The organism is Belnapia rosea, from assembly GCF_900101615.1.
GTDB lineage: Bacteria > Pseudomonadota > Alphaproteobacteria > Acetobacterales > Acetobacteraceae > Belnapia > Belnapia rosea.
This window is the reverse complement of sequence record NZ_FMZX01000002.1, coordinates 220,601-275,269: the sequence shown is the minus strand read 5'-3', so window position 1 is coordinate 275,269 and position 54,669 is coordinate 220,601. Positions and strand designations below refer to the sequence as shown.

Genomic DNA, 54,669 nt, shown 5'->3' with positions numbered 1-54,669 from the left:
CTTGGCGGATCCTGTCCGACCCGGCCGCGGCAATCGCATTCGGCCCTCCCCTCCCGCCCCGGGAGCAGGCGAGGGCCGAGATCAGGGACGATGAGGCATGGCCGATAGCATGGCGCAACCGGCGCCGCAGGATGGCGAGACCCGCCGGGATTTCCTGCAACTCGTGGCGGGTTCCTTCGCGGCGGTCGGCGTCGGCGCGATCGCCTGGCCCTTCATCAGCTCGATGAACCCAGCGCGCGACACGCTGGCGGTCTCCACCACCGATATCGACCTGAAGCCGATCGCGGCCGGCTCCGCCATCACGGTGGTCTGGCGCGGCAAGCCGGTCTTCGTGCGGAGCCGCACCGAGGAGGAGATCAAGTCCGCCCGAGCCACGCCGCTCTCCGAGCTGCGTGATCCGCAGGCGGATCAGGAGCGGGTCAAGAAGGACCAGTGGCTGGTCGTGATCGGCATTTGCACCCATCTGGGATGCATCCCGCTCGGGCAAAAACCCACCGATGAGCGCGGCCCCTTCGGCGGCTGGTTCTGCCCGTGCCACGGCAGCGCCTACGACACCTCGGGCCGCATCCGGCAAGGGCCGGCGCCGACCAACCTGCCTGTCCCGAGTTACGCCTTCACCTCCGATACGCAGATCCGGATCGGCTGAGGAGCCCACCCATGGCCACTGGCCTTCACAAGAGCGACTTCCAGAACCCGGTCATCCGCTGGGTCGATGCCCGCCTGCCCGTCTTCACCATGATGCAGAAGGAGTACGGGACGTTCCCCACGCCCCGTAACTTCAACTACTTCTGGAATTTCGGCGCGCTGGCCATGGTCAACCTCGTGATCATGATCGCCACCGGCATCTTCCTGGCGATGAACTACACGGCGCATACCGGCATGGCCTTCGACAGCGTCGAACGCATCATGCGGGACGTGAATTACGGCTGGCTGCTGCGCTACGCGCATGCCAACGGCGCCTCGATGTTCTTCATCGTCGTCTACATCCACATCTTCCGCGGGCTCTACTACGGCTCCTATAAGGCGCCGCGCGAGCTGCTGTGGATGATCGGGGTGGTCATCTTCCTGCTGATGATGGCGACGGCCTTCATGGGTTACGTGCTGCCCTGGGGCCAGATGTCCTTCTGGGGCGCGACCGTCATCACCAACCTGTTCAGCGCCTTCCCGCTGGTCGGCGAGAGCATCGTGACCTGGCTCTGGGGCGGGTTCAGCGTCGACAACCCGACGCTCAACCGCTTCTTCAGCCTGCACTACCTGATGCCCTTCGTGATCTTCGGCGTCGTCTTCCTGCATGTGGCAGCGCTGCACATCACCGGCTCGAACAACCCGCTCGGGATCGACCCGAAGGGTCCGCAGGACACCGTTCCGTTCCACCCCTACTACACGGCGAAGGACAGCGTCGGCCTCGTCGTCTACTTCATCGTCTTCGCGGTGCTGGTGTTCTTCTTCCCGAACCTTCTGGGCCATGCGGACAACTACATCCCCGCCAACCCGCTGGTGACGCCGCCCCATATCGTGCCGGAATGGTACTTCCTGCCCTTCTACGCGATCCTGCGCGCGGTGCCGGACAAGCTCGGCGGCGTGCTGCTGATGTTCGGCTCGATCGCCATCCTCTTCGTGCTGCCCTGGCTCGACACCTCTCCGGTGCGTTCCATGCGGTTCCGTCCGCTGGCGCGGCCCTTCTTCGCGGTGTGGTGCCTCTGCTTCCTGGTGCTGCTCTATGTCGGTGGCAAGCCGCCGGAGGAGCCCTTCGTCACCATCGCCCGGGTCGCCACGGCCTATTACTTCCTGTACTTCCTGGTGATCCTGCCGCTGCTCGGGCGGTTGGAGCGGCCGCTGCCGCTGCCCGAGAGCATCGCCCGCCCGGTGCTGCGTGGCGGTGGGCCGCTGCCGGCCGGCGCCATGAGCAAGCCGATGGAGAAGGCCTGATGTCCGGTTTCCGTAGCCTCCGGGCACTGGTCCTTGGCCTCGGGCTGATGGCGGGGGCGACCCCCGCCCTCGCCGCCGGCGAAGGGGTCAGCCTGCCGGACACCCGCTTCTCCTTCGACGGGCTGTTCGGGCATTTCGACCGCGCCTCGGCGCAGCGCGGCTTCCAGGTCTACAAGGAAGTCTGCGCCTCCTGCCATTCGATGCATTTGCTCTCCTACCGCAACCTGCGGCAGCTTGGCCTGTCCGAGGCCGAAGTGGCGGGCATTGCCGCGACGGTGCAGGTGATGGACGGGCCGAATGACGAGGGCCAGATGGTGGAGCGGCCAGGCCGCGCCTCCGACCGGTTCAAGAGCCCATTCGCCAATGAGCAGGCCGCGCGTTCGGCCAATAACGGTGCCTATCCTCCGGACCTTTCAGTGATCACCAAGGCCCGTGAGGGTGGTGCGGACTACATCCACGCCCTGCTGGTCGGCTACGAGGATCCGCCGCCCGGCGTCCAGGTGGCCGATGGCATGCACTACAACAGGTATTTCGCCGGCCACCAGATCGCCATGCCGCAGCCGATCAACTCCGAGGGGCAGGTCGAGTACCACGACGGCACCAAGGCGACGGTCGAGCAGATGGTGCGCGACGTGACCCAGTTCCTGACCTGGGCCGCCGAGCCGGAGCTCGAGGAGCGGAAGGCGATGGGCGTGAAGATCATCATCTTCCTCACCATCCTCGGCGGCCTCGCCTATGCGGTGAAGCGGAAGGTCTGGCACGACGTCCACTAAGGCCAACGCAGCCGCCGGAACGAGACGGGGCCGCCTTCGGGCGGCCCTTTGCAATTCAGCGAGCCGGTGCGTCAAGGCCCGGCGGCGGCAAAGCCGTACCCCGCTCGATGCGGCTGCTCTCGATCGGCGTGGTCGTCGGGCTGCAGGCACCGAGCAGGAGCAGAAGGCAGGCGAGGCGGGCGGTCATCCGGGACTCCTATCGGCGTATCGGCCGTCACCATGGCCTGCCGGCTGCAGCGCGGCCACCGCCGCCGGTTGATCCCGCTGCGCCGCTGGCCCAAAAGCCGCCTATCTTTCGGAGATGCACCCATGACCGACCTGATCGAACCCGTCATCGGCCTCATCGGCGGCTCCGGCCTCTATGACATCGACGGGCTGGAGGAGCGCGAGTGGCGCCGGGTGGAGACACCCTGGGGCGAGCCATCCGACGAGTTGCTGTTCGGTCGCCTTGCCGGCGTGCGCTGCGTGTTCCTGCCGCGGCACGGGCGGGGGCATCCGACGCCGCCCTCGGCGCTGAACTACCGGGCCAATATCGATGCGCTGAAACGGTCCGGCGTCACCGAGATCCTGTCCCTCTCCGCGGTCGGCTCGCTGCGGGAGGACCTGCCGCCCGGGCACTTCGTCATCGTCGACCAGTTTATCGACCGCACCTTCGCCCGAGAGAAGAGCTTCTTCGGAACTGGCTGCGTGGCGCATGTCTCGGTCGCCCATCCAGTCTGCCCGCGGCTCGGCGATGCGCTGGAGGCGGCGGCGCGCGGCCTCGACCTGCCGGTGACGCGGGGCGGCACCTACCTCGTCATGGAGGGCCCGCAATTCAGCACCAAGGCCGAGAGCGAGCTCTACCGAAGCTGGGGCTGCAGCGTGATCGGCATGACCAACATGCCGGAGGCGAAGCTCGCCCGGGAGGCGGAGCTCTGCTACGCGACCGTCGCCATGGTGACGGATTTCGACTGCTGGCACCCGGACCATGACCATGTCACCGTCGATCAGGTGGTGAAGGTCCTGTTCGGCAATGCCGACAAGGCGCGGGCGCTGGTGAAGTCCGTGGTGCCGAAACTGGGGCAGGCCCGCGGCCCCTGCCCGGCCGGCTGCGACCGGGCGCTGGACCATGCCTTGATCACCGCACCCGAGCGGCGAGACCCCGCGATGTTGGCCAAGCTGGACGCTGTGGCCAGCCGGGTGCTGCGCGCGGCCTGACGGGCCGGCCAATCCAGGCCGGCATCGGGTCTGACAGGACGGGCCGGGAGGGCGAACCTCCCTGCTCGCCAACACAAGCCCGCGAATCCGCGCAGCCGTGATGCCCCGCCTGCCATGCCGCGTGGCAGGGGTTACCCATGATGCGCGACCTCACCACCCCCGCCCCCGCCGTCTCCATCCTGACGCCGGCCTATGATGTCGCCCGCTATATCGGCGCCACGGTCGATAGCGTCCTCGCCCAGGGCTTCCCCGACTGGGAGATGCTGGTCGTGGATGATGGCTCCCGCGATGGGACGGCCGAGGTGGTGGCTGCACGGGAGGACCGGCGCATCCGTCTGATCCGTCAGGAGAATGCCGGCGTCTCCGCCGCCCGCAGCCGCGCCATGGCGGAGGCCCGGGGCGGGGCGGTGATGTTCCTCGATGCCGATGACTGGCTGGCACCGGATGCGCTGGAGCGCCTGCTGGTGGCGCTGGCGGCCATGCCGGCCGCGATCGGCGCCTATGGCGGCTATGCGGTGATGGCGGAGGAGGCGAAGCCGGGCGATGAGCCGCTGCGGCTGAAGCTCGGCCCCCTTCTCTCCGGCGACCTGCTGGAGCGGCTGCTGGTGCAGAACCTCTTCGTCAATGGCGGCCATCTGCTGCTGCGGCGGGAGGCGATCCTCGCCGCCGGACCTTTCCTGCCGCATCTCCGCTATGGCGAGGACTGGGAATACTGGATCCGCCTCGCCCTGCAGGGTCCCTTCGTCGCGGTGGAGGATGCGGAGCCGGTGCTCTTCGTGCGCGAGCGGCAGGGCAGCGCCTATCGCCGCATGGCGCATGACCCGGCCGCCTTTGCGCCGGCCATGGATGCCATCTACGCCAACCCCTTGCTCGCCGAGCGACTCGGACCAGCGGGTCTGGCGCGGATGCGCCGCCGTGCGGAGGCGGAAAATGCCTGGATCATCGGGCGGGAATTGATCCGCCATGGCGAGCGGGCAGCAGGGCTTGGGCGGCTGCGGGCCTCCGTGGCCGCGGCGCCTTCGCCCAAGCGGGCCCTGCTGCTGGCGGCAGCCCATGCCCTGCCGCTGCTACCCCGGCCGCTCCATGGGCCCTTCGTGGCCTATCCGGGCTAGCCAGGCCGACACCGCGACAAGGAGCATCCCGAGGCCAGCGGTCACGGCGACCGAGGGCATGGCGCGGTTGGCAAGGAGTATCGCCGCCAGCGCCCAGAGCAGGGCCGCGGCATACCATGCATCACCCTGGCTGCGCCGCAGCACCGCCGCACCCATCCAGGCAGCGAGCAGGAGGAGGCCCATCGCCACCAGGCTGGGATCGGTGCCGAACCAGGCAAAGCCTTCCGTGGCCGCAGCCCCCGACAGGTTGACGATGCTTGCGGCGGAGACCCAGCCCGCCAACAATCCGAAGAGCGGACGGACAATCCAACGCCAGCCTGCCCCATCGGGCGGGAAGGCAACGGCGCGGCGGAAAGCGGCCAGGGCCACCACCAGCAGGGCGAGGATGATCGCCAGCAGATGCCAGCCATTGGGCGTCAGCTGCGCCGCCACCATCCAGAGCAGCATCAGCGCGAAGGCGGCCGCCGCCGGCCTGCGCAGCCTGGCGAGCCGGGCATCTGCACGCTGGGCCGGGCGGATCTGCCAGAAGCCCCAGGCCAGGGCGAGCGCAAAGATCAGCCCCCAGATCGAGAAGGCATAGGGCGCCGGCACCACCGGCGTCCGCACGCTCTGCATCGCCCAGAGTGGATGGCCGGTGCCGAGAAGGCTCGCCAGAACGCTGACAGGTGGCAGCAGGGCGGGAAGCAGGAGGTTCAGCAGGGGTCCGATTCCGGGCATGCTCGGCAGTCTGGCAGCGGGCAGGGACGAATGCAGCAGGTGGCGGCGCCAGCCGGACTCGACCCGTTCCTTGAGCAGCGGCCACGCCTGCTCGCCCTGGCCTACCGGATGCTCGGCATGACCGGCGAGGCGGAGGAGGCGGTGCAGGATGCATGGCTACGCTGGCAGGGGGCCGAGCGCGCCGTCATTGCCGATCCGGCTGCCTGGCTGGTGACGGTCACGACGCGGCTCTGCCTCGATCGCCTGCGCCAGGCCGATACGGCGCGGCGCCGGTATGTCGGTCCCTGGCTGCCCGAACCATGGCTCGAATCGGTTCCTGCCCCGGCCGCAGGCACCGCCCCCGACCGCCGCCTGAACCGGGCGGCCGATCTTTCCGTCGCCTTCCTGCTGATGCTGGAGCGGCTTTCGGCGCCGGAGCGGGCGGCGCTGGTGCTGCGCGATGCTTTCGATGCGGATTACGCGGCTATCGCCGAGGCTCTTGGCCGAACGGAGGCGGCTTGCCGGCAGATCCTCCACCGCGCCAGGGCCCGCCTGCAGGAAGCCGGGCCCAGCCGCCAACCGGCCAGCTCCGCCGAGCACCAACGGCTACTCGGCGCTTTCCTGGCTGCCGCCCGGTCGGGTGACCCGGCCCGGCTGATGCGACTGCTCGCCGAGGATGCGCGCTGCCTGACCGACGGCGGCGGCAAGGTGCGGGCGGCGCTCAATCCGATCGTCAGGCGGGACAAGGTGGCGCGCTTCGTCGCCGGGGTGATGCGTCATCTGCCGGACGGCCTGCGGTTCCGGCCGATCACCGCCAATGGGCAACCAGGGCTCGCCATCCTGCTCGGTGGGGAGGCCTGGGGCCTGCTCAGCCTCGAAGTGGCGGATGGACGCATCCAGACGGTCTACATGCTGCGCAATCCCGACAAGCTGGCAGGAATTATGCCCGGACCTGTCACAAGTGGCGGGGGCGATCCGTCCTGGAGGCAGCGGGTGGCGAAGCCACCTGCCCAACCGAAGGGACGCACCGATGAGCCTGAGACTGAATCCCGCCGAAGCGCACCCAACCCTCTACAAGGCCCTGATCACGCTTGAGGGGCATATTCGCCAGAGCGGCCTGCCGCATGGGCTGATGGAGTTGGTGAAGACCCGCGCCTCCCAGATCAATGGCTGTGCCTTCTGCATCGACATGCATGGCCGTGATGCGATGAAGACCGGCGAGACGCCGCTGCGGCTGCTGCTGCTTTCCGCCTGGCGCGAATCCTCGCTCTACACGACGCAGGAGCGGGCTGCGCTGGCCTGGACCGAGGCCGTCACCCTGCTGCCGCAGACGGCAGCCCCGGATGCGGATTACGCTGCGGCCGCCGAGCATTTCAGCCCAGCCGAGTTGATGTCGCTGACGACGTTGATCGGAATGATCAACCTGTGGAACCGGCTGGCCGTCGGCTTCCGCCTGCAGCATCCGGCACACTGACAGAAAAAAGGCCGGGTCTTGCGACCCGGCCCCCGATCCTCGGTGCAATCCGAGCGATGCGCTTACCGGGAGTAGAACTCGACGACCAGGTTCGGCTCCATCTGCACCGGATAGGGCACGTCGGAGAGCTTCGGCGCCCGGACGAAGCGGCCACGCATGGCGCGGTGGTCGATCTCCAGATACTCCGGCACGTCGCGCTCGCCGCTCTGGACCGCGTCCAGCACCACGGTCATCTGCTTCGACTTCTCCTTCACCTCGATCAGGTCGTTGTCCTTGACCTGGTAGGAGGGGATGTTGAGCCGCTTGCCGTTCACCGTGACATGGCCATGGTTGACGAACTGCCGCGCCGCGAAGGGCGTGACGGCGAGCTTCATGCGGTAGATCACGCAGTCCAGCCGCCGCTCGAGCAGGGCGATCAGGTTCTCGGAGGTGTCGCCCTTGCGGCGCACGGCCTCCTCGTAATACTTGCGGAACTGCTTCTCGCCGATGTTGCCGTAATAGCCCTTCAGCTTCTGCTTCGCCATCAGCTGCACGCCGAAGTCGGTCGGCTTCTGCTTGCGGCGGGCGCCATGCTGGCCGGGGATGGTTTCGCGCTTGTTGATCGGGCTCTTGGCCCGGCCCCAGAGATTGACCCCGAGGCGGCGGTTGATCTTGTACTTGGATTCGAGACGCTTGGTCATAGGCTCACGCGTTCCGCCCCGGTGCCCGGGTGCGGCCTTCCGCTTGCGATGTTGTCCCGGTAGGCCCAAGCCCGGAACGGGCAAGGACGGGCACATGGTCCGAAACCATGTCCACGTTCCCAGGAGGAGGCCGGCGCTATAGAAGCGCAAGGCCCCGCTTGTCAAACCCTGAAGCGGGTGCCTATTCCCCTCTCCATGGTGACACGCGCTGATATCCTCCTCCTTGGCCTTCAGGCCGGCGTCATCAGCTGCCTTGTCGGCGGGCTGATGTTGGGCATTGGCCTGGGGCTGGTGGTGCAGAATGCTCATATTGGCTGGTTGCTGGCGCTGCCGGCAGCGCCGGTCGGTGGGCTGATCGGCTATGCCATGGCACGGCGACTGGCGAAGCGCTTGCCGCCGGCTGAATGACAAGTTTCAAAATTCACCACTTCTAACTGCCGGTAGGCAGGGTGCCGAGCCAGGAGGCGCCCAAGGTGGTGCTCGCCCTGCCGCCCGAGGGCTTGAGACTTCCCTCGGTCCCTGCCCTCTGCTTCGCTGAGGTCCAGCGAACAGGAGAGGCTTTCCCATGCCCGGCCATGACCTCGTCGCGCTTTGGGAAGCGCATTGCCGATACGAATTCGAGACCCGCGACGTGGAGGCGACCATGGCCTCCATGGTCGCCGAGCCCTATGTGAACCATGTCCCGACCATGACGGGCGGCGTCGGCCACGACCAGCTCAAGCGCTTCTACAAATACCATTTCATTGGCGCCAACCCGCCGGATACGGAGCTGGTGCCGATCAGCCGCACGGTCGGCGAGAGCAGCATCGTGGATGAGATGCTGTTCCGCTTCACCCATACCTCCGGCATCGACTGGATGCTGCCCGGCATCCCGCCCACCGGCCGCCGGGTGGAGGTGGCGCTGGTCGCCATCGTCCAGTTCCAGGGCGACAAGCTGGTGCATGAGCACATCTACTGGGATCAGGCTTCGGTCCTGGTGCAGGTTGGCCTGCTCGACCCCAAGGGCCTGCCGGTGGCGGGCGCCGAGGCCGCCCGCAAGGTGGTCGACAAGACGCTGCCGAGCAACGCGCTGATGGGCGACGATTGGGCGCGGAGCGAAGGCAGGCCGATCTAGTCGAGATCCGGCCGTCCCCGCCGCATCCGGCCCTGGGAAAGCTCCGTCACCACGCCATGCAGGGTGCGGAGCTCCTGCTCCGTCACCTCGCCGCGCTCGAACCAGTGGCGGAGGTTGCGTACCATGTTCGCCCGCTTCTTCTCCGGCTCCAGGAAGCCTGAGGCATCGAGCTCGCTGATCAGCCGGTCGAGAAAGCCTTCCAGCAGGCCCTTGGTCGCAACGGGCGTGCCGTTGGTGACGAGCTTGCGCGGGGCGGTCGGCTCCGTCGCGGTCCACCATTCATAGGCGAAGATCATCACCGCCTGGGCGAGGTTCAGCGACATATGCGCCGGGTTCAGCGGGTAGCGGACCAGCGTATCGGCATGGGCCATGTCGTCCGCCTCAAGGCCCGCGCGCTCGGGGCCGAACATCACGGCACAGCGCAGGCCACGGCCATTGATCTCCCGCACATCCTCGGCGGCGGCGCGGGCGGTGCGCAGCGGCTTGATCATGTGGCGCGGGCGCGGGCAGGTCGCGAAGACCCGGTGGCAATCGGCGAGCGCGCTCGGCACATCCGGGAAGACCTGCGCCGCCTCGAGGATGGCATCCGCCCCGGACGCGGTCCGCCAGGCGCGGTCCTGGGGCCAGCCATCGCGCGGCGCGACCAGGCGCAGGTGGAACAGCCCGCCATTGGCCATGGCCCGCGCCGTAGTGCCGATGTTATCGGCGAGCTGCGGGCGGACCAGCACGACGATGGGGCTCTCGCCCGGCACCGGCTGCAGCTTGGCGGCATCCTTGCCGCCACGGGTCCAGGCGTCCGGCACCACGCGATGGATGCCGAGGGCGAAGGCCAGCGGGGCGCGCAGGCGCCACCCCTCCCCGGTCCGTTCCGCCAGCAGGGCGAGCGGCTCCTCCGGCAGGTCGGCGTCGAGGGCTGCGGCGAATTCCGCGGCGAGGGCACGGTATTCGGCAATGGGCTGCCCCGCCGCCTCGGCCAGGTCGGCTTCGGTGGCGGTGCAGTCCGGCGCGTCGAGATGGGCACGGAGCCAGGCGCGCTTCGGGTCGGTCAGGGCGATGCGCTTCAGCGCATCCATCCAGTCTTCCGTCCTGTGGTTCACGCCCGCCGCCAAGTCGTACCCTGGGGACCGTCCTCCAACAGGATGCCTTGCGCCTTGAGCTCGTCGCGGATGCGGTCAGCGGCGGCGAAGTCGCGTGCCTTGCGGGCCGCGAGCCGGTCGGCGATGGCCTGATCCACCCAGGCCGTGTCCTCGCCACCGCGCAGCCAGGCCTCCGGCTCCGAGGGATGCAGGCCGAGCAAGGATGCCACCTCCCGGAACGCCGCAGCGGCGAGGCCGGCGACCACCGGCCAGGGCTTGCCGATCCGATGCAGTACCGAAGTCGCGCTGCCGCCGACGCTGGCGACATTCTCGAGCGTGCGAAGGTCGCGCAGCCGGGCAAGGGCCAGCGGCGTGTTCAGGTCATCGAGCAGCGGCTCGGTCGCCCACTCCACCATGGCCTCGCGCGTCGCCTCATGGCCATCGGCGGGCGCGACGGCGCGGGCGAGCATGGCGTAGCCATCATCAAGCTCCGCTTTCGCCTCATCGAGGCCAGCAAAGGTGAAGTCGAGATCGGCCCGGTAATGCGTCCGCAGCAACAGCAGGCGGAAGGCCTCGCCGGCCCAGGCGCCGCGCGCCAGGATGTCTCGCACGGTGAGGAAATTGCCGAGCGACTTCGACATCTTCTCGCCGTCCACGCGCAGCATGCCGTTATGCACCCAGATATTGGCCATGCGCGGGGTGCCGAAGGCGCAGCGGCTCTGCGCCACCTCATTCTCATGGTGCGGGAAGATCAGGTCGTGGCCACCGCCATGGATGTCGAAGACCTCGCCCAGCGCCTGCCAGGACATGGCGGAGCATTCGATGTGCCAGCCCGGTCGGCCGCGGCCCCAAGGGCTATCCCAGCCCGGTGTCGCGGCGTCCGAGGGCTTCCACAACACGAAATCACCGGGGTCCCGCTTGTAGGGCGCCACATCGACCCGCGCACCGGCGACCAGCTCGTCCGGGCTGCGGCCGGAGAGCGCGCCGTACTCCGGGAAGGAGGGCACGCTGAACATCACATGCCCCTCGGCCGCATAGGCATGGCCGCGGGCGATCAGCCGCTCGATCAAGGCGATCATCGGCACGATGGACTGCGTCGCGCGCGGCTCCTCGGTCGGCGGCAGAGCGCCGAGGGCCGCCATGTCGGCATGGAAATCCGCCGTGGTCCGGGCGGTGATGGCGCTGATCGGCTCGCCGCTCTCGGCCGCCCGCGCGTTGATCTTATCGTCCACATCGGTGATGTTGCGGACATAGGTGACGCGCGGGTGATGCCGCTGCAGCAGCCGGTAGAGCAGGTCGAAGACCACCACCGGCCGGGCATTGCCGAGATGCGCCAGGTCATAGACCGTGGGCCCGCAGACATAGAGACGCACATGGCCAGGGTCGATCGGCGTGAAGACTTCCTTCACGCGCGTCAGGCTGTTGTGCAGGAGAAGCTGGGTCATCGGAGGGTCCATCGTCGCAGAAGGCACGCGGCTGGTCCCGCGGGCCGGGCCCGCGGGCGGGAAAGCGTCAGCAGCGGCAGCGACAGGCCTGGAGCATGGCTGACATTCTAGGCCGCCTGTGGCCGCGCTTTCAACCCTCGGCGCCGAGCTTCAGCCGGAGCGCCGCCCGCTCGCGCCCGATCAACGGCAGCAGCACCTTGAGGTCAGGCCCATGATCCTCACCGGTGAGCGCGAGGCGGAGCGGCAGGAAGAGCGCCTTGCCCTTCCGGCCTGTCGAGGCCTTCAGCGCATCGGTCCAGACGCCCCAGGTGGCGGCATCCCAGGGCTCCGGCGGCAGCGCGGCGAGGGCGGCGCGGAGGAATTCCCCCTCCCCCGGCTGCGCGGGCGGCACGATGGTGCCGCGCACGACCTCGAACCAGGCCTTCGCCTCGCCCAGCAGGTCGAGATTGCCGCGCACCGCCAGCCAGAACTCCTCATCGGCCCCGACCGGCAGATGCGCCTGCACCGACGCGAAGGGCAGGCCATGCAGGTGCTTCCGGTTCAGGGCGAGCAGCTGCTGCACGTCGAAGCGCGCGGCGGAGCGGGAGATGGCGGTCAGCGCGAAGCCGGGCACCAGCTCCGCCGGCATGCCGGGCGCCGGGTCCGTCGAGGTGCCGAGCGCGGCCAGGTAGCCGGCCAACGCCGCCGGCTCCACCCCGTCCCGCCGCAGCTGACGGAGCGAGAGGCTGCCGAGACGCTTGGAGAGCGGCCCGCCATCCGCATCCGTCAGCAGCGGCAGATGGGCGAAGGACAGGGCCGAGGGCCGCCCCCCCAGCGCCTCCCAGATATCGAGCTGGACGCCGGTATTGGTCACATGATCCTCGCCCCGGACGATGTGAGTGACCTTGCTGTCGAGGTCATCCACCACCGAGGTGAAGGTATAAAGCGGTGAACCATCGGCCCGGATCAGCACCGGGTCCGACAGGCTGGAAAGCTTCACCGCACGGCGGCCAAGCACGTCATCCTGCCACTCACGGTTCAGGCCGCTCAGCTTGAAGCGCCAATAGGGCGACTTGCCGTTGGCCAGCGCCCGTTCGTACTGCTCCGGCGTCATCTTGAGGGCGCCACGGTCATAGAGTGGCGGCCGGCCCTGTTTGAGCCGCAGCTCCCGCTTGTAGCGGAGTTCCTCCTCGCTTTCGAAGCAGGGGTAGAGGTGCCCGCTCGCCTTCAGCCGCTCGGCGGCCGCGGCATAGAGCGGCAGGCGGTCGGACTGGCGGAAGCTCTCATCCCAGTCGAGGCCGAGCCAGCGCAGATCCTCCTGCAAGGCATCGGCGTACTCCGCCTTGGAGCGCTCGAGATCGGTGTCGTCCAGCCGCAGCAGCACCGTCCCGCCACGCTGCCGGGCGAAGAGCCAGTTCACCAGCGCGGCCCGGGCATTGCCGACATGCAGCAGGCCGGTTGGCGAGGGAGCGAAGCGGAGCTTCATGCCCGGCGGCCCCGGCCCGCACGGGGCTCCAGGGCGGCGTAGTCCACCTCCGCCTTGCGGCTGGCCGGGACGGCGATGCAGTGGGCAACCCAGGCGTCGTGGTCGAGCCCGGCGGCAAAGGCGTATTCGCCGAAGCGGAAATACATCTGTCTCAGTTCCTCGGCGGAGCCGGTCTCGGCCCGCAAATCCTCGATCTGGGCGCGGATGAAGCGACGGGCGTAATCCGCGGCGGCCTCGGCGCCAGGGAAGCCCTCGACGATCCATTCCTCGTCCGGATCGCCATAATCCCCGCAGCGGACGCCGTGAAGGCTCACCCTTCCTCCTCGTCCGCCTCATCCTCGTCCCGGCGGGGATCGAGGGCGCGCCAGTTGCGGTCCTCGGCATCGCGCACCGGCTGGGCGGCGAAATCCGCGAGCTCGGTGGCACTGGTCCAGGCATGCTCGCCGGCGCCCTGCACCTCGGCATCCTCGCCGAAGGCGAACCAGCTGGCGATCACCTCGTCAGGGGTCATCCCGGGGGTGCGGGAGCGCTCCAGGCTGTCGCGGACATAGCGGCGGGCAAAGGTATTGGCATGCTCGAGGGTGCGAAAGCCGGTCACGGTCTCGACCGGCTCGGCGCCATTGGCGCCCGACAGGTCCATGATCCGCACCGCGAGCCCGGTCTGCAGGAAGGGGTTGGGCCGGAAGATGGGATCGTCGCTCATGGCCGGAAGCTAGGGATCGGGCAGCCCAGGGTCAACGCAGCCGCCATGCTGGACGCTGCGGCGGCCCGCATGATAGCTGCCGGGGCCGATCACGCCGGGCGGAGCACGCATGAGCCTCCAGTTGAACTATGTGCAGAGCTACGCCGCAATGGTGCGCGCCTACCTGGCGGCCTATCCCGAGGATGAGGCCGTCGCCCGCTCGGTCGGCGGCAATCTCGAGCATTTCGGCGTGCTGGAGCACAGCCTGCTGCGGCAATACGGGCTTAAGGACAATGGCCGGGTGGTCGATGTCGGATGCGGCGCGGGGCGGCTGGCCGCGCAGCTGCGCCGCTTCCCGGAGATGCGCTATCTCGGGCTCGATGTCGTGCCGGAATTGCTCGACTACTGCCGGCGCAAGATGGCGCGGCCGGATTTCCGGCTGGAGCTGAGCCAGGGCAACCGCATTCCGCTCGCCGATGGCGAGGCGGATTTCGTCATCTTCTTCTCGGTCTTCACCCACCTCCTCCATGAGGAATCCTATGTCTACCTGGAGCAGGCGCACCGGGTGCTGGCGCCGGGGGGGCGGGTGATCTTCTCCTTCTTCGAATTTGCCGTTGAATCGCAATGGAGCGTCTTCGAGGGCAATGCCGACTGGGTCCGGAAGCGATCCTATCTCGGCCATATCAACGTCTTCATGCACGCCGAGGACCTGCGCCTCTGGGCGAAGCGCCTCGGCTTCACCGTCGTCGCCATGGAGCGCGGCGACCGGCCAAGCATCGAGGTGACGCCGGATACGGCGGCCGGGAAGGTGCCGGCCGGACAGTATCCGCTCGGCCAATCCTACTGCGTGCTGGAGAAGCCGGCCGGCTGAGGCCGGCCCGCCTCAGCCCGCCGGCTTGTGCCCGTTCCGCTTCCGCTCGCCATTGCGGCGGAGGAGGAATTCGCGGCCGATCTTCACCCGTGGCACGCCGTCATAGGCGACGATGTCGGCCGTGGCATAGGTCTCGGACCAGCTGTCGGGGATGAAGCTGCCGGTGCCGACGACATCGATCGGCGCCTTGGCCTCGGCCATTACCCGGCATTTGCCGACGCCGAAGCCGGACGAAGCCACGATCCGCACCTTGGGGAAGCCAGCCTCGTCCAGCGCCTCGCGCATGCGCCAGATCGCGGCGGCCGAGACGCCGGTGCCGACGAGATGCCGCAGCTCCGTCTCCGAGCGGTAGCGGCGGATGGCGCCAGGGGCATGGCGTTCCAGCACCGCATAGCTCTCGGCCGGGTCCAGCCCCTCGAGGAAGCGGCCGCCATGGGTGTCGAGCCGCACGGCCATCCGCCCCTCGGCGGCAAGCTCCGGGAAGCGGCGGCATACCGCCAGCCCATCCGTCACCTCCCGGCCGAAGTAATCCACCAGGACGGTAAGATTCTCCTCCGGATAGGTCTCGTGGAACATCTCGGCGGCGCGGAGGGTGCTGCCGGCATAGCCGATCAGGGCATGCGGCATGGTGCCGAAGCCGCGCGGGGCTCCAAACCAATGCGCCGTGCTGTCCGTTGCATTGCCGGTAAAGCCGCGGGCGCCTTCCTTTCTGGCCGCGGCGCTGCCGACACTCGCCGCATAGGCCATCATCTCCTGCATCTCGGCGCCGGCGCAGTGCCTCGCATCCATGGCGAGGAAGGAGACGGCGGGCAGTTCCAGGCACATCTGATAGGCATTATGGGCGGCGACGCAGGGCGGGCCGAGCTTCTGCAAATAGAGCGTCTCGAGATCGGCCAGCTGGGTGAAGGGGCCGCTGATATAGAGGATCGGGTCGCCGGCACCGACCCAGGTACCCTCCGGATGCATCACCTCGATGCCAAATTGCGTGCCGCGGTCCCGCGCCACGCTCTCCAGCCAGTCCAGCATCAGCCGCGGGGCACTGACCACCGGGCGCCGGAGGAAGACCGCATAGGTGACCTGGCATTCGCCGAAGCGTTGCACGATCGCCCGGGTGCGGTTGAAGTAGGCATCGGTGCGGCCGGCGATGGCTGCATCCAAGGCGCTCCGCGGCGGGGCCTGGTCCATCCTAATGGTCCATTCTACTGGGCCGCCTGGGCCGGCATCGAGGGTGCACGCCGGGCCTTCAGCTCCGCCGCGATCAGGAAGGCGAGTTCCAGAGACTGCTCGGCATTGAGCCGAGGGTCGCAGAAGGTCTGGTAGCGCAGCGCCAGATCAGCCTCGGAGAGGCGGTGGGCGCCGCCGAGGCATTCCGTCACCTCCTGACCCGTCATCTCGACATGCACCCCGCCGGGCTGGGTGCCCTCGGCGGCATGGGCGTCGAAGAAGCGGCGGACCTCGGTGAGGATCGCGTCGAAGGGCCGGGTCTTGTAGGCACCCACGCTGGTGGTGTTGCCGTGCATCGGGTCGCTCAGCCAGACGACGTTGCGGCCGGCGCGCTTCACCGCGCGTAGCAGGGGCGGCAGCTTCGCCTCCACCTTGTCCGCGCCCATGCGGGAGATGAGGGTGAGGCGGCCCTTCTCGTTCGCCGGATTCAGGATCTCGGTCAGGCGGACCAGCTCGTCCGGGTCCATGTTCGGCCCGACCTTCATGCCGATCGGGTTCTTCACGCCGCGGAGGAACTCCACATGCGCGCCGTCGGGCTGGCGGGTGCGGTCGCCGATCCAGAGGAAATGCGCCGAGCAGGCATAGCTGTCGCCGGTGGTGGAATCGACGCGGGTCAGCGCCTGCTCATAGGGCAGCAGCAGGCTCTCGTGCGAGGTGTAGAAATCGGTCTCGCGCACCTGCGGCAGGCCGTCCATGCCGCAGGCCTGCATGAAGCCGAGCGTCTCGTCGATGCGAGACGCCAGGTCCTGGTAGCGGTCGGCGAGCGGGCTGCGGGCGACGAAGCCGAGATTCCAGCGATGGACCTGATGGAGGTCGGCATAGCCGCCGGTGGCGAAGGCACGCAGCAGGTTCAGCGTGCCGGCGGATTGCAGATAGGCGAATTCCATCCGCGCCGGGTCCGGGATGCGGGCCTCCGGCGTGAATTCCGGCGCGTTGATGATGTCGCCACGATAGGAGGGGAGCGTGATGCCGCCCTTCGTCTCGGTGTCGGAAGACCGGGGCTTGGCGAACTGGCCCGCCATGCGGCCGAGCTTCACCACCGGCGTGCCGCCGCCGAAGGTCAGCACCACCGCCATCTGCAGCAGTACGCGGAACGTGTCGCGGATGATGTTGGCGGTGAATTCGGAGAAGCTCTCGGCGCAGTCGCCGCCCTGAAGGACGAAGCCCTGCCCGTCCCCGGCACGGGCCAGCGCGGCCTGGAGGCGCCGCGCCTCGCCGGCGAAGACGAGCGGGGGGAAGCGGGCGAGCCGCGCCTCGACCTCGGCCAGCTTCGCCTGATCGGGGTAGTCCGGCACCTGCCGGATCGGCATGTCCCGCCAACTGCCGGGATGCCAGCCGCGCGCAACCATATTCTGCGTTCTCCCTAGGAACCGGGGAAGCTAGCCGAATCGGCCGGGCAGGTGAACCCGCCGGCTTGATGGGCTGCTATTCCGCCGCCGCGCGGATGCCCGCCTCCCGCGTGCGGGTGCGAAGGGTAACGAATTCCTCGGCCGCGGTCGGGTGGATGCCGATGGTGCGGTCGAAATCCTCCTTGGTCGCGCCCATGGCGACGGCGATGGCGATGCCCTGGAGAATCTCCGGCGCGTCCTCGCCCAGCATATGGGCACCGAGCACGCGCCGGCTCTCCTGGCACACGACAAGCTTCATCAGCGCCTTCCGCCCGGCGCGGCCACTGATGGAATGGCGCATCGGGGTGAAGCGGGCGAGGTAGATGTCGATTGGCCCATGGACAGCCGCATCCGCCTCGGTCAGCCCGACCGTGCCGATGGGTGGCGAGGTGAAGACGGCGGTCGGGACGTTGTCGTAGCTGGCCCGGCGCGGATTGTTGCCGAACAGGGTGTCGGCCAGGGCATGGCCGACCGCGGTCGCCATCGGCGTGAGGTTCAGCCGGTCGGTGACGTCACCGATGGCATAGATATGGGGCGCGGTGGTGCGATGCTCGGCATCGACCTCGATCGCCCCGCGCGCGGTGCAGTCGATGCCGGCCGCGGCGAGGTTCAGCCCCCGCGTATTCGGCACCCGGCCGGTGGCGAAGAGTACCGTCTCCGCCTCCAGCCCCTCCCCGCCCATCAGGCTGAGGCGGAGATGGCCACCCTGGCGGTCGAGCCGCGCCGGGCGGCTGTTCGGATGCAGGCGGATGCCCTGGGCCTCCAGCGCCTCCACCAGAGCGGTCCGGATGTCCTGGTCGAAGCCGCGCAGCGGCAGCACGTCGCGGAAGACGACATCCACCTGGGCGCCGAAGGCGGCGAAGACGCAGGCGAATTCGAGGGCGATATAGCCGGCGCCGACCACGATCATCCGCTTCGGCACGGCGGTCATCTCGAAGACGTCGTCGGAGAGCATGCCGAGCTCGGCACCCGGGATGTCGGGCCGCGTCGCATGACCGCCAACCGCGACGACAATCCTCTCCGCGGTGACGCGCCGGCCGCCAACATCGAGGGTATGCGCATCGACGAAAGTGGCGCGGGCATCGAAGCTGGTGACCCCGGCCCCGGCGAGCAGCTTGCCGTAGATGCCGTTCAGCCGCGCCACCTCGGCGTCCCGCCGCGCCTTCAGGGTGGCGAGGTCGAAGCCGCCCTTCTCCACCTGCCAGCCGAAGGCGGGGGCGTCATCCGTCCACTGCCCATACTCAGCGGCGTTCACCATGATCTTCTTCGGCACGCAGCCGACATTGACGCAGGTGCCACCCCAGAAGCGTTCTTCCGCCACGCCGACCCGGGCGCCATGGCCCGCGGCGATGCGGGCGCAGCGAACACCGGCCGAGCCGCCCCCGATGACGAAGAGGTCGAAGTCGTAACTGCTCATGCGCGCCTTCCCGTACCGGCCCCGTATCTGGGTACGTGGGCCGGAGAGGTCCAGCCTGCCTCCGGCGGCCTGCCCCGGCAAGAGCGACGCGCCTATATTGAGATTCAGTCGCAATCGCGCTAGCGAGGCGCCATGCTCCCGCCGCTCCCGCTCGATGCCCTTCGCGATGCCAGCCCCGAGGAACTGGCCGCCGCCTTCACCGGCCCGCCCGAGGAGGCTGCGCGCTGGATCGCCGCCGCTGCCCGCTACGGCATGGTCGAAGCGCAGCTTCTCTATGGACAGATCCTGCTCGATGGCCTTGGCCTGCGACAGGATGCGGTGGCGGCCCGGGGCTGGTTCCGCGCCGCGGCCGAGGCCGGCAGCCTTGCCGCCCGCAACATGCTGGGGCGCTGCCACGAGATGGGCTGGGGCGGCCCAGCCGACTTCCCGGCGGCCCTCGCCTGCTACCGGCAGGCGGCCGAGGCCGGCCATGACTGGGCACAATATAACCTGGCGGGGATGCTCTGGCGGGGCGCCGGCACGGTGAAGGACCGGCCCCAGGCCCTGGCCTGGTACCGCCGCGCCGCGGATCAGGGCCATGCCAAATCGCTCAACATCCTCGGCCGCTTCCTTGAGGAAGGCTGGGAAGCGCCTCCCGACCCCGTGGCCGCCGCCGCACTCTATCGACGAGCGGCGGAGGGGGGTGATTTCCGCGGCCAATTCAACCTCGGCACCCTGCTGGCTGCCGCCGGCGATACAGGTACGGCGGTGGGCTGGTTCCGCCGGGCGGCGGTGGGCAGCCCGGCCCGCTTCCGTGCCAGCATGGCGGAGCGGCTGGCGGCGCGGCCAGAGCCCGAATTCCGGACCCTGGCGGCCGAGCTGCTAGGTGCCGATGCCGCCTAGGGCCAGGTACTTCACCTCGAGATATTCCTCGATCCCGAGATTGCTGCCCTCGCGCCCGAGGCCGCTCTGCTTCACCCCGCCGAAGGGTGCCACTTCCGTGCTGATGAGGCCCTCGTTGATGCCGATCATCCCGGCCTCCAGCGCCTCGGCGACGCGGAAGATACGGCCGACATCCCGGGCATAGAAATAGGCCGCGAGACCGAAGGGCGTGTCGTTGGCGAGGCTGATCGCCTCCTCCTCCGTCTTGAAGCGGAAGAGCGGGGCGACCGGGCCGAAGGTCTCCTCGGAGAAGATCATGGCTTCATGCGGGACATTGGCGAGGATGGTCGGCTCGAAGAAATTGCCGCCACGGGTGTGGCGCTTGCCGCCCGTCACCACCTTGGCGCCGCGGCTGAGCGCGTCGCCGATATGTTCCTCGACCTTCTTCACCGCATCCTCGTTGATGAGGGGGCCCTGGGTCACGCCCGGCTCCATCCCGTCGCCGACCTTCAGCGCCTCGACGGCGGCCTTCAGCTTCTCGGCGAAGGCCTCGTAGACGCCGTCCTGCACCAGGATGCGGTTGGCGCAGACGCAGGTCTGGCCGGTGTTGCGGTACTTGCTCGCCATGGCGCCCTGCACGGCGGCGTCGAGATCGGCGTCGTCGAAGACGATGAAGGGCGCGTTGCCGCCGAGTTCCATCGAGGTCTTCTTGATGGTAGGCGCGCATTGCTGAAGCAGGATGCGGCCGACATCGGTCGATCCGGTGAAGGTCAGCTTGCGGACCAGCGGGTTGGCGGTGAGCTCCTTGCCCGTCTCGCCGGAGGGGCCGGTGATGACGTTGCAGACACCGGGCGGCATGCCGGCGCGCTCGGCGAGCACCGCCAGCGCCAGCGCCGAGAAAGGTGTCTGCGAGGCCGGGCGAATCACGCCGGTGCAACCGGCGGCCCAGCCCGGGCCGGTCTTGCGCGTGATCATCGCGGCCGGGAAGTTCCAGGGCGTGATCGCGGCGAAGACGCCGATCGGCTCCTTCGTCACCAGGATGCGGCGGCCCTTGGCGTTCTGCGGGATGGTTTCACCGTAGACGCGCTTCGCTTCCTCGGCGAACCATTCGATGAAGCTCGCCGCATAGGCGATCTCGCCCTTGCTCTCGGCCAGTGGCTTGCCCTGCTCGGCGGTCATGATGGCGGCCAAGTCGTCGGTATTGGCGATCATCAAATCGAAAAGCCGGCGCAGGATGGCCGCACGGTCCTTGGCCAGCATGGCACGCCAGCCCGGCTGGGCCCGGTGCGCCGCCTCGATCGCCCGCCGCGTTTCCGCCGCGCCGAGGGCGGGCACGGTGCCGACGGCCTCGCCGGTCGAGGGGTTGCGGACGGTGATGGTCTTGCCGCTATCCGCCTGGACCCATTCCCCGTTGATGTAATTGGCCTGACGGAAGAGTTCCGGATCCTTCAAGGGCAGCTTGGTGAGGGCATCGAGCATGGCGTTTCTCCTCTTTTTCCAAAGATAGGCACCCGGCCCCTCCCTGTCACCGCGCAGACAGCAACCATATCCCGAAGCAATATGCGATCAGTTGGCCCAGACCCGAGGCATGGCAGGACTGGAACATTGCAGACTAGTACCACTTCCTCACCAGTTGGGCCAAACCCTGTTGCAGACAGGATACAGGTGCACCCACCGGCGATCGGCAGAAGCAGCGTGAGCCCAACCCAGAGGTGACAGGGCAATTCGCACACGCCAAGATGACGACCCGGCCCATCGACAAGATGGGCATTCGTCACGATCCTCGTTCAATCGATCACGCATGCGGAGTCCTTGCGACGCATGGCCGAGCCACTGATGGGCCAAGGCCCGCATCCGGATGCGTTTCACCGAGATGGTATCGAGCAGCAACGATCATGTTGAGTTCTCCGACCGGCCGTGTCCCGGTTTCCCGTGACGGCCGAGACGCTTGCCGATGACGTCGAGCGATCTCGCTGACACCCCCGTTGACCTCAGCAGTTGCGACCGCGAGCCAATCCATCGGCTCGGCTTGGTGCAGCCCTGGGGCTTCCTGCTCTCCGCGACGAATGACGGCACGATCCGCCATGCCTCGGCCAATGTCACCGAGCATCTGAGCCTCTCGCCCGAAGCCGTGATCGGCCGCCGGCTCGATCAGGTGCTGGAGCGGTCGGCGTTGCACGACATCCGCGCCAGGCTCCAGGGCCTGCACGGCAACCACCAGACCGATCGGCTCTTCTCGCTCAACCTGATCGCCGGCCAGCCACCTTATGACGTGGCAGTGCATTTCGCCCCGAGCCAGGTGCCGGTCTTCGTCATCGAAGCGGAGCCCTCCGCGCCCGAGCCGCGTTTCGACGCCGTCGGCACGGTGAAGGGGATGATGTCCCGCCTGTTGCGGGCCAAGGACCTCACGGGCATGCATGACCGGGCTGCTCGGCAGGTCCGTGCCGTGCTCGGCTTCGACCGGGTGATGATCTACCGCTTCGGTGCTGATGGCACGGGCGAGGTGGTCGGCGAGTCCCGAAGCGAGCGCCTTGATTCCTTCCGAAACCTGCGCTTCCCGGCCACCGACATCCCGAAGCAGGCGCGTGCCCTCTATTGCCGCAATTGGCTGCGGCTTATCGAGAATGCCGAGGCTGCCCCCGTGCCGATCCTGCCCGCGCCGACGCCCGGCGAGGCACCGCTCGATCTCTCCTCCTCGGTGTTGCGGCATGTCTCGCCCGTGCATATCGAGTATCTGCGCAACATGGGCGTCGCAGCCTCCCTCTCCATCTCGATCATGCGTGGCGATGAGCTATGGGGCCTCATAGCCTGCCATCATGCCGAGCCATTGCTGCCGAGCTTCCAGCGCCGCAGCGCGGCCGAATTGTTCGGGCAACTCTATTCCCTGCAGATCGAGAGCCTGGAGCGGATGGAGACGGCGCAGCACGATGCGGATGCCCGCGCCGCGCATGACCGTGTGCTCGCGGCTGTCTCGGCCGATGAGGATCTGAGCCGCAGCCTGCAGCGCATCGCCGAGGAGATGCGCCAGCTGATCCCGAGCGACGGCATCGTGATACGCGCCGCCTCGCATATTGAGCATTTTGGCAGCACGCCGGATGAGGCAACGCTCAACGGCATCATCACCGCACTGAACCGCGATGATGCCTCGCGCGTCTTCGCAACGCGGGAGATCGCCAGCCTCTACCCGCCCGCCGCGGCGCAGGCCGAGACTGCGGCGGGCATGCTGGTCATCCCGATTTCCCGCGCCTCGCGCGACTATCTGATCCTGTTCCGCCGCGAGATGCTCCACCAGATTGCATGGGCCGGCAACCCGGAGAAGGTGGCCACCCCCGGCGCGACGCGCCTGCATCCGCGGCGCAGCTTCGAGGCCTGGCAGCAGCTGGTGCGGGGCCAGTCCGCGCCCTGGCTGGACGCCGAGCGCCGCATGGCGGAGGCCTTGCGGGTCACCCTCCTCGAGGTGGTGGTACGGCTTTCCGCCACAGTGGCCGATCAGCGCCGGAGCACCAATGACCGTCAGGAATTGCTGATCGCCGAACTGAACCATCGGGTTCGCAATATCCTCGCCCTGATCCGCGCCCTGGTCTCCCGGAGCCGGGAGTCGGCCGAGACGCTGGAAAGCTTCGTCACCGTTCTCAATGGCCGCATCCAGTCTCTCGCCCGGGCGCATGACCAGCTGACCGATGATCGTTGGGGCCCGGTCGGCTTGCGCGGCATGATCGAGAGCGAATTCCACGCCTATCTCGGGGATAGCCAGCAGCACCGCATCAACCTCGCCGGCCCGCCGGTGCTGGTGGAGCCGCAAGCCCTCACCGTGCTCGCACTGGTCATGCACGAACTTGCCACCAATGCGGCGAAGTACGGTGCGCTTTCCGACCGCTATGGCGTGGTGGACGTGCGCTGGGAATTGAAGCCGGACAACACCTTGCTGCTGCGTTGGCGCGAGCGCGACGGCCCGCCGGTTGTCCCGCCCAACCGGCGTGGATTCGGCACCACGGTCATCGAACGGTCCATCCCCTTCGAGTTGCAGGGGGAGGCCGACGTCCATTACTCACGTGAGGGCCTGGAGGCGGAATTCATCATTCCTGCGCGCTTCGTCCAGCTTGGTGTCGAGACACCGCAGGCTACGACGACGCTGCTCAAGCGCACGCAGGCGCTGCGCGTCTCGGGCACCGCCATGGTGGTGGAAGACAGCACGCTGCTGGCCATGGATGCCGAGGAGATCCTATTGGAGCTGGGCTTCGACAAGGTCGAAGTCGTGGGCACCGTGTCCGCCGCGCTCAGCGTGTTGAGGCGGCTCGGCAATCAACTGGCCTTCGCGCTGCTCGACGTCAATCTCGGCGAGCAGACCAGCTTGCCCGCAGCCGAAGCGCTGCATGCCGCCGGCATCCCCTTCGCCTTCGCCACCGGCTACGGGACCGGGCTCGAGCTGCCGCCGAAACTCGCCGAGGTGGCCTCGGTGGTGCCGAAACCCTATCGCCGGCAGGACATCGCGGATCTGGTGGGACGCACCCTCGGCTGTGACGAGGAGGAAGCCGCCGGCTCCACCCCCTGAACGAGCGACGGATGCTTCCGCCTGGAGCAAACTCCAGGCGGATGGCGTCACCGGAGCGGAGGCATCACCTCAAACACCGGAGCAAAGCGGGCGCCGTGATCCTAAGGTAAACGGCATCTGCCCTCGCCGGCGCGATCTTTGATCAAGTCGCCGCTACTCGACCGTGACGCTCTTGGCCAGGTTGCGCGGCTGGTCCACATCGGTGCCCTTCAGCACCGCGACATGATAGGCCAGCAGCTGCACCGGGATGGCGTAGAGGATCGGCGTCGAGAATTCGCCAAGCTGCGGCAGCACGATCACCCGCTCGGCGAAGCGCGACAGCGCCTTGGCGCCCTCCGCATCGGTGAAGGCCATGACCCGGCCGCCGCGGGCTGCCGCCTCCTGCAGGTTGCTTGCCGTTTTCTCGAAGAGCGGCCCGCTGGGGCAGAGGGCGATGACCGGCACCTCGCTGTCGATCAGCGCGATGGGGCCGTGCTTCATCTCGCCGGCGGCATAGCCCTCGGCATGGATGTAGCTGATCTCCTTCAGCTTCAGCGCACCCTCGAGCGCGATTGGGTAGAGCGCGCCGCGGCCGAGGAAGAGCACGTCGCGCGCCTTGGCGACCTCCGCCGCCAGCTCGCGGATCTGGGCATCCTGTTCGAGGATGGCGGCGGCATGGCTTGGCACCTCCAGCAGCGTCTGCGCCAGGCGACCCTCATCGAGCGTCGAGAGCTCCCGCCGTGCCCGGCCGAAGCCGATGGCAAGACAGGCCAGCACCGCGAGCTGGGCGGTGAAGGCCTTGGTCGAGGCAACGCCGATCTCGGGCCCGGCGACGGTCAGCAGGGCACCGTCGCTCTCCCGCGCCATCGAGGATTCCGGAACATTGACCACCGAGAGCACGCGCTGCCCGGCCTCCTTCAGCAGCCGGAGGGCGGCCATGTTGTCGGCCGTCTCGCCTGACTGGCTGATGAGGATGGCGGCGCCCTGCTCGGGCAGTGGCGGGTTCCGGTAGCGGAACTCGCTGGCGACATCGGCATCGACCGGCAGGCGCGCCAGCTGCTCGATCCAGTAGCGGCCGACCATGCCGGCGAGGAAAGCACTGCCGCAGGCGCTGATCGTCAAGCGGGTGATCCGCGCCGGGTCGAAGGGCAGGCGCGGCAGGCGGACTTCCAGCGTCTTCGGGTCGAGATACTGGCGGAGCGTATCGCCGAGCACGGCCGGATGCTCGTGCAGCTCCTTCTCCATGAAGTGCCGGTAGTTGCCCTTGCCGACCGCGGCGCCGGAGACGGCGGTGACGACGATCTTGCGCTCGACCGGGCGATGGTCCGCGCCGAAGAATTGCGCGCCTTCGCCATCGATGGCGACCCAGTCGCCTTCTTCGAGATAGGCGATGCGGCGCGTCAGCGGCGCCAGCGCCAGCGCATCGGAGCCGACGAACATCTCGCCCTCGCCGAAACCGACGGCGAGCGGCGCGCCCTGCCGCGCAGCGAGCAGCAGCCGTGGATGGCCGGCGAAGATGGCCGCCAGGGCGAAGGCGCCATGCACCCGCTTCAGCGCGGCGGCGAAGGCCGCCTGCGGCTCCAGGCCCTGATGCAGGAAGCTATCCACGAGGCGGACGAAGGTCTCGGTATCTGTCTCCGTCTCGAAGACGGCGCCCTTCGCTTCCAGCTCGGCGCGCAGCTCGGCATGGTTCTCGATGATGCCGTTATGCACGACGCTGACACGGGCGGTGCTGTGCGGATGGGCGTTGCGCTCGGTCGGCGCGCCATGCGTGGCCCAGCGGGTATGACCGATGCCGGTCATGCCCGGCAACGGGTCCCGCTCGAGGACGCCGGCGAGGTTGCCGAGCTTCCCCTCGGCGCGGCGGCGCTCGATATGGCCGTTCACCAGCGTGGCGATGCCGGCACTGTCATAGCCGCGATATTCCAGGCGCCGCAGCGCCTCCAGCAGCAGCGGCGCCGCAGGGGCCCGGCCGATGACGCCCACGATTCCGCACATGGCTACTTGCCTTTCCCTTTGAAGCCGCGCCCTGGCTTCACCGCCTGCCGCCCGCGGGCGATACCCATGGCATCGTCCGGCACATCCTCGGTGATGACGCTGCCGGCGGCGACCAGTGCGCGGTCGCCGATCCGCACCGGTGCCACCAGCGCGCTGTCGCTGCCGATGAAGGCGCCGGCGCCGATCTCGGTGCGGTGCTTGTTCACGCCGTCATAATTGCAGGTGATGGTCCCGGCGCCGATGTTGCTGCCCGCGCCCACCGTCGCATCGCCGAGATAGGAGAGGTGGTTGGCCTTGGCGCCGGGGCCGAGCAGTGCTGCCTTCAGCTCGACGAAATTGCCGACATGGGCGCCCTCCCCCACCTCCGTCCCCGGCCGCAGCCTGGCATAGGGGCCGATGATGGCGCCGCGCCGCACCAGGCAGGATTCGAGATGGCTAAAGGGGCGGATCTCGACGCCATCCTCGACCGTGACGCCGGGGCCGAAGACGACATGTGGCCCGACGGTCACGTCCTGGCCCAGCGCCGTGTCCCAGGACAGGAAGACGGTCTCCGGCGCCACCAGCGTCGCCCCGCCTTCCATGACGGCGCCACGCAGCCGTGCCTGCATCAGCCCCTCCAGCCCCGCCAACTCGGCCCGGCTGTTGGCACCGGCGAGATCGGCCTCGGCCGCCTCCTCCGCCACCACACGGCGGCCTTCGGCAACGGCGAGGCCGACGACATCCGGCAGGTAGTACTCGCCCTTGGCATTCTCCGCCCGTACCGCGGCCAGCCAGCGGAACAGATCCGCGGCCGGCGCGCAGACCACGCCGGCATTGCAGAGGCCGATGGCACGCTCCGCCTCACCCGCATCGGCCCATTCGACGACGCGCAGCACATCGCCCTCCGCGTCGGTCACCACTCGGCCATAGCGCGCGGGGTCGGCCGGACGCATGGCGAGCAGCGCCAGCCCCGCCTCCTGCCGCCGGGCCAGCAGGCGGCGCAGCGTCGCGGTCGGAATCAGTGGGTTGTCGGCATAGAGCACGGCGACGTCGCCGGGATAGTCGGCCAGCAAGGGCGCGGCCTGGGCGGCGGCATGGCCGGTGCCGAGCCGCTCGGCCTGCACCACCGTCGCATGCGGCCGGGCCGCGGCCTCGAGCGCCGGCATCCCCGGCCCCACCACTACTACGATGCGGTCGAAGACCGGCTCGCAGGCGGCGATCAGGTGGTTGAGCATCGGCCGGCCGGCGACCGGGTGCAGCGCCTTGGGCAGCGCACTCCGCATGCGGGTGCCGAGACCGGCGGCAAGGATGATGGCGGCGGGCATGGTCTCTCCGGTAGTCGCGGACGGGTGGGCGGGCAAGCCCCGGCTGCGTCAAGATGGATTGCCGGATATGACCGGGCGCGCCAGGGTAGCCCATGATCGCACCCGTCGCCGTATTCGATCTCGATGGCACCCTGGTGGACAGCGCACCCGATATCCATGCCGCGCTGGACCGGCTGATGGCCCGCCTCGGCCTGCCGCCCTTCAGCCGGGCCGAGGTGATCGGCATGATCGGCGACGGTGTCCGGGTGCTGGTGGAGCGGGCGCTCGCCGCCCGTGGCCGCTGCTTCGACCCGGAGGCCCTGGCCAGCTTCAGCGCCGACTACACCGCCCGTGCGGCGGAGGCGACCACCCTCTTCCCCGGCATCCCCGAGGCTCTGGCTATGCTGGAGGCAGCCGGCTGGCGCCTCGCCGTCTGCACCAACAAGCCGGCAGCAGCGACGGCAGCCCTGCTTGGGGCGCTTGGCCTCGAGGGCCGCTTCGCTGCGGTCGGCGGGGGCGACAGCTTCCCGACCCGGAAGCCGGATCCGGGCCATCTCCTCGGCACGCTGGCCGCAGCCGGGGGTGAGCCTGGCCGAGCGGTGATGGTCGGCGACCACCGCAATGACATCCAGGCGGCGCGTGGGGCCTGCCTGCCTGGCATCTTCGTCGCCTGGGGCTATGGCGCGCCGACCATGGCGGAGGGTGCCGCGGCCCTGGCTGCAACCCCGGAAGAACTCCCCCGGCTGCTACCGGCGCTGCTGGGCCAAGGCCTGGCTTGACCCGGCCGGCTCCACGCTCGTCAGCACGGCGCGGATGGTGCCGAACCAGCGGCTCGACAGCTCCACCCGCACCGGCAGCGGCCCGGTGCCCGGCAAGGGTTGGCCGAGCCAGATCTCGGCCGATTGCGGACGGCGCGCCTCCTCCGCGTCCTGGTCACCGCGGAAACCCGCCAGCACCCGGCCCTCGAAGGCGCATTTGAGGGCCGGGCCGCCGAAGCCGCCCTCGGCCTGCAGCACGCCCTGGCCCAGGGTGCGGACGCTGTAATCGGCCCGGCGCCGGCCGTCATAGACCTTCGCCTCCGTGTCGCAGCGTCCGGTCCGGCCGACGACCCGCGTGAGCTTGGCGAGTGCCGAAAGCGCATCCATGGTGCCGGCCTGGAAGGATTCGGGCACCGGTTCCCACTCGCCGGCATTGGGCGGCTCGATAGCGCGGAGCCGCGGCATGCTGCCGGGGCCGTAATCCATCACCACCACCCGGCGCTCGCCGCGCCAGGTGCCTTCAAGCTGATAGCGGGCCGGCACCGGCTCCAGCCCCCGCCAGGCTCCCTCGGCCGAAGTCACCTGATCGCCTCGGGCAAAGAAGCCGGCCATGCCATTCATGCGGATGCGGGTGCGGACGAAGTAACGCGGCCCGTCGAGGTCGAGGAGGGCCTCCACCTTCATCACCGTCATGCCGGCCGCATGCACGTCGTACTGCGCGAGCAGAGGCTCCGCCCGCGCGGCGGCGGGAAGCAGGGCAAGGCCAAGCGCGAGGGTCAGGTGACGTCCCATGGAGGAGCATATGGCCCGCCCACGCCGCGCCGCAACGCGGGCGGGATCAGCTCTCCGGAAAGAGTCGGTTGGGCGGCCGCGGCAGGCCGAGATTCTCACGCAGCGTCCGCCCCTCATACTCCCGGCGGAAGAGGCCGCGCCGCTGCAGTTCCGGCACTACCTGGTCGACGAATTCGTCGAGGCCGCCTGGCAGCCAGGGGAACATCACGTTGAACCCGTCCGAGGCACGGCCCTCCAGCCAAGCCTCCATCTCATCGGCGATCATCGACGGCGTACCGACCATGGCGAGACCGCCATAACCGCCCAGCCGCTGGGCGAGCTGGCGCACCGTCAGCCCCTCCCGTTCGGCCAGCGCGATGGTCCGCTCTCGCCCGCTCTTGCTCTGGTTGGTGTCCGGGATCGGCGGCAATGGCCGATCGGGGTCGAATGCCGAGGCATCGGTGCCGAGAGCGATGGAGAGGGAGGCGATGGCGCTGTCGTAATGCACCAGGCTGTCGAGATGGTCGCGCTTCGCCCGCGCCTCCGCCAGCGTCTCGCCCACCACGACGAAGGCGCCGGGGAGGATCTTCAGGTGATCCGGGTCCCGTCCCAAGGCGGGCATCCGGCCCTTGATGTCGGCATAGAGCCGCTGCCCGTCCGCCAGCGTGCCGACGCCGGCGAAGACCGCCTCCGCCGTCTCGGCGGCGACCTGCTTGCCCGCCTCTGAGGCGCCGGCCTGGACGATCACCGGCCAGCCCTGGATCGGCCGCGCCACGTTCAGCGGTCCACGCACCTTGAATTCCGGCCCCGTATGGTTGAGCGGCCGCACCCGCTCCGGGTCGAAGAAGATGCCGCTCTCCACGTCGCGGATCAGCGCGTCATCCGCCCAGCCGTCCCAAAGGCCGGTGACCACGTCGAGGAACTCACGGGCCCGCTGGTAGCGCTCGCCATGGACCATGTGCTCGTCCTGGCCGAAATTGAGCGCCGCGTCGGGATTGGAGGTGGTGACCAGGTTCCACCCCGCGCGCCCGCCGCTGATATGGTCGAGCGAGGCGAATTTCCGGGCGATGTGGTAGGGCTCGTTATAGGTGGTGGAGGCGGTGGCGATGAGGCCAATATGCTCCGTCACCGCCGCCAGCGCCGGCAACAGGGTCAGCGGATCGAAGCTGCTGACGGTATGGCTGCGCTTCAGCGCCTCGATCGGCATGTTCAGCAGCGCCAGGTGGTCCGCCATGAAGAAGGCGTCGAAACGCCCGCGCTCCAGCGTCTGGATGAATCGCTTGTAGTGGTTGAAGTTGAAATTGGCGTCCGGGAAGGCGCCGGGGTAGCGCCAGGCGCCGGTATGGATGCTCACCGGGCGCATGAAGGCGCCAAGCTTCAGTTGCCGCTGGCTCATCGCGGAAGCCTTTTGCTGTTGCAAAGGAGGTGCGACTGGCGAGTCTTGCGCGCAAGACCGAAGGGGGGCGCTCCGCCATGCTGAAACTGCTGGGCAGATCCAATGCATATAACGTGCGGAAGGTACTCTGGCTGCTGGCCGAGCTTGGCCTGCCCTTCGAGCAGGAGGATTGGGGCCGGGGCCATCGCCCGACCTCGGTGCCCGACTTCCTGGCGCTGAACCCGCTCGGTACCGTGCCGGTGCTGGTCGATGGCGGACTGGTCCTGCGCGAATCGCATGTGATCCTCCGCTACCTCGCCGCCCGCGAAGCGGCGACGCATCTGCTGCCCGAAGCGCCCGCTGCGCGCGCCTGGGTCGAGCAATGGATGGATTGGGTGGCCTATGACCTGACGCTGCCGATGAAGGGCGCCTATCTCGGCGGCGAACTGGGCCTCACGCCCTGGAACAATCCCTGGTTCATTGCGCAGGGCCGTGCCGAATACGCCCTGCGGATGGGCCAGATCGACGCCGCGCTCGCCGCCAGCGGCCTGCCCTACCTGGCTGGCGAGGCCTTCACCCTGGCCGATATCCCGGCCGGTTTCGTCGTACATCGCTGGTTCTCCATGCGCGGGGTGGAGCGGCTGGAGATGCCGGCGCTGGCAGGGTATTACGAGCGGCTGTCGCAACGCCCTGCCTTCCTGGCTCACATCCGCAACGGCCTGCCCTAGGCAGCCTCCGCCAACGCCGGGGCATCCCGCCGCTGCGGACGGGGCTCCCTCACCCGGATATCGGCGCGGATGCGGCCCTGGCGGTCACCCAGCACCAGCGCCTCCTCCACATCATTGTGGCGAACAGCGCAGTGAAACGCTTCCGGGGCGCCGAGAGCGCCCACTGCATGGCCAGAGCGTCAGGTTGTCGAGCTTGCCGAGCGGCTCGTCGAGCGTCAGCAGGCGTAGCTCCTTCATCAGCACCCGGGCGAGCGAGGCGCACTGCCATGATCCAGGCCCCAGCCTGCCGGAGCCACTGGCCGAGACGATTGCCGCCGCTATCCGTCGGATTCTGGCCGACTCCACTCTGCTGCGAAAGGCCGATGAGCTTGGCTTCACCCTGATCGGCGCCGACCCTGCGGAAGCCCGGCGCTGCGTCGCGGCGGGGGTTGCCCGCTACACGCAGATGGTCGCCGAGGCCGGGATCCGGCCGGAGTGGAACACCCGCCTGAAGGGGCTTGCAAGGCGCCGGGGATGACCGTACTAACCGGCTCCCGACGCGGTCCGGGTGCGTAGCTCAGCGGTAGAGCATTGCCTTCACACGGCAAGGGTCACAGGTTCAATCCCTGTCGCACCCACCACGCCGCCCAGGGCGAACCTTAATACATTTCAACTTCGTGCAGCATGCTGGTGCGCCAGCGTGAGAAGAGCGATACCCTGTCCGGGCGAGGTGATACGGGAGAGGGCAGGATGAACATGATGCGGGCAGGCTTCCCGCACCCGGTAACGCCATGCGTCGCCGCATGCTGCCGGACCGGAGCCGCGGCGAGCTCCGCATGAAGCTGTCGACGCGCATCCTGCTGGTCATCGCCATCTGCCTGCTGCCGACGATCATCCTGCAGCTCGGCTTCAGCTGGTCGCAATGGTCGCAGCGGAAGACCCAGCTCGATACGATCGCCGTGCGTCAGGCGGAACTCCTGAGCGGCACGGTGATGAGCATCGCCGAAGGTGCCCGTATCCTGCTCGGCGCAGCCGCGCAGTACCATCAGGTGCGTACGCTGGGTGCGGATTGCAGCGCCCGCCTGAGCGCCTTGCGGGAATATGCCCCTGGCTACGCCTTCATCGCCCTGCTCGACGACCAGGGCCAGGTCCGCTGCGCCTCCGACCCCGGCCTGGCTCAGCCACAGGGTTGGATCGAGCAGGCTCGCGCTGCCCAGCATTTCACTGCCGGCCGCTTCTCGCGCTTGCCGGACCGCGCCGGGGCCGTGCTGCCCTTCTTCCTGCCGCTGCGGACGGGGTCAGCGGCCGGTGCGGATGGGGGAACCCTCGTAGCCGCGCTTGATCTCGACTGGCTCGCCCGCACCCTCGCCGGCCTGAAGCGCGAAGGCTCAGCCCTTATGGCCACCGGCGTGCTGACCGTCGCCGATGCGGGTGGCGTGATCCTCGCCCGCGACGTACGGCACGAGGAGTTCCTCGGCGCCTCCTTCCCGCCCGCCGCCATGCCGCTGGTGCAGGCGACGCAGCCCGGGACGCTTCGCATCCGCAGCATCGACGGCACTGACCGGCTGGTGGGCTACACCCCGCCGACGGCGGCGAGCCACAACCTCGCCGCCGTCGTCGGCTTCTCCGAGCCGGAGCTGATGGGCGACCTTGAGCAGGGGCTGCTGCAGGGCGTGCTGCTGCTGGCCGGCGTGAGCCTTGCCGTCTTCTTCTTCACCCGGCAGGTCGCGCTCCGCTTCATCGAGCGGCCGACGCGGATACTGCTGGCGGTGGCCCGCCGCTGGGGCCAGGGCGACCTCGCCGCCCGAGCCCCCGCGGGAGACCATCGCTCCGAATTCGGCCAGATCGGCGCTGCCTGGAACACCATGGCCGACCAGCTCCAGCGGCGGGAGGAGGAGCTGCGGGACTATGCCGATGTGCTGGAGGCCCGCGTTGCCGAGCGCACGCGGGAGCTCGTGCGGACCAACAACCGGCTCACTACCGAGATCGAGGAACGGCGGCAGGCCGAGGCCGCGCTGCTGCAGGCGCAGAAGGTCCAGGCGGTGGGCCAGCTCGCCGGTGGCATCGCGCATGATTTCAACAACGTGCTCCAGGCGGTTCTCGGCGGTACCAGCCTCATCCGCCGCCGGGCCGGCGATACCGCCGCCATCCGTCGGCTGACCGACATGGTCGAGGAGGCGGCGCGCCGTGGCGAGTCGATCACACGGCGGCTGCTTGCCTTCTCGCGGCGCGAGGAGTTGCGGGCCACGACGCTCGATATCGAGCAACTGCTTGGAGGACTTCGCGACGTGCTGGCGGCGACGCTGGGCGGGCGGATCCGGGTGGTCGCCGAGGTCACGCCCGGCCTGCCGCCGGTACTGGCCGACCGAAGCCAGTTCGAGACGGTGCTGCTCAACCTGGCGACCAATGCCCGGGACGCGATGCCGGAGGGCGGGACGCTCACCCTCTGCGCCGAAGCCAGCCGGATCGGCCCCGACAGCACCGTGGCCGGGCTCGCTCCTGGCGACTACGTGCATCTCGTCGTCGCCGATACCGGCGAGGGCATGGATGCGGCGACCCTTGCCCAGGCGACCGAGCCCTTCTTCACCACCAAGCCGCTGGGCCAGGGGACCGGGCTCGGCCTCGCCATGGCCAGCAGCTTCGCTCAGGGTTCGGGCGGCGCGCTGGCTCTGGATAGCGAGCCGGGACGCGGCACCCGCGTCTCGCTCTGGCTGCCCGCAACCCGGCTGGAGGGCGAAGCGGTAACCGAGACGCCGCTCGGCAGCCAGTCCGCCGCCAGCACCGCGGCACCCGGGCGCCGCCCGCGTGTGCTGCTGGTGGATGACGAGCCTCTGGTGCGGACGGTCCTTGCCGGTGAACTGATCGATGCCGGCTATGAGGTGGTGGAGGCCGAGGATGGCGGTGCCGCCCTCGCCCTGCTGCAAAAGGGCGAGGCAATCCAGTTGCTGGTGACCGATCTGGCAATGCCAGGCCTCGATGGAGTCGGCCTCATCCGTGAGGCGCAGCACCGCCTGCCCGGCCTGCCGGCGATCATCGTCACCGGCTATGCCGGGGATGCCGCCAATCTGGCGATCGGGGCCGTGGTGGGTGGCCCTTTTGCCCTGATGCGGAAGCCGATCCTGGGTGCCCGCCTGCTCGACCAGATCGCCGCCCTGCTCAGCCCTGCCCGGCAGCCCGCCAAGGTGGACTGATCGGCGTCTCCCCGGAACAAACGCCAAGCCGGGGCGGCTTCCACACGCCGATGCGGGAAGGAAACACTCTAACGCAGCGAGACGCAGCCCTGGCGCACATGCGCCATTTCCTGCGCGGTCAGGCTCGCGCCCTGCTGGAAGCGGAAAACCGCCTCGCTGCACCGCCGGTCGATCGGCAGGGGGAGGCGGGTGGAACGCTTGGGTGGCGTTGCCATGGCGAGGTTACGGATTTCAGCCGTTGGTGGCGCCTCGGCTGCCTCCGCCTGCTGAGGCCCGAGCAGGGACGCAGGGGCTGGCAGCGATGCCTCCTCGACCGGCGTCGGCACGGTGACAGGGATGGCCGGCAGCTCCGGCGGAACCTGGGGCGGCAGGCTCGCCGCAACGGCCGCCACGCCGAAGCCGGATGCGACCGGAGGGGGTGAGGCCGGCTCGGCCGGCAGCAGCAGCGCAGTGGCGAAGCCGAGACCGAAGACGGCCAGCAACCCGCAGCCCATCAGCCCCGCCCGTGCCAGTCGCAGTACCGGCCGCACCATCCAGGGCCTTGAGCCATGGGCCGGCCGCTCGGCCGCGGGGCCGGACAAGGGGCCTTCCAAGGCCTCCCAGGTTACCCCGGCCTGCAGCATTCGCCGCAATACGCCGACCCAGCGGCCACGATCCGCGATGGTGAGGACCGAGTCATAGGCAAAGGCTTCCTCGATCCGTTCCCGCAACTGACCGAGGTGCTCCGGCTCGATCTCGCAATGGACGATCGGTATGTAGCCACGGCACAGGGCCGAGAAATCCACCGCGTTCAGCAGGCGCCGCAGTTGCGCTTCCGCCTGCGGTGTCCGCATCGGCAGCAGATCTACCAAGGCGACGCCGATCTCGGCATGGGCCAGCACAAAACAGCCGCCGCCCCCTGTGCCGCCACCCTCTCCGGCACGGCATCGGCCTATCAATACCCAGTCAGGCGGCAGCACCGCCTCGAAGGCCGGCTGGAAGTCCAGCAGCTTCGGCGTCATGGCGGCGGAGCCATCGGTCGCAGGGAGGTCAGCGCCTTGAACCTGATCTTCTGGGCGCACGTCGATCTCTCCGGACAGGGGCGCGGTGGCCGCGGGATGCGGTTGGCCACGCCGTGGATTTTCAGGCCGGCCAACGCGGCACGGCCAGCGAATATTCTGGCTTCGCTGAAGCGTGTAGCGGTCGCTGTTGCCTTGCGGCCGGAGCTTTGTTGCCAAAGCTTCCACAGGTCAAGCATTCACCTAAGCCACTTTCGTTTCGCCAATGCATTTCTTGGTGATACCGGGGATGCTATCGTGTGGTTGATCAATGGAAACTGCCATACGGCAAAAAGACCTCTTGCCGGCCATTGATTCAGCCGGTCATGCTTTGTCGCATGAGGGCAGGAACCGTAACCAACACGACAGCGCACTGGCGCTGTGCGCTTCTCAACACTGGCGCGATCATGGCGGCATTCTATGTCGTCATACGCGAGGGTTGGGATCTCGATGCGGACGGCCTCCTCTGTCTGAAGGAGTTGGCCCTCGTCCTCGTGCGGCTGCTCGCCTTCCCGGTCCATGTGCTGCTGCAGGTCACGCCGGCCCCCGTGCTGGCGCTCTTCGGCCTGCCCGATGCGCCCTGGCCTCCCTCAGCCCTGCTTGCCGTCGCGCTGAGCCTGCCGCTCTGGGGTATCTTCGTCATTGGCGGGCTGATGCTCGAAGCTTGGCTGGAACTGGCGGCCGAGGCCTCGCCCCCTGGCGGCGAGGACCGCCGCGGGCCGATCCGGGGCATGCCGAGGGTGTGAGGCGCGGCTCAGCCTCGCTCCTAAGGCAGGATATTCTCGAAGGCATCGACCGTGGCTGTCATCCCCGGCAGCACCAGGGTCGCGCTGTCCATCTGCTCGATAATGGCCGGTCCCTCGATCCGGTTGCCCGGCGCGAGGGCGTGCCGGACATAGGCCGGCAGGGCGATTGCGCCCCCTTCCCCAGGTAACCAGGCCTCGCGGGTACCGATGCGGGTCGCGCCGGCATCGGATTCGGCAGGAGGCCGCGCCGGCAGCGCTGCCTTCGGCACCGTGCCGGCCGCCTCCACCGGTAAGTCACAAGCTGCACCGGCCTAGTCTCGATCGGGAAGCCATAGGTCCGGCGATGTGCTGCGGCGAAGCCCTCGGCCAAAGCGGCAAGGCTTGCGGGGCCGGGCGGCAGGGCAACCGGCAGCTCGTGGTTTTGCCCGGCATAGCGGATGTCGACTCTGCGATGGATCTGCCGAGCCGGGATGGGCACCTGCTGGACGGCAAACCACCGCGATGCTGGATCAGCGCATTGGTGGCGACGGTGGTGCCATGGCCGAGATAGGCGATGTCGGAGACGCGGCCTCCCAGCCGCTCCATCGCTTCCCGCATACCCTCGGCGGTGGCGCATGAGGGATCGTCCGGCGCGAGGGCAGCTTCCACACCTCGGTCCGGCCGGTTCCCTCCTCGAAGGGACTGAGATCAGTGAAGGTCCCGCCGGAATCGATCCCCACACGCCAGCCCATGCCGCACCCGCACCATTGCCGATCACCGACCGTCCCACGCGGCTGCGTTGCGGCGCAACATGGGCCGGCCGGCGCCAGGCAGTTCAGCGGGCCGGCGGCGCGGCCGGGCCACCATGGTGATGGCCACCATGGTTCGGGCCGCCATGGTGTGGGCCGCGATGCGACCGCATCGGCAACTCGTCGAGCGTCACCCCATTGTCGGCATTGGCGTCGATGGCGCGGAAGCGAGCCTCGGCCATGGGGCGAATCTCATCGAGCGACACCTTGCCGTCGCGGTTGGCGTCGACGGCGCGGAACATCATCGCCACCATCCGCGCATGCATCGGGTTGGCCTCGGGCGCGGGCGGCGACGGGGCGTTCGCAGGTGCGGCGGCCGGCGGCATCATCCGCAGGGCCAGCGCCTCCTCCAGCACCAAGCTGCCGTCGCGGTTGCGGTCGGCCTCGGCAAAGCGGGCCTGAACGAAGCTCCAGCCTTCCTCCTGCGTGACCCGCCCGTCACCATTGGCATCGAGGCGGTTGAACATCGCTGCCGGGCCGCGCGGGCCGGGCCGGCCGGCCGGGCTCGTGGCCTGAGGCGCGCCCGCGGCCGGTGGGGCGGGCTGGGCCAGGGCTGGTTGGACCAGGGCGGACAGGGCGCCGCCGGCCAGCAGGACGGTTCCGAGCAGCGCCGAACGAATGGTGGTCATGGCATTCTCCCAATGCGCCGTAGGTGGCGAAGGCAGAATAGGAGGCGGCCTGTAACCGCTGCATGACAGGCGACGGCGGGAATGGTGAGTAAACGTATCAATTGCGGCCAGGCGTGCCATCTTCGCCCAGATCCCACCATAATCCGGCGAAGGCCAGCAGCCCCTCGCGCGCCGGGGCGATCAGCAGGTGCTCGTCGGGCCCATGCTGCTTGCAGCCATTGTAGCTGTGCGGCACCCAGACCAGCGGCACGCCGAGGTGGTCGACGAAGACATCCCCCGGCAGCCCGCCCGAGCTGTTCGGGATGATCTGCACCGCCTTGCCGAGCGAGCGCTCCATGCTCCCCTGCGCCCAGCGCACCCAGGGATGGTCGGGCGCGGTGCGGCTCGCGGCCATGCGGATCCCGGCGTTCTCGATCCGCACCTGGGCGAGGCCATGGGCATCGAGGTGCCGCCGCAGCGCATCGGCGAAGCCGGCGGTATCCGAATCGACGGTATAGCGGATCTGGCAATGTGCCCGGGCATCCGGGGCCACCGCATTCACCGGGTTCTCCGGCCGGCCACTCACCATGGCGAGGACGATCAGGCTGTTCCAGCCATAGATCTTCTCGGCCGGGGTAAGGCCGGGCTCGCCCCAGTCGGCGTCGATGGTGGCCGCGCCCTCGCCGCCGCCGACCGGGCAGCCCTCCAGCACGCCGCGCACCGCAGCCGGAACGCCGTTCCGCGGCAGCCAGTCGCGCACCAGGATCTTGCCGTTGCGGTCCATGATCGTGGAGAGCGCGTGGGCGAGGATGATCGCCGGATCGGTGGTCAGCCCGCCCCAGTGTCCGGAATGCACACCGCCCTCGCGCAGCGCCACGACGAGGTCGAAGTGGTAGGTGCCGCGCGTGCCGGTGGCGATGGTCGGCACGGCGGGATCGACGCGCGGCCCGTCCGAGGCGATGAGCGCATCCGCGGCGAGGTCCCCAGCATGGGCGGCGATGAATTCCCGCAGGCCCTTGCTGCCGCGCTCCTCCGCCATCTCCAGCACCAGCTTCACGTTGAAGCCGAGCCGGCCGCCACGCTCGGCGATCACCGCCTCCAGCGCCGCGAGGTTGAGGGCGTGCTGGCCCTTGTTGTCGGCGGCGCCGCGACCGTACCAGCGATCGCCCTCCTCGGTGAGCGACCAGGGCTCGAGCCCCACGCGCCACTGGTCCGCGAGGCCGCGGACCGTGTCGCCATGGCCGTATAGGATGATCGATTGGAGTGTAGGGGCTTCGATCCTCATCCCGGTCAAGATTGGCCCGAAGCCATTGACCGGATTGGGGTGTATCTCGACTACGAATCCCAGCCGTTCCAACCATGGCTGGATGCCCGCGGTCAGGTAGCGATGGAGGTCAGCCTCCCTTCCCTCCTCCTGGGAGGTTGATGGGATTGCAACGAGGTCGGCCAAGCGATCTCGGAACTGTCCAGCATCGAACATGTCTGCGGCCCGTGCGAGCGCTCCATCGCGTGTGCCCATGTGGACCTCCTGTCATCACGCCGAGCATCGCCCCGTTGCCGGTGGCCGTCCAGCCGTGAGCCTGCACCATCTTTCTCTGAAGCATGTGCTAACCAATTGACTCGACATCTCGCCGCGTTCGGCGGTATGCGAAATCCCGAACAACGGACCGGGGCCATGAACTACCACTCCGCATTCAACGACGGCCCCCGTCGCCGGCTTACCCGCGACGACCTGCTCGGGAGCGTGTCGATCAGCTACCTGCGGTTCAGTTCGTCGGGGCAAGACCCGAAGCGAGGCGGCAGCACCATCGACCGCCAAGTGGAGGTCCGCGACGATCTGGTTGACTACTTCCAGTTAAAGCTGGATCGCACCCTGGAGGATCGTGCTCTTTCCGCATCGAAAGGCCATCACCGAAAACGGGGCAACCTCGCGGTCCTGCTGGAAGCATCAAGGCGCGGCGATTTTCTTCACACCCGCACCGTCCTGATCATCGAAGCGATGGATCGGCTTTTTCGGGAGGGCATCATCGACGTGATGCCGATCCTGTCTGAGATGATCAAAATGGGTCTGGTCATCGTCACAGGCGACCGCACCATCTGGTGTGAAGCCTCAATCAACGGTAGCGAAAACCACAAGCTGATCGCGGAAATTAACGCCGCCAAGCTGTATGCTGAGCGGCTGGCCGAGTTCGCCCGCGGTGCCCATAAGAAGCGGCGGAGCCGGATCGTCGCAGTGGCAGAGGACCAATCTGCGGCGATTCCCGAGTTGAATGGTCGCTCGCCGGGATGGCTGATCAAGCGCGACAAGATCGGGGCGGATGGCCTCTGGCATGACCTTCATCCAGAGCACAGCGCCACCCTCCGGTGCATCTTTGAGATGTGCGCCGCGGGTGATCCAGTGAAGCAGATCGCGGCGACGTTCAACCGCGAGGGAGTGCCGACCATGCCCTGGACTAGCCGCGTCGAGGGTGAATGGCGCGCGGCTCGGGTTGGCGCCATCCTCCGCGATCGTAAGACGCTCGGCTTCTACCGCCCCATGCAGTGGCAGGATGGGAAGCGTGTCTATGTCGGCCCCGAGGTGAAGGCGTACCCGCAGGCGATCGACGCCGGCCTCTGGCTCGCCGCCAAGAATGTGCTCGATGGTCGCACCATGCTCATCGGCCGTAAGGGCGTGGATGTGCCGATGCTATTCAGCCGGCATGCCTTCTGCCGCACCTGCGGGGCTGCCATGCGGTGCGAAACCGGAGGCCGTCCGAAGCAGGGCGTGAAGCCGCGCAACTTGGTGTGCGCCCGCTACCTCGAAAGCCGGACCTGCACCGATGGCCAGCGCTATGACCTCAACCATTTCGAGGTCCCGATCCTCTACTCCATCATTGAACTGACCGGGCTGGTGCCCAAGACGATCACCGATGAGGGCAGGCTCGTGGGCGATCTCGCGGCGCTGCAAGTCGAGATCGAGCGGCAGAAAGAGACGCTGCGCGACCTCGCACCGAGCATCCGACCGTCCACCGCGTTCCTGCTCGATGAGGCCACCGACCGGCTGGAGGCGATGCAGAAACGGGCCAACGAACTGGAGTTGGAGATCGAGGCCGCGACCGCGGGCAACTCGTCGCTGAAAGACACCTTCGAATTCCTGCGGTCGCTCGTCGGGCCGGCTAGCCGCGGCGATGTGGAGGCCCGGGAGCGGCTGCGCAGCCTGCTGATCAAAATCCCCTACCGGATCACCGGCACGCCGACCGGGGGCATTGCGGTGGAGGCCGGTGGGCAGAGCCGGGATGCCTTACCGGAGGCCATGGAGAGGGATGCGATCGCCATGGCTGATGAGCACCACCACGGCGATGCCGATGCCGATGAACTCCCCTGACGGAAGTGCCGCGAGAGGGGCGACGGCCTAGCTTTCGCGGCGGCTGTGGCTCGGGTGCAGCGGCCAGCACTCGTTGAACACCAGTTCCTCGGTTAGCACGTCGCACACCACATCCATGAAATAGCCGGCGTCGATTGCGTCAGAACCGATCCGCCGGCCGATCTGCTCTTGGAGCAGTGTCCTCTCATCCGCTTCCTCGGGCGGCAGCAGCGCACTGGTCGCGGCATCGAACAGCACCTTCATCATCGCCGGATGCTCGACGGCATCCTCCAGCATCGTGGCCGCGAACGCCCGCAGACTGGAGAGCCTGTAGGTGAACGGCGGCTCCTCGCCGAGGTCCATCTCCTCCATCCGCTCCATCACCCGCTGGAGGATGGCGCTGCCGATCTCATCGAACTGCGTCGGCGAGAGAGCATTGAGGGGGATGTCGGCGATGGTCATCGAGGACGCTCCATGCAGAAGGGGCTGCGACATACGCCGCAGCCCCCGCCATCTCCAGCACTTTCAAATCACGTTTGACGGGAGGCTCTACCAAGCCTTGTTAAGACCGTCGTCGATGTCCTTAACCCAACCTACTGCCGAACGCTTACGACCATGCTTGGCCCGTGGTTGCAAGGAGAGCAGGCGCCAGTGGATCATCTCTTCCGTGCTGGCGGCACCCGGGGCCGCCATTAGGCCGGCAACGCGGAGCGCAGGTCATTAGCGCAACTTCGTCGGCAACCGCCCGTGCGGGAAGCGCATGCCTCAACGCAGCCGTCAGATGCCGGCCGAGTGAGATGACCAAGGGAGGTTCGTGGACCTGATGGTCGCCCTGACATGGAGGCGCGCAACGCGCTTCCTCCACGAGACGAGCTATGGTCGCGTTCACGCCGCCACCTTCGCCGCGGCCTTGGCACTGATGCAGTTCGGCGATGGACAGTGGCTAACGAAAAGCTGGATTTGAAAGGTTGAACCTTTTGCTGCTGGTCGGATACTCGGAGGGCTTCCAACTGAAGCTGCTGTGTATGCAGCAACACCTCACGATGGACCTCGCGTGTTGTCTGAATTTGCCGCCTAGCTGCGACGAACCCGATGCCTGCTCCCACAAGGGCCGCTCCCACAGCCGCCATCCCGGCCACCAACGTCATGTCGCCAGCCCGCAGCGTCGCTTCAGCTTGGAGGCGGGCTGCATCGACTGCGACCTGGGCCTGAATGCATGCGCCAATCAGGTCAGATGCAACGCCGGCCGGGAAATCCTTCAGGCAGTCCACTTTCGTCCCCCAACTCGGCTTCCGGCTCACCTTTGCCTGGAAGGATTAGCCAGATTTTATCGAGAAGCGGATTGAGTTTCACACCTCCAGACGGTCTTGCCACCGGTACTCTCACCACAGAAGTTTGATACCTTATCATATTGAACTGATCGCTATGGAAGCGTATATTTCTGGACAACGGTCGTCGTCTAGGAGCCAACTGTCATGAACGTCAGGATGATCAGCTATCTCCGGGTCAGCGGCGGCCGTGGTCAGACTGCTGCCGGACTTGGCATCGAGGGGCAGCGCCAATCGGTGGCCGAATACATCGCCGCGACCGGCGCGAAGCTTGAGCAGGAGTTCGTCGAGGTGGAATCGGGCAAGCGTGCCGATCGTCCGCAGCTAGCCGCGGCGTTGGCGATGGCTCGCATGACCGGCTCCATTCTCGTTGTGGCCCGCCTCTGTCGCCTCTCCCGCGATGCCCACTTCCTGCTCGGCCTGGAGCAGAGCGGCGTCGAGTTCGTGGCCTGCGACATGCCCGCGGCTAACCGACTGACCGTTCGGCTGATGGCGATCCTGGCTCAAGAGGAGCGCGAGCGCATCTCCACCGCTACGAAGCGTGCGCTCCGTGCTGCGCGCGAGGTTCGGGGCATTCGCCTCGGCGGCTGGCGCGGCGGGCCAAAGGTTGACCCTGCACTTGGCCGAGCAGCGCTCAAGAAAGCCGCCGACGCCTTCGCCCGAGACGTGGGGCCGGTAGCCGCCGAGATGCGCCTGAATGGCCTCAGCCTGCGCCAGATCGCCTCCTACATGGCCGAGCGAGGCATTCGGACCCCTCGGGGTGGAGCATGGACCGCCGCCTCCGTGCGCGCCCTCCTTGCTCGGAACGCCGAGATCATCGTTGAGGCGGCCAGGAAGAAGAGCTTCGCATCATTTACAATATCGGCGGTGACTTGATATAAATAGAGGCCAACAGGTACTTCTGCCTGTCTTTAACGTACCGTGTATTGTGAATATAGAACCCATAACTCAACCTATTTTGTCAAGGTCTAAGTTACGCTCCGCGCACCTCGAACAAATCCAGACTCTTCGCCCGACGCATGCATTGACGCTGGCGTATAATGACACTGCCACTCTCGACCGGGTGCGGCGAGACCTTCGGGCCTTCCACGCCCACCTCGACCGGGCGCTGTTTGGGCGGCGCTTCTGCGCCTTGCCGCGCGAGCGCCGCACCGCATTTGTCGCCGTGCCGGAGCATGTGGCGACGAACACCCACCTCCACATGGTGTTGCGCATGGCCGCGGACCGGAAGGCGGAGTTCGAGGCAATGTTGCCTGATGACCGCAGCCAGTTCTGGGCACGGTGGGCGCAGCGCGGGACGCACAAGCTAGTGCCCCTCTACGACGCGGACGGCTGGGCAAAGTACTGCTTGAAGCTGATGACGGTGGAGGGGGATTGGTTCTACTCAGACGAGTTCCTTGCCGACACCGCTTTCAGAAGCGCGGCTTAGCCGCGGCCAACCGGTGGCGGCGCGGTACTAGACGCCGCCCACGAGATCACGCAGGCGGGGTTGCACTCGACGCGCCAGCGGGAATGATACTCCGGATCATCACAGCGCGTAACCAAGCGTGGGCTCCCCCGGCCCCCGCAATTCCTTACTGTGCCTAAAGGAAATAAGAAGGCAAAAGGCATTGGACAGACTGGTAATGTAGATCAGCGACAAGCTGGTAATGTAGACCAGCCGCAAGATGGCCATCGACCCGACCGCGACAGGTACCGCTGGCGCCACCTGATCGAGAACACCTTCGCCACACTGAAGGAGATCAGGGCCGTCGCCACCTCCTACGACAGGACCGACACCACCTACTGCGCCACCGTCCATCTCACGGCTGCGGTCATCGCATCACGCTGAACGTTAACAGGCGGATCGCCCTCGCTGGTCTGCGCCACGGCCCCGCCGCAGGTCGAAGGTGCAGGCCGTCACCTCCCAGCGGTCAACTTCTTCACCGCGGCGACCAGTGCATCGGGGTCGAACGGCTTTTCTAAGACTGGAGCCGCCGCGTACACGCCCCGCTCGCCATCCTCGCCGTAGCCAGTGGCGAATAGGAACGGCACGCCGAGGGCGGCCAACCGGTCGGCCACTGGTGAGACCGGCATCCCATTGAGGTTGATGTCTAGCACGGCGGCGTTCAGCCCACCGTCGAAGGTTGTCTGCTCGATCAGCCGCAGCGCGTCGTCCACGGAGCCCACAGGGCCAACAACGCTCGCGCCTGCGTCAAGAAGCTGATCCTCGATCAGCATAGAAACCAATGCTTCGTCCTCGACGACGAGGACTCGCTTGCCGGTGAGCTTGGCCAAAATCCCGAATGAACTTCCGTCGTCCATGAACTCTGCCCTTCTTGCTCAGGCTTCGCCGGGTCGGGCCGGTGGTGGGGGGGGGCACCACACTCGGGAAGCACCGAGCATCCAAAACTGCCGCGGCACGGCCGTCCGTCCGGTTTCGGACGGCCAGCCGGGGAAAGGGATTAGCCGCCTAGTCGGGACGCACCGCAGCGCCGGACCCGCCGAGCAGGTGGGTGAACTCGCGCCGCACGACGTGGTAGCACTCGCAACTCGCCGCTTCGAGACTGGGCCGGTCGGTGACCTCCATCTGGCCCCGAGCGTAGCGGATCAGCCCGGCCTTTTGCAACACCCCGGCCGCATCCATCTCGCGGCGGCCGTCATCGCGTCAGGCTGAACGTCAGCAGGCTCTAAAAGAGGCAGGGCATCGGGCCAATTTGTCTATGCAAAGGAGGCCGCGGGGAGATGTTTAGGCCGGCAGCGACAGGATGCTGTTGGGCGAGGACGACGACCCGCAATGGCTCGATGCAGCGACGGATTTGAGTGATTTCAATTACATCGCGGAGCGGCATCGCCCAGTCTGGTGAAGCCTCGCCGAGGTTGTAGAGAGTTACGTCAGGCCAAAGCTTCCGGAACACCTCAGCGACTTCCCCGCGGCCGATGCTTGGATGTCGCACCAGCAGCAGTAGCAACCCGTCGCCACCGGTCAGCCCAGCCATCGCCATATTACGCCAGGAGGTGCGCTGCCGAGCCATGCGGTCCCGAAGTCCGCGACAAGCCTTGCGAGCGCGGGCGACAGTCTCGCGGATGCCGCCCGGTGATCGCTCAAGCCGCAATGAGATCATGCTGACCGGCGCAGGGCCCTCAGCGATCCAGCGCGTCATCCCTGCCCACCAGCTTCTCATCGACGATCGACGACAAGCCCAGCAGCCAGCCGATCTACAACGCCAAGGCCATCCGCCGTTACTCCTACCACGCCGAGCCCCGCGAGCCTGCTGGCATTGAGCGAGGCGCATTGCTCGATTCTCTTCATTCGCGGCCTGGAGGGCAGCGATGACGGCGGACTGCATGGCCTCGGTATCGACGAGTTCCGCGGCCGTCAATCTCGGCGCCCTCGTCACATTTTGGACCGAAGGTCAGCCACTTTCTTCGCACATCCCGCTTGGGTATCGCGGATGCGCTGGTTTATTTTGGCCCGCTTGCCGGCCTCGCGCCTCGACTGTGCGGGCGTCATCGGGGGCTTCGGCTTGATGGTCGCCATGGTGTCGAGCAGCAACTCCCACAGTCTCATCGGGCAGCCCAGCCCTTGAGGGGGAACGGACGACCTTGCACGACGGCCTCGTGGTAGAGGGCAAGCCGCAGAACGTTGATGCCAGCGCGGAAGCCGAACCGGTAGCCGACACGCTGATGATCCTCGTAGATGGCCTCAATGTAGCAATCGTGCCCGGAGAAACGGTGGGCAGCATAGCGGACGGCCTGGAAGGTGCGCTCGAACCGGGCGTCACCCAGCACTCCGCGGGAGATGGGAAGCCGCACGACGTGCGGGTGGGATGAGGGAATGGTCATGCAGTATTTAGTGTCGGGCACTTCTGCTCTGGTCGCCGCTTCGGACCTGTGCTGACGGAGATTGCTTCCGTATCACGACCGGGTGGCGGCACCGGCATTCACGGGGCGGGAGATGCTGATTTGGCCGCGGCTGGTCCGGGAGGACACTGGTGGTGAAACGGCGGGCTATACCGCACCCACCTTGGTAAGCCCTGGACGGCGCCCACCTCAACGACGATGCCTGTGCGCATCGCCCAGATTCGCATCTGGGCCGGACCATGGGAATCTCGGCCGGGACACTTTCGTCAGGCGCTATCCACGAGTGGATGCAGCCTGACGCTTGGTACCCGAGCTAACGATCCGCCCCGATGGGACAGGTTCAGGGGCGATAAACGTCCCTCGACCCCTCTCCCAACCCGAACAGGCTGTCGTGGGAGTGGCGGACCACGCCGTAGCACTCGCAGGCGACGCTCTCCAGGCCGGGCCGATCGGTAATCGTGATCTGCCCCCGTCCGTATTGGATGTGGCCTGCCTTCTGTAGAGTACCCGCTGAGACAGTGACCCCGGCACGGCGCACCCCGAGCATCATCGACATGAACTCGTGGGTCATCGGGAACTCGTCGCCCTCGGCCCGGTCGTGCGCCATCAGCAGCCAGCGCGCGAGGCGCTGGTCGATGTGGTGCCGCCCGTTGCAGGCCGCGGTCCGCACCACTTGCCCATGATGGATCAGGGCATAGCGGAGCAAGAGGTTGTGCAGGGCGGGAAGGCGTTGCAGTTCCTGGCGGAACGTCCGCGCGTCCATCCGCAGGGCGGTGCCGGGGGCTTGCACCATGGCTTCGATGTCGTCGTGGTCGGCCCCGAGCAGAACCGGCAGCCCGACGAAGCCCTCCCGGCCGACTAGCCCGACCTCGGCAGCGTCGCCATCCTCCATATAGGCCAGCATGGAGACCCAGCCGGTCTCGGGGAAGTAGACGGCCTCGATGGGCTCGCCCGGCTTGTGCAGGACTTGGCGGAGGGAGAGTTCGACGGATGCAAGCTGCGGCCACAACTCGGCTAGAAGGTCAGACGGCAGGGCTGCGAGCAAGCGGTTACGGGACATGAGTGTGGCGGGGAGGGCCATGGAGGGCTCCTGCGACGGGGTGTCGGCGGGAGCGCTGGCATCTCTCGGCCGCCCGCGCCGAAGGATCGCGGCGAGCGATGGATTACATATGGGTACGCACGCCACGATTTACCATTACGCAACCGCGCGCCAATGCGGCCGGACTGCCTGGGCGCACGCACTGTACGATTCCGCACGTAGTTGGACCGCGTGGCCTGTCCCGGCGAGATGCTGGACCACACGCCGGGCACCAAGCGTTAGATTTCGACCAGTAGGATTGCCACAGTGGCCGAACCGATCAGCCACTTTCACTGTCTACAATCGCTATACCTATACCCGTAGAGCAGGATGGTCGGCCGCGCCGGGTCCTCGATCCGCATGGCGGTCAGGATGGGGCCGAATCCGGGCAGCGGATTGCCGTGAATGGCGATGTCGAAGCCCATCCCCTCCAGCCAGGGGCGGATGCCCTCCTCCAGATAGGTGGCGAGCGCCGCCTCGGCTCCCGGCTCCTGCGAGGTGGAGGGGAAGGTCACCAGCCGGGACAGCAGCGCCTTGAAGCCGCCCTCGTCGAAGAATTGCGCCGCGCGCGCCAGGGCGCCGTCACGAGAAACCATGGGATGTCCTGCCGGTCCGGATGTGTCGGGCGCCACTGTGGCGGAACTTGCAGCTTTCGGACAAATGACGATGGAGGGGTGACGCCAGGGAGGAACGGGCGGGTGGCAGAAGGGAGGAACACATGACGGGCCTCCGTCTCGGAGGCGTAATCAATAGGATCATTTACCTAAATCGTCAAGCTACTCAGCGAGTTGCACGCCAGAGCAGGAAGGGCGCCAGATCCGGCAGGCGGCGCGGCTCGGCAAGCGGGCCGGTGAGCCGGAGGCCGATCTCCGGCGCCTCGGCCAGCGGACGGCTGGCCAGCCGCAGGTCGAGCGTGCCGCGCGCCAGGTCAATCTCGCCGCTCGCGCTGGCTGCCCCGCCGCCTTCGGTGGCGATGCTGGTGCGGACCAGGGCGATGCGGCCATCCGTCACGGTTGCCGCCGCCTCCAGCCGTTCGAAGGCCGTCGCCCCGCCTGCGAGGTCGGCGCGCAGCCCGGCCTCGGGCGAGGACAAGGCGGCGGTCGCCTGCAGGGCGCCGAGATCGACACCAGCCAGCAGCCCATCCTGGATGGTCACCGAGGCCTGGCCGCCCAGCGTCGCCGTCAGTGCGGCCAGGCTGTGGCCGGTGGCCTGCAGGCTCGCCTGCCCATCCACCCGGCCAGCCCCGAGATCGAGCGGCAGGCCGAAGAGCGGCTCGCCGATCGTCGCATGCTCGAGCTTCGCCTCAAGCGCCAGGCGGGGCGGGCTTGCCGTACCTTCGATGGTAAGGCCGCCCCGCAGCAGGCCGCCCGCCAGCCGGGCCTGCACGCCCTCCAGCCGCAGCGTGCCGGCCTCGAGCTTCAGCGCCGTGGAGAAGCTGCCGAGTTGGGGCCAGCCAAGCGGCTCCACCTGCCCCGCCTCCACCGACAGATCGGCATCGAGTGCCGCCAGCCGGTCGAGGCCGAGCGGCGCGGTGGCACGCAGCGCCGGCGTCGGCAGCGGCAGGCGCTCGGCCTGGATGCGGCCGGTGAGGCGCGGGCGCGGGCCGCCAAGGGCGAGGCCGAGTTGGCTGCGCAGCCGGAGCGTGCCGGCGACGAGGTCGAGGCGGTCGGCAGCAAGGCTCGGCGGGTTGGCAAGCTGACCGTTGAGGCTGGCGATCAGCGAGAAGGAACCCTCCCCCAGCCACTCCCCGATCTCGGGCCCGAGCAGCGGCGCGAACAGCCGTGGCGCGCCAGGATGGCGGAGCGTCACCGTGCCGCTGCCGCGTCCGGCGCGGCCATCCGCCGTGCCCGAGGCCTCCACCCGGAGACCGCCGAGATCGCCCTCGACCCGCAGCGCCACCGCCTCCGGCGGCCCGCCACCCGAGAGGCGCAGCGCCACCGGCTGGGCCAGCAGCGGCGCCCAACCGGCGGGCAGCAGCGGCATCAGCGCGTTGCCATTCGGCCCACTCACTTCGAGCGAGAGATCGGGCACCCGCAGGGCGGGGGTGAGCTGGGCGGAGCCGGAGGCCGCGAGATCCACCTCGCCGAGCCGCAGCGCGAGGCGCCGCAGCGAGACGCGGCCGGCCTCGACCGTTGCGTCGAGCGTCGCCCGCTCGGCCACCATCCGCTGCCATGCCAGGCGCTCGGCGGCGAGACGGAGATTGATGTCGAAACCGGCGAGGCCGGCGCCGAGCGTCGCCGGATCGGGCAGCAGCCCGTCGAGATCGAGCTGGTCCAGCGTGAGGCCGAGGCCGATCGCCGGGCGGGCGCCGCCGAAGCGCACCGAGCCGGCGCCGGAGAGGCGGGTGCCGTCGAGCGTCGCCGCGAGGTCGGAGATGGTCGCCTGCCCATTCTCCAGCGCCAGGCGGAAGCGGCCATCCGCGGCATGCAGCCGTGCCGGGTCGGTGCCGGTGAGCGGCAGGCCGAGTGCCGACAGCGTCTCCCGCAAGGACTGGCCGGAGAAGCGGAGGGCGAGTTCCATCCGCGGCCCGGCGGTGGCGCCGGCCATCTCGAGCTCCATCTCGCCGGGCAGCAGGGCGGAGACGTCGGACAGGGTCAGCCGGTCGCCCTCGAGGAAGAAGGCGCCGCGCAGCCGGCGCAGCGGCACGCCGCCGAAGCCGGTGGCCTCGGCCGAGAGGTCGATGCTGACCGGCACCGCCAGCGGCCGCGCCGCGCCGCGGGTCTGCCGCAGCGCCGCGAACCAGGCATCGAGGTCGAGCCGCCCCGCCGCCAGCGCCACGTCGAGCCGCGGCGCCGGAGCGAGGCGAAGGGTCGCGGCGCCGCGGGCCGGCTGGCCGGCGAGGTCGAGGGCGAGGTCATCGGCGGCGAAGAGATCGGCCGCCGCGGTGAGGCGGCCGGTGGCGCGGAAGGCGCCGGGCGGGGCTGGCAGCAGGAGGGCAAGGTCGGGGCCGGCGGCCTCCATCCGTCCCTCGAAGCCTTCCGGCGCCAGCACGCCGCGGGCCGACAGGGTGGAGCCGGCGAGCGCGAGCGACAGGTCGAGCGGGGCGACGCCGTCGAAGCCGGCACGGCCGAGCTGGCCGGCGAAGCGGATGGCATAGCCGCGCCAGGCCAGTGTCCCCTCCGCGCTCAGCGCCTCGGTGACGGCGCCGGTCTGCAGCCTGGCGTTCAGCGCCTCGAATTGCAGCCCGCCGAGGCGGAGGCGGCAATCCTCCAGCCGCGCATCGAGGGCGGAGAGCCAGGGTGGCGGGCGGAGGCTGGGCAGGGCCGTGGGCGGCCAGGGCACGGTGATCTCGCCGCCGACCAGGGCGATCTCGCGCGGCTCCAGCCGCCCGGCGAGCAGGCCGCCGAGATCGAGGCGGAGGCGCATGGCGCGGGCGGTGATGGTCAGCCCGTCACCGCTCGGGCCGATGGCGACGGCGGCCGCCTCCACCCTTGGCTGCGGCAGCAGCGTCAGGGTGATGCGGCCGCCCAGCGTCACCGGGCGGCCGAGCTGCGTGCTGGCGATATCCGCCAGCTGCGCCCGGTAGGGCTCCCAGTCGAGCAGCCGCGGACCGACCCAGAGCGCGGCCCCCAGCAGCGCCAGCAGCGGCAGCAGGATGGCCGCGAGCCGGCGCATCAGCAGGGCGGGGGCGGTGGCCTCAAGCCGCCTTCCCTTCCCTGGTGCCCCATCCGCCGCCGCCCGGCGTCTCGACGACCAGCGCGTCACCCACGGCGAGCTCGGCGCTGCCGCTGTTGCCGGGGATGGGCTCGATGCGGCCGTCGGCGCGCTCGACCCATTGGCGGCCCGGCAGCCCGTCCTCGCCGCCCATCAGCCCGTGCGGCGCGACGTTACGGCGGGAGGCGACGACGATGGCCTGCATCGGGCGAAGGAAGCGGATTCGCCGCCGCGCCCCATCGCCTCCACGCCAGGCCCCGGCGCCGCCGGAGCCGCGGCGGATCGAGAATTCCTCGAGCCGGACGGGGTAGCGCAGTTCCAGGATCTCGGGGTCCGTCATGCGGGTATTGGTCATATGGGTCTGCACCGGCCCCCAGCCGTCGAATCCCGGGCCGGCACCGACGCCGCCGCAGACCGTTTCATAATACTGATAGGTGTCGTCGCCGAATATCACGTTGTTCATGGTGGCCTGGGCCGAGGCGCAGGCCTTGAGCGCCGCCAGCAGGGCGTTGCAGGTCATCTGGCTGACCTCGGTATTGCCGGCGACGACGGCGGCACCCGGCAACGGGCTGAGAAAGGTGCCGGAGGGCACGATGATCTCGAGCGGCTTCAGGCAGCCATCGTTCAGCGGGATCTCCTCGCCCACCAGGGCGCGGAAGCAGTAGAGCACCACGGCGCGGCAGACCGCGGCCGGGGCGTTGAAGTTGGACGGGCGCTGCGGGCCGGTGCCGGTGAAGTCGATGGTGGCGCGCCGGTTCGCGCGGTCAACGCGGACGGCGACAACGAGTGGGGTGCCGTCATCCGTCGTGGTGCGGAATTCCCCATCCTGGAGCCGCGCCAGGACGCGGCGGACGCTCTCCTCCGCATTGTCCATGACGTGGCGCATATAGGCGCGGACGATGTCCAGCCCCTGCTCGCGCACGGCACGCTGGAGTTCCTGCACGCCCTTCTCGTTGGCAGCAATCTGCGCCTTGATGTCGGCGACGTTCACATCCGGGCTGCGGGCCGGGTATTTCGCCGAGGCCAGCAGGGTGCGAAACTCCGCCTCGCGGAAGCGGCCCTGCTCGACCAGCAGGAAATCGTCGATGACGACGCCCTCCTCCTCCAGCGTGCGGGAGAGGGGCGGCGTGGAGCCGGGGGTGAGGCCGCCGATATCGGCATGATGGCCACGGCTGCCGAGGAAGAAGAGGATATCCTTGCCGGCATCGTCGAAGACCGGGGTGATGACCGTGACGTCCGGCAGGTGGGTGCCGCCGTTATAGGGGTTGTTCAGCGCCACCACGTCGCCCGGCCGCAAGGTCGTGCCGCGCTGGCGGATGACGGTGCGGACGCTCTCGCCCATGGCGCCGAGATGGACGGGGACATGGGGGGCATTGGCGACGAGACCGCCCTCCGCGTCGAAGATGGCGCAGGAGAAGTCCAGCCGCTCCTTGATGTTCACCGAGAGGCTGGTGTTCTGCAGGACAGCGCCGGTCTGCTCGGCGATCGACATGAAGAGGTTGTTGAACAGCTCGAGCATCACCGGGTCAGGCCGGCCGGTGACCTCGGTGCGCGTCGCCTCGCGCGGCGTGGTGCGGCGGAGGACAAGGTGGTTGAGCGGCGTCACCTCGGCGGTCCAGCCCGGCTCGACCACGGTGGTGGCATTGGCCTCGCGGATCAGGGCGGGGCCGGGCAGCCGGTCGCCGGCCAGCAGGGCCTCACGATCATAGACGGGTGCGGCATGCTCGGTGCCGGCGGCGAAGAGCGGGACGGTATCGAGGGTCGCGGGGGCCGCGCCGGCGGGGCGGGGCGGCAGCGTCGCCTCCTCGACCGATTCGCCGGCGGCGGTGACCTCGGCGATGCAGGCTTCGACGACGATAGGGCGCTCGGGCGTGGCGAAACCGAAGCGGCCGCGATGGGCGGTGGTGAAGGCGGCGACCACCTCGTCATGCGGGCCGAAAGCCACGGGGAGGAAGCTGTCGGTGCCGGCATAGCGCAGATGCAGGCGGCGTGCGGCGGCGATGCGGCCGGCCTCGGCGCCCTGGCGCAGCAGCTCCGCGCGCCCTTCGGTGGCCAGGGTGTCGAGGGTTCCGGCAAGGCTCGCCATGCTCGCGGGCGAGAGCGGCGCCTCGACGGCGGCCTCGCGGATCACCGTCTGGTCGGCGAGGCCCATGCCATAGGCGGAGAGCACGCCGGCGAAGGGGTGGATGAAGACCGTCTCCATGCCGAGCTCGTCGGCGACCAGGCAGGCATGCTGGCCACCGGCGCCGCCGAAGCATTGCAGCGCGTGGCGGGTGACGTCATGGCCCTTCTGGATGGAGACCTGCTTGATGGCGTTGGCCATGTTTGCGACGGCGACGCGGAGGAAGCCTTCCGCCACGGCGCGCGGCTCCGGCGCCTCGCCGGTGGCGGCGGCGATCTCGGCGGCGAGGGCGGTGAATTTCTCCCGCACCACATCGGCATCGAGCGGCTGGTCGGCGTTCGGGCCGAAGATCGGCGGAAAATGCTGCGGCTGGATCTTGCCGACCATGACATTGGCGTCGGTCACGGTCAGCGGCCCGCCACGGCGGTAGCAGGCGGGGCCGGGTACGGCGCCAGCGCTCTCCGGCCCGACGCGGTAGCGGGCGCCGTCGAAGGCAAGGATGGAGCCGCCGCCGGCGGCGACCGTGTTGATCGCCATCATGGGCGCGCGCATGCGCACGCCGGCGACCAGCGTCTCGAAGGCACGCTCGAACTCGCCGGCATAGAGGGCGACATCGGTGGAGGTGCCGCCCATGTCGAAGCCGATGATCCGGTCGAAGCCGGCCATGCCGGCGGTGCGGGCGGCGCCGACGATCCCGCCGGCCGGGCCGGAGAGGATGGCGTCCTTCCCCTGGAAATGGCCCGCCTCGGCGAGCCCGCCATTGGACTGCATGAAGTAGAGGCGCACGCCCGGCAGCTCGCCCGAGACCTGCTCCACATAGCGGCGGAGGATCGGCGATAGATAGGCATCGACCACGGTGGTGTCGCCGCGCGGCACGATGCGAGGGAGCGGGCTCGCCTGGTGGCTGAGCGAGACCTGCGGGAAGCCGATCTCGCGGGCGATCTCGCCGAGGCGGAGCTCATGCGCCGGGTGCGCCCAGGCATGCATCAGCACCACGGCGACGGCGCGGATGCCGCTCTCCCAGGCTGCTTGCAGCGCGGCGCGGGCGGCGGCTTCATCCAGCGGCTCCAGCTCCTCGCCGGAGACGGCGACGCGGCCGCCGATCTCGGCAACGCGCTCATGCAGCAGGTCGGGCAGCTTCGCGTCGAGGTCGAAGAGGCGCGGGCGGGCCTGGTTGCCGATGCGCAGCATGTCGGCGAAGCCGGGATTGACCAGCAGCAGCACGCGCTCGCCCTTGCGTTCGAGCAGCGCATTGGTGGCGACGGTCGTGCCCATCTTCACGGCATCGATCGTGCCGGGCGGGATCGGCGCGCCGGGGGCGATGCCGAGCACCTGGCGGATGCCGGCGACGGCGGCATCGCGGTAGCGGCCGGGATTCTCGGAGAGCAGCTTCGCCGTGGAAAGCCGCCCGGCGGGGTCGCGGGCGACGATATCGGTGAAGGTGCCGCCGCGATCGATCCAGAATTGCCAGCCCGCGTCCATCGCTCGCCTCCACCATCGCCGTGATGGCGCCCCCTCGCCCGACGCGCAAGGCCGCCGCCGCCTCATTGACGATTTACCGATAAATTGTCAATGTTACGACATGGTCGAGCCTCGTCCCGTCGTCTCCTCCGCCCATCTCGCCGCCGGCGCCTCGCCGGGCCTGTCGGAGGTGGAATACGGGCTGATCCTGGCCGGGCATGCCTTCCAGCGCTGGATGGTGCTCTGCGCCGCGGCGGCGGGGGCGCCCGGCCTCTCGCCCACCGAGGTGCTGATCCTCCATACGGTGCATCATCGCGGCCGGCCGAAGCGGCAGGCGGAGATCCTGCTCGCGCTCGCCATCGAGGATGCGCATATCGCCACCTACGCCATCCGCAAGCTGGAGGGCGCCGGCCTCGTCGTGACGAGCCGGGCGGGCAAGGAGAAGCTGGTGACGGCCACCGCGGCCGGCGCCGCCTTCTGCGCCCGCTACGCCGAGGTGCGGGAGAGGCTGCTGGCCGGGGCGGTGCGGGATAGCGGGCCGCCGGCCGCGTCACTCCGGGAGGCAGCGGGGCTGCTGCGGACGCTGTCGGGCTTCTACGACCAAGCCTCGCGGGCGGCCACGACGCTGTAGAAGGCGCCACAT

Annotated in this window: 54 protein-coding genes and 1 tRNA gene; 25 read left to right on the top strand and 30 right to left on the bottom strand. The window is 68.6% G+C overall.

The features are described 5' to 3' along the window. Positions 1 to 97: 97 nt before the first annotated feature. From petA to BLR02_RS07415, 3 genes are read left to right on the top strand one after another with little or no spacing between them, the layout of a single operon-like run. Positions 98 to 646 carry a ubiquinol-cytochrome c reductase iron-sulfur subunit gene (petA, locus tag BLR02_RS07425; protein WP_090563104.1) on the top strand — a complete coding sequence of 183 codons (549 nt, stop codon included), beginning with the start codon at positions 98 to 100 and terminating at the stop codon, positions 644 to 646. Between the two features lie 11 nt (positions 647 to 657). Then, positions 658 to 1,929, top strand: a complete 1,272-nt coding sequence (locus BLR02_RS07420) for a cytochrome b (protein WP_090662068.1) — start codon at positions 658 to 660, stop codon at positions 1,927 to 1,929. Next, positions 1,929 to 2,702, top strand: coding sequence for a cytochrome c1 (locus BLR02_RS07415; RefSeq protein ID WP_090563101.1), 774 nt, complete (start codon positions 1,929 to 1,931; stop codon positions 2,700 to 2,702). Before BLR02_RS07420 ends, BLR02_RS07415 begins: the two co-directional genes overlap by 1 nt. Before the next feature lie 55 nt (positions 2,703 to 2,757). On the opposite strand, the gene BLR02_RS30830 is transcribed toward BLR02_RS07415, so the two are convergent. Beyond that, positions 2,758 to 2,889 carry a hypothetical protein gene (locus tag BLR02_RS30830; protein WP_256336848.1) on the bottom strand — a complete coding sequence of 44 codons (132 nt, stop codon included), beginning with the start codon at positions 2,887 to 2,889 and terminating at the stop codon, positions 2,758 to 2,760. A gap of 122 nt (positions 2,890 to 3,011) precedes the next feature. Between BLR02_RS30830 and BLR02_RS07410 the strand changes: the two genes are divergently transcribed. Together BLR02_RS07410 and BLR02_RS07405 are read left to right on the top strand one after the other, a co-directional pair. Beyond that, positions 3,012 to 3,899, top strand: a complete 888-nt coding sequence (locus tag BLR02_RS07410) for an S-methyl-5'-thioadenosine phosphorylase (RefSeq protein WP_090662065.1) — start codon at positions 3,012 to 3,014, stop codon at positions 3,897 to 3,899. Between the two features lie 137 nt (positions 3,900 to 4,036). Then, positions 4,037 to 5,011, top strand: coding sequence for a glycosyltransferase family 2 protein (locus BLR02_RS07405; protein ID WP_090662063.1), 975 nt, complete (start codon positions 4,037 to 4,039; stop codon positions 5,009 to 5,011). Here BLR02_RS07405 and BLR02_RS07400 read toward each other — a convergent pair. After that, positions 4,967 to 5,728 carry a hypothetical protein gene (locus BLR02_RS07400; protein WP_090662060.1) on the bottom strand — a complete coding sequence of 254 codons (762 nt, stop codon included), beginning with the start codon at positions 5,726 to 5,728 and terminating at the stop codon, positions 4,967 to 4,969. The genes BLR02_RS07405 and BLR02_RS07400 overlap by 45 nt on opposite strands. A 30-nt stretch (positions 5,729 to 5,758) precedes the next feature. Between BLR02_RS07400 and sigJ the strand changes: the two genes are divergently transcribed. Both sigJ and BLR02_RS07390 read left to right on the top strand, forming a co-directional pair. After that, entirely contained in the window at positions 5,759 to 6,802 is a 1,044-nt protein-coding gene (gene sigJ, locus BLR02_RS07395) for an RNA polymerase sigma factor SigJ (RefSeq protein ID WP_090662057.1), read from the top strand. After that, positions 6,738 to 7,181 (top strand): carboxymuconolactone decarboxylase family protein, encoded by a 444-nt coding sequence (locus BLR02_RS07390; RefSeq protein WP_090662054.1) that lies wholly within the window; start codon positions 6,738 to 6,740, stop codon positions 7,179 to 7,181. Before sigJ ends, BLR02_RS07390 begins: the two co-directional genes overlap by 65 nt. 62 nt (positions 7,182 to 7,243) lie before the next feature. On the opposite strand, the gene rpsD is transcribed toward BLR02_RS07390, so the two are convergent. Continuing rightward, the gene (gene rpsD, locus BLR02_RS07385; RefSeq protein ID WP_090662051.1) at positions 7,244 to 7,861 is read right to left on the bottom strand and encodes a 30S ribosomal protein S4; all 618 of its coding nucleotides are present in this window, start codon (positions 7,859 to 7,861) and stop codon (positions 7,244 to 7,246) included. A gap of 195 nt (positions 7,862 to 8,056) precedes the next feature. On the opposite strand from rpsD, the gene BLR02_RS07380 reads away from it, so the two are divergent. Both BLR02_RS07380 and BLR02_RS07375 read left to right on the top strand, forming a co-directional pair. Continuing rightward, complete coding sequence (locus BLR02_RS07380; RefSeq protein ID WP_090563086.1) at positions 8,057 to 8,269, top strand: hypothetical protein; 213 nt, start codon at positions 8,057 to 8,059, stop codon at positions 8,267 to 8,269. Between the two features lie 157 nt (positions 8,270 to 8,426). Continuing rightward, positions 8,427 to 8,975: an ester cyclase gene (locus BLR02_RS07375; RefSeq protein WP_090563084.1), complete on the top strand. Its 549-nt coding sequence runs from the start codon at positions 8,427 to 8,429 to the stop codon at positions 8,973 to 8,975. Here BLR02_RS07375 and BLR02_RS07370 read toward each other — a convergent pair. The 5 genes from BLR02_RS07370 to BLR02_RS07350 all read right to left on the bottom strand — a co-directional run bounded on the left by BLR02_RS07370 (position 8,972) and on the right by BLR02_RS07350 (position 13,664). Then, on the bottom strand, positions 8,972 to 9,778 hold the full coding sequence (locus tag BLR02_RS07370; RefSeq protein WP_408735511.1) for an RNA methyltransferase: 807 nt from the start codon (positions 9,776 to 9,778) through the stop codon (positions 8,972 to 8,974). The genes BLR02_RS07375 and BLR02_RS07370 overlap by 4 nt on opposite strands. A 290-nt stretch (positions 9,779 to 10,068) precedes the next feature. Continuing rightward, a complete protein-coding gene (cysS, locus tag BLR02_RS07365; protein ID WP_090662045.1) occupies positions 10,069 to 11,496 on the bottom strand; it encodes a cysteine--tRNA ligase in 1,428 nt (475 codons plus the stop codon). Positions 11,497 to 11,626: 130 nt separating this feature from the next. Next, positions 11,627 to 12,961, bottom strand: coding sequence for a glutamate--tRNA ligase (gltX, locus tag BLR02_RS07360; protein WP_090662042.1), 1,335 nt, complete (start codon positions 12,959 to 12,961; stop codon positions 11,627 to 11,629). Continuing rightward, complete coding sequence (locus BLR02_RS07355) at positions 12,958 to 13,275, bottom strand: hypothetical protein (RefSeq protein WP_090563077.1); 318 nt, start codon at positions 13,273 to 13,275, stop codon at positions 12,958 to 12,960. The genes gltX and BLR02_RS07355 overlap by 4 nt, the downstream gene beginning before the upstream one ends. Continuing rightward, entirely contained in the window at positions 13,272 to 13,664 is a 393-nt protein-coding gene (locus tag BLR02_RS07350) for a hypothetical protein (protein ID WP_090563075.1), read from the bottom strand. The genes BLR02_RS07355 and BLR02_RS07350 overlap by 4 nt, the downstream gene beginning before the upstream one ends. A gap of 109 nt (positions 13,665 to 13,773) precedes the next feature. Here BLR02_RS07350 and BLR02_RS07345 point away from each other — a divergent pair, with 109 nt between their 5' ends. After that, positions 13,774 to 14,514 (top strand): class I SAM-dependent methyltransferase, encoded by a 741-nt coding sequence (locus BLR02_RS07345; RefSeq protein WP_090563073.1) that lies wholly within the window; start codon positions 13,774 to 13,776, stop codon positions 14,512 to 14,514. Positions 14,515 to 14,526: 12 nt separating this feature from the next. Here the strand turns inward: BLR02_RS07345 and BLR02_RS07340 are convergent, their stop codons facing one another. The 3 genes from BLR02_RS07340 to gorA form a co-directional block, all read right to left on the bottom strand. Further along, on the bottom strand, positions 14,527 to 15,699 hold the full coding sequence (locus BLR02_RS07340) for a beta/alpha barrel domain-containing protein (RefSeq protein WP_090563072.1): 1,173 nt from the start codon (positions 15,697 to 15,699) through the stop codon (positions 14,527 to 14,529). 14 nt (positions 15,700 to 15,713) lie between these two features. Further along, entirely contained in the window at positions 15,714 to 17,048 is a 1,335-nt protein-coding gene (locus tag BLR02_RS07335) for a class II 3-deoxy-7-phosphoheptulonate synthase (RefSeq protein WP_245704672.1), read from the bottom strand. A gap of 115 nt (positions 17,049 to 17,163) precedes the next feature. Beyond that, on the bottom strand, positions 17,164 to 18,543 hold the full coding sequence (gene gorA, locus BLR02_RS07330) for a glutathione-disulfide reductase (RefSeq protein WP_090662039.1): 1,380 nt from the start codon (positions 18,541 to 18,543) through the stop codon (positions 17,164 to 17,166). 132 nt (positions 18,544 to 18,675) lie between these two features. Here gorA and BLR02_RS07325 point away from each other — a divergent pair, with 132 nt between their 5' ends. Continuing rightward, positions 18,676 to 19,425: a tetratricopeptide repeat protein gene (locus tag BLR02_RS07325; RefSeq protein WP_090563066.1), complete on the top strand. Its 750-nt coding sequence runs from the start codon at positions 18,676 to 18,678 to the stop codon at positions 19,423 to 19,425. Here the strand turns inward: BLR02_RS07325 and BLR02_RS07320 are convergent. Continuing rightward, the gene (locus BLR02_RS07320; protein WP_090563065.1) at positions 19,405 to 20,883 is read right to left on the bottom strand and encodes an NAD-dependent succinate-semialdehyde dehydrogenase; all 1,479 of its coding nucleotides are present in this window, start codon (positions 20,881 to 20,883) and stop codon (positions 19,405 to 19,407) included. The two genes, BLR02_RS07325 and BLR02_RS07320, sit on opposite strands and share 21 nt — an antisense overlap. A 475-nt stretch (positions 20,884 to 21,358) precedes the next feature. Between BLR02_RS07320 and BLR02_RS07315 the strand changes: the two genes are divergently transcribed. Beyond that, entirely contained in the window at positions 21,359 to 23,956 is a 2,598-nt protein-coding gene (locus BLR02_RS07315) for an HWE histidine kinase domain-containing protein (protein ID WP_090662036.1), read from the top strand. A 153-nt stretch (positions 23,957 to 24,109) separates the two neighbouring features. On the opposite strand, the gene glmS is transcribed toward BLR02_RS07315, so the two are convergent. Next, entirely contained in the window at positions 24,110 to 25,933 is a 1,824-nt protein-coding gene (glmS, locus tag BLR02_RS07310) for a glutamine--fructose-6-phosphate transaminase (isomerizing) (protein WP_090662033.1), read from the bottom strand. A 2-nt stretch (positions 25,934 to 25,935) separates the two neighbouring features. Continuing rightward, a complete protein-coding gene (gene glmU, locus BLR02_RS07305; RefSeq protein ID WP_090662030.1) occupies positions 25,936 to 27,237 on the bottom strand; it encodes a bifunctional UDP-N-acetylglucosamine diphosphorylase/glucosamine-1-phosphate N-acetyltransferase GlmU in 1,302 nt (433 codons plus the stop codon). Between the two features lie 92 nt (positions 27,238 to 27,329). Between glmU and gph the strand changes: the two genes are divergently transcribed. Further along, a complete protein-coding gene (gene gph, locus BLR02_RS07300) occupies positions 27,330 to 27,995 on the top strand; it encodes a phosphoglycolate phosphatase (RefSeq protein ID WP_245704671.1) in 666 nt (221 codons plus the stop codon). On the opposite strand, the gene BLR02_RS07295 is transcribed toward gph, so the two are convergent. Together BLR02_RS07295 and BLR02_RS07290 are read right to left on the bottom strand one after the other, a co-directional pair. Beyond that, positions 27,963 to 28,766 (bottom strand): DUF3108 domain-containing protein, encoded by an 804-nt coding sequence (locus tag BLR02_RS07295; RefSeq protein WP_176849422.1) that lies wholly within the window; start codon positions 28,764 to 28,766, stop codon positions 27,963 to 27,965. The genes gph and BLR02_RS07295 overlap by 33 nt on opposite strands. A gap of 46 nt (positions 28,767 to 28,812) precedes the next feature. Then, entirely contained in the window at positions 28,813 to 30,141 is a 1,329-nt protein-coding gene (locus BLR02_RS07290) for an LLM class flavin-dependent oxidoreductase (protein ID WP_090662024.1), read from the bottom strand. Positions 30,142 to 30,218: 77 nt separating this feature from the next. Between BLR02_RS07290 and BLR02_RS07285 the strand changes: the two genes are divergently transcribed. The 4 genes from BLR02_RS07285 (at position 30,219) to BLR02_RS07270 (ending at position 34,018) form a co-directional block, all read left to right on the top strand. Continuing rightward, positions 30,219 to 30,848, top strand: coding sequence for a glutathione S-transferase family protein (locus BLR02_RS07285; protein WP_090662021.1), 630 nt, complete (start codon positions 30,219 to 30,221; stop codon positions 30,846 to 30,848). A 193-nt stretch (positions 30,849 to 31,041) separates the two neighbouring features. Next, a complete protein-coding gene (locus BLR02_RS29340; protein ID WP_176849421.1) occupies positions 31,042 to 31,365 on the top strand; it encodes a hypothetical protein in 324 nt (107 codons plus the stop codon). A 28-nt stretch (positions 31,366 to 31,393) separates the two neighbouring features. Further along, positions 31,394 to 31,468: transfer RNA gene (locus BLR02_RS07275), tRNA-Val, on the top strand. Between the two features lie 150 nt (positions 31,469 to 31,618). Continuing rightward, on the top strand, positions 31,619 to 34,018 hold the full coding sequence (locus tag BLR02_RS07270) for an ATP-binding protein (RefSeq protein WP_090662015.1): 2,400 nt from the start codon (positions 31,619 to 31,621) through the stop codon (positions 34,016 to 34,018). A gap of 68 nt (positions 34,019 to 34,086) precedes the next feature. Here BLR02_RS07270 and BLR02_RS07265 read toward each other — a convergent pair whose 3' ends face one another. Beyond that, positions 34,087 to 35,019: a hypothetical protein gene (locus BLR02_RS07265; RefSeq protein ID WP_090563043.1), complete on the bottom strand. Its 933-nt coding sequence runs from the start codon at positions 35,017 to 35,019 to the stop codon at positions 34,087 to 34,089. 36 nt (positions 35,020 to 35,055) lie between these two features. Between BLR02_RS07265 and BLR02_RS28490 the strand changes: the two genes are divergently transcribed. Beyond that, positions 35,056 to 35,370: a hypothetical protein gene (locus BLR02_RS28490; RefSeq protein ID WP_143018063.1), complete on the top strand. Its 315-nt coding sequence runs from the start codon at positions 35,056 to 35,058 to the stop codon at positions 35,368 to 35,370. Between the two features lie 92 nt (positions 35,371 to 35,462). Beyond that, the gene (locus tag BLR02_RS07260) at positions 35,463 to 35,801 is read left to right on the top strand and encodes a hypothetical protein (protein WP_090662013.1); all 339 of its coding nucleotides are present in this window, start codon (positions 35,463 to 35,465) and stop codon (positions 35,799 to 35,801) included. A 20-nt stretch (positions 35,802 to 35,821) separates the two neighbouring features. Here the strand turns inward: BLR02_RS07260 and BLR02_RS07255 are convergent, their stop codons facing one another. The 4 genes from BLR02_RS07255 to BLR02_RS07245 all read right to left on the bottom strand — a co-directional run bounded on the left by BLR02_RS07255 (position 35,822) and on the right by BLR02_RS07245 (position 38,716). Continuing rightward, positions 35,822 to 36,070, bottom strand: a complete 249-nt coding sequence (locus BLR02_RS07255; RefSeq protein WP_143018062.1) for a hypothetical protein — start codon at positions 36,068 to 36,070, stop codon at positions 35,822 to 35,824. A 25-nt stretch (positions 36,071 to 36,095) separates the two neighbouring features. Further along, the gene (locus BLR02_RS31060; protein WP_408735510.1) at positions 36,096 to 36,386 is read right to left on the bottom strand and encodes a hypothetical protein; all 291 of its coding nucleotides are present in this window, start codon (positions 36,384 to 36,386) and stop codon (positions 36,096 to 36,098) included. Between the two features lie 229 nt (positions 36,387 to 36,615). After that, entirely contained in the window at positions 36,616 to 37,218 is a 603-nt protein-coding gene (locus BLR02_RS07250) for an EF-hand domain-containing protein (protein WP_143018059.1), read from the bottom strand. A gap of 97 nt (positions 37,219 to 37,315) precedes the next feature. Continuing rightward, the gene (locus BLR02_RS07245; RefSeq protein WP_090662002.1) at positions 37,316 to 38,716 is read right to left on the bottom strand and encodes a M20 family metallopeptidase; all 1,401 of its coding nucleotides are present in this window, start codon (positions 38,714 to 38,716) and stop codon (positions 37,316 to 37,318) included. A 156-nt stretch (positions 38,717 to 38,872) separates the two neighbouring features. Between BLR02_RS07245 and BLR02_RS07240 the strand changes: the two genes are divergently transcribed. After that, positions 38,873 to 40,561, top strand: coding sequence for a recombinase family protein (locus tag BLR02_RS07240; protein WP_176849420.1), 1,689 nt, complete (start codon positions 38,873 to 38,875; stop codon positions 40,559 to 40,561). Between the two features lie 27 nt (positions 40,562 to 40,588). On the opposite strand, the gene BLR02_RS07235 is transcribed toward BLR02_RS07240, so the two are convergent. Next, positions 40,589 to 41,002 carry a hypothetical protein gene (locus BLR02_RS07235; RefSeq protein WP_090661998.1) on the bottom strand — a complete coding sequence of 138 codons (414 nt, stop codon included), beginning with the start codon at positions 41,000 to 41,002 and terminating at the stop codon, positions 40,589 to 40,591. Positions 41,003 to 41,354: 352 nt separating this feature from the next. On the opposite strand from BLR02_RS07235, the gene BLR02_RS29335 reads away from it, so the two are divergent. The 3 genes from BLR02_RS29335 (at position 41,355) to BLR02_RS07225 (ending at position 43,297) form a co-directional block, all read left to right on the top strand. Continuing rightward, positions 41,355 to 41,504 carry a hypothetical protein gene (locus tag BLR02_RS29335; protein ID WP_176849419.1) on the top strand — a complete coding sequence of 50 codons (150 nt, stop codon included), beginning with the start codon at positions 41,355 to 41,357 and terminating at the stop codon, positions 41,502 to 41,504. Positions 41,505 to 42,015: 511 nt separating this feature from the next. Then, positions 42,016 to 42,744 (top strand): recombinase family protein, encoded by a 729-nt coding sequence (locus BLR02_RS07230; RefSeq protein ID WP_090661995.1) that lies wholly within the window; start codon positions 42,016 to 42,018, stop codon positions 42,742 to 42,744. 187 nt (positions 42,745 to 42,931) lie between these two features. Further along, positions 42,932 to 43,297 (top strand): hypothetical protein, encoded by a 366-nt coding sequence (locus BLR02_RS07225; protein WP_218127885.1) that lies wholly within the window; start codon positions 42,932 to 42,934, stop codon positions 43,295 to 43,297. Between the two features lie 470 nt (positions 43,298 to 43,767). Here the strand turns inward: BLR02_RS07225 and BLR02_RS07215 are convergent, their stop codons facing one another. The 4 genes from BLR02_RS07215 to BLR02_RS29325 form a co-directional block, all read right to left on the bottom strand. Then, positions 43,768 to 44,172: a response regulator gene (locus BLR02_RS07215; protein WP_218127884.1), complete on the bottom strand. Its 405-nt coding sequence runs from the start codon at positions 44,170 to 44,172 to the stop codon at positions 43,768 to 43,770. A 148-nt stretch (positions 44,173 to 44,320) separates the two neighbouring features. Next, complete coding sequence (locus BLR02_RS29330; RefSeq protein WP_176849418.1) at positions 44,321 to 44,479, bottom strand: hypothetical protein; 159 nt, start codon at positions 44,477 to 44,479, stop codon at positions 44,321 to 44,323. A gap of 58 nt (positions 44,480 to 44,537) precedes the next feature. Then, a complete protein-coding gene (locus BLR02_RS28475) occupies positions 44,538 to 45,011 on the bottom strand; it encodes a hypothetical protein (protein WP_143018057.1) in 474 nt (157 codons plus the stop codon). 233 nt (positions 45,012 to 45,244) lie between these two features. Further along, a complete protein-coding gene (locus BLR02_RS29325) occupies positions 45,245 to 45,403 on the bottom strand; it encodes a hypothetical protein (RefSeq protein ID WP_176849417.1) in 159 nt (52 codons plus the stop codon). A gap of 50 nt (positions 45,404 to 45,453) precedes the next feature. Here BLR02_RS29325 and BLR02_RS30035 point away from each other — a divergent pair, with 50 nt between their 5' ends. Then, complete coding sequence (locus tag BLR02_RS30035; protein ID WP_143018056.1) at positions 45,454 to 45,681, top strand: hypothetical protein; 228 nt, start codon at positions 45,454 to 45,456, stop codon at positions 45,679 to 45,681. 370 nt (positions 45,682 to 46,051) lie between these two features. Here BLR02_RS30035 and BLR02_RS07205 read toward each other — a convergent pair whose 3' ends face one another. The 4 genes from BLR02_RS07205 to BLR02_RS07190 all read right to left on the bottom strand — a co-directional run bounded on the left by BLR02_RS07205 (position 46,052) and on the right by BLR02_RS07190 (position 54,047). Next, positions 46,052 to 46,792, bottom strand: a complete 741-nt coding sequence (locus BLR02_RS07205; RefSeq protein WP_090661983.1) for a Crp/Fnr family transcriptional regulator — start codon at positions 46,790 to 46,792, stop codon at positions 46,052 to 46,054. A 287-nt stretch (positions 46,793 to 47,079) separates the two neighbouring features. Further along, positions 47,080 to 47,385 (bottom strand): hypothetical protein, encoded by a 306-nt coding sequence (locus tag BLR02_RS07200; protein ID WP_090661980.1) that lies wholly within the window; start codon positions 47,383 to 47,385, stop codon positions 47,080 to 47,082. Between the two features lie 184 nt (positions 47,386 to 47,569). Then, the gene (locus tag BLR02_RS07195) at positions 47,570 to 50,404 is read right to left on the bottom strand and encodes an AsmA family protein (protein ID WP_090661977.1); all 2,835 of its coding nucleotides are present in this window, start codon (positions 50,402 to 50,404) and stop codon (positions 47,570 to 47,572) included. Between the two features lie 22 nt (positions 50,405 to 50,426). Next, positions 50,427 to 54,047, bottom strand: a complete 3,621-nt coding sequence (locus tag BLR02_RS07190; protein ID WP_090661974.1) for a hydantoinase B/oxoprolinase family protein — start codon at positions 54,045 to 54,047, stop codon at positions 50,427 to 50,429. A gap of 100 nt (positions 54,048 to 54,147) precedes the next feature. Here BLR02_RS07190 and BLR02_RS07185 point away from each other — a divergent pair, with 100 nt between their 5' ends. Beyond that, a complete protein-coding gene (locus BLR02_RS07185) occupies positions 54,148 to 54,657 on the top strand; it encodes a winged helix DNA-binding protein (RefSeq protein WP_090563018.1) in 510 nt (169 codons plus the stop codon). Positions 54,658 to 54,669 lie beyond the last annotated feature (12 nt).

What these genes read in the sequence shown, in the direction of transcription:
- petA (WP_090563104.1), top strand. Translation starts at nt 98, where the DNA reads ATGGCCGATAGCATGGCGCAACCGGCGCCGCAGGATGGCGAGACCCGC.
- BLR02_RS07420 (WP_090662068.1), top strand. Translation starts at nt 658, where the DNA reads ATGGCCACTGGCCTTCACAAGAGCGACTTCCAGAACCCGGTCATCCGC.
- BLR02_RS07415 (WP_090563101.1), top strand. Translation starts at nt 1,929, where the DNA reads ATGTCCGGTTTCCGTAGCCTCCGGGCACTGGTCCTTGGCCTCGGGCTG.
- BLR02_RS30830 (WP_256336848.1), bottom strand. Translation starts at nt 2,889, where the DNA reads ATGACCGCCCGCCTCGCCTGCCTTCTGCTCCTGCTCGGTGCCTGCAGC.
- BLR02_RS07410 (WP_090662065.1), top strand. Translation starts at nt 3,012, where the DNA reads ATGACCGACCTGATCGAACCCGTCATCGGCCTCATCGGCGGCTCCGGC.
- BLR02_RS07405 (WP_090662063.1), top strand. Translation starts at nt 4,037, where the DNA reads ATGATGCGCGACCTCACCACCCCCGCCCCCGCCGTCTCCATCCTGACG.
- BLR02_RS07400 (WP_090662060.1), bottom strand. Translation starts at nt 5,728, where the DNA reads ATGCCCGGAATCGGACCCCTGCTGAACCTCCTGCTTCCCGCCCTGCTG.
- sigJ (WP_090662057.1), top strand. Translation starts at nt 5,759, where the DNA reads ATGCAGCAGGTGGCGGCGCCAGCCGGACTCGACCCGTTCCTTGAGCAG.
- BLR02_RS07390 (WP_090662054.1), top strand. Translation starts at nt 6,738, where the DNA reads ATGAGCCTGAGACTGAATCCCGCCGAAGCGCACCCAACCCTCTACAAG.
- rpsD (WP_090662051.1), bottom strand. Translation starts at nt 7,861, where the DNA reads ATGACCAAGCGTCTCGAATCCAAGTACAAGATCAACCGCCGCCTCGGG.
- BLR02_RS07380 (WP_090563086.1), top strand. Translation starts at nt 8,057, where the DNA reads ATGGTGACACGCGCTGATATCCTCCTCCTTGGCCTTCAGGCCGGCGTC.
- BLR02_RS07375 (WP_090563084.1), top strand. Translation starts at nt 8,427, where the DNA reads ATGCCCGGCCATGACCTCGTCGCGCTTTGGGAAGCGCATTGCCGATAC.
- cysS (WP_090662045.1), bottom strand. Translation starts at nt 11,496, where the DNA reads ATGACCCAGCTTCTCCTGCACAACAGCCTGACGCGCGTGAAGGAAGTC.
- gltX (WP_090662042.1), bottom strand. Translation starts at nt 12,961, where the DNA reads ATGAAGCTCCGCTTCGCTCCCTCGCCAACCGGCCTGCTGCATGTCGGC.
- BLR02_RS07350 (WP_090563075.1), bottom strand. Translation starts at nt 13,664, where the DNA reads ATGAGCGACGATCCCATCTTCCGGCCCAACCCCTTCCTGCAGACCGGG.
- BLR02_RS07345 (WP_090563073.1), top strand. Translation starts at nt 13,774, where the DNA reads ATGAGCCTCCAGTTGAACTATGTGCAGAGCTACGCCGCAATGGTGCGC.
- BLR02_RS07340 (WP_090563072.1), bottom strand. Translation starts at nt 15,699, where the DNA reads ATGGACCAGGCCCCGCCGCGGAGCGCCTTGGATGCAGCCATCGCCGGC.
- BLR02_RS07335 (WP_245704672.1), bottom strand. Translation starts at nt 17,048, where the DNA reads ATGCCGATCCGGCAGGTGCCGGACTACCCCGATCAGGCGAAGCTGGCC.
- gorA (WP_090662039.1), bottom strand. Translation starts at nt 18,543, where the DNA reads ATGAGCAGTTACGACTTCGACCTCTTCGTCATCGGGGGCGGCTCGGCC.
- BLR02_RS07325 (WP_090563066.1), top strand. Translation starts at nt 18,676, where the DNA reads ATGCTCCCGCCGCTCCCGCTCGATGCCCTTCGCGATGCCAGCCCCGAG.
- BLR02_RS07320 (WP_090563065.1), bottom strand. Translation starts at nt 20,883, where the DNA reads ATGCTCGATGCCCTCACCAAGCTGCCCTTGAAGGATCCGGAACTCTTC.
- BLR02_RS07315 (WP_090662036.1), top strand. Translation starts at nt 21,359, where the DNA reads ATGACGTCGAGCGATCTCGCTGACACCCCCGTTGACCTCAGCAGTTGC.
- glmS (WP_090662033.1), bottom strand. Translation starts at nt 25,933, where the DNA reads ATGTGCGGAATCGTGGGCGTCATCGGCCGGGCCCCTGCGGCGCCGCTG.
- glmU (WP_090662030.1), bottom strand. Translation starts at nt 27,237, where the DNA reads ATGCCCGCCGCCATCATCCTTGCCGCCGGTCTCGGCACCCGCATGCGG.
- gph (WP_245704671.1), top strand. Translation starts at nt 27,330, where the DNA reads ATGATCGCACCCGTCGCCGTATTCGATCTCGATGGCACCCTGGTGGAC.
- BLR02_RS07295 (WP_176849422.1), bottom strand. Translation starts at nt 28,766, where the DNA reads ATGGGACGTCACCTGACCCTCGCGCTTGGCCTTGCCCTGCTTCCCGCC.
- BLR02_RS07290 (WP_090662024.1), bottom strand. Translation starts at nt 30,141, where the DNA reads ATGAGCCAGCGGCAACTGAAGCTTGGCGCCTTCATGCGCCCGGTGAGC.
- BLR02_RS07285 (WP_090662021.1), top strand. Translation starts at nt 30,219, where the DNA reads ATGCTGAAACTGCTGGGCAGATCCAATGCATATAACGTGCGGAAGGTA.
- BLR02_RS07270 (WP_090662015.1), top strand. Translation starts at nt 31,619, where the DNA reads ATGCGTCGCCGCATGCTGCCGGACCGGAGCCGCGGCGAGCTCCGCATG.
- BLR02_RS07265 (WP_090563043.1), bottom strand. Translation starts at nt 35,019, where the DNA reads ATGACGCCGAAGCTGCTGGACTTCCAGCCGGCCTTCGAGGCGGTGCTG.
- BLR02_RS07260 (WP_090662013.1), top strand. Translation starts at nt 35,463, where the DNA reads ATGGCGGCATTCTATGTCGTCATACGCGAGGGTTGGGATCTCGATGCG.
- BLR02_RS31060 (WP_408735510.1), bottom strand. Translation starts at nt 36,386, where the DNA reads ATGGAGCGGCTGGGAGGCCGCGTCTCCGACATCGCCTATCTCGGCCAT.
- BLR02_RS07250 (WP_143018059.1), bottom strand. Translation starts at nt 37,218, where the DNA reads ATGACCACCATTCGTTCGGCGCTGCTCGGAACCGTCCTGCTGGCCGGC.
- BLR02_RS07245 (WP_090662002.1), bottom strand. Translation starts at nt 38,716, where the DNA reads ATGGGCACACGCGATGGAGCGCTCGCACGGGCCGCAGACATGTTCGAT.
- BLR02_RS07240 (WP_176849420.1), top strand. Translation starts at nt 38,873, where the DNA reads ATGAACTACCACTCCGCATTCAACGACGGCCCCCGTCGCCGGCTTACC.
- BLR02_RS07235 (WP_090661998.1), bottom strand. Translation starts at nt 41,002, where the DNA reads ATGACCATCGCCGACATCCCCCTCAATGCTCTCTCGCCGACGCAGTTC.
- BLR02_RS07230 (WP_090661995.1), top strand. Translation starts at nt 42,016, where the DNA reads ATGAACGTCAGGATGATCAGCTATCTCCGGGTCAGCGGCGGCCGTGGT.
- BLR02_RS07215 (WP_218127884.1), bottom strand. Translation starts at nt 44,172, where the DNA reads ATGGACGACGGAAGTTCATTCGGGATTTTGGCCAAGCTCACCGGCAAG.
- BLR02_RS28475 (WP_143018057.1), bottom strand. Translation starts at nt 45,011, where the DNA reads ATGACGCGCTGGATCGCTGAGGGCCCTGCGCCGGTCAGCATGATCTCA.
- BLR02_RS07205 (WP_090661983.1), bottom strand. Translation starts at nt 46,792, where the DNA reads ATGGCCCTCCCCGCCACACTCATGTCCCGTAACCGCTTGCTCGCAGCC.
- BLR02_RS07200 (WP_090661980.1), bottom strand. Translation starts at nt 47,385, where the DNA reads ATGGTTTCTCGTGACGGCGCCCTGGCGCGCGCGGCGCAATTCTTCGAC.
- BLR02_RS07195 (WP_090661977.1), bottom strand. Translation starts at nt 50,404, where the DNA reads ATGCGCCGGCTCGCGGCCATCCTGCTGCCGCTGCTGGCGCTGCTGGGG.
- BLR02_RS07190 (WP_090661974.1), bottom strand. Translation starts at nt 54,047, where the DNA reads ATGGACGCGGGCTGGCAATTCTGGATCGATCGCGGCGGCACCTTCACC.
- BLR02_RS07185 (WP_090563018.1), top strand. Translation starts at nt 54,148, where the DNA reads ATGGTCGAGCCTCGTCCCGTCGTCTCCTCCGCCCATCTCGCCGCCGGC.